Genomic DNA, 56,347 nt, shown 5'->3' with positions numbered 1-56,347 from the left:
GCCTTCCCAGGCGAGGATGTGGGTGGCGATGCGGTCGAGGAACCACCGGTCGTGGGAAGTGACCACGGCGCAGCCGGGGAAGTCGAGCAGTGCGTCCTCCAGCGAGGAGAGTGTCTCGACGTCGAGGTCGTTGGTGGGCTCGTCGAGCAGGAGCATGTTGCCGCCCTGCTTCAGGGTGAGCGCGAGGTTGAGACGGTTGCGCTCACCACCGGAGAGCACGCCGGCCTTCTTCTGCTGGTCGGGGCCCTTGAAGCCGAAGGAGGCGACGTAGGCCCGCGAGTTCATCTCGAAGTTGGCGACCTTGATGAAGTCCAGTCCGTCGGAGACGACCTCCCAGACGTTCTTGTTGGGGTCGATGCCGCCGCGGCTCTGGTCGACGTAGGAGATCTTCACCGTCTGGCCGACGTTGAGCTCACCCGCGTCGGGCTTCTCGGAGCCGGTGATCATCCGGAACAGGGTGGTCTTGCCGACACCGTTGGGGCCGACGATGCCGACGATGCCCGCGCGCGGGAGCGAGAACGAGATGTCGTCCCACAGCGTGCGGCCCTCGAAGCCCTTGACCAGGCCCTTGGCCTCCATCACCACGTCGCCCAGGCGCGGGCCCGGCGGGATGTTGATGTCGGCGGTGTCGATCTTGCGGGCCTTGTCGGCCTCGGCGGCGAGCTCCTCGTAGCGGGCCAGACGCGACTTCGACTTGGTCTGGCGGGCCTTGGCGTTGGAGCGGACCCACTCCAGCTCCTTCTCGAGCATCCGGGCGCGCTTGGCGTCCTTGAGGCCCTCGACCTTGAGACGGTCCTTCTTGGTCTCCAGGTAGGTGGAGTAGTTGCCCTCGTAGCCGTGGATCGAGCCGCGGTCGACCTCGGCGATCCACTCGGCGACGTTGTCGAGGAAGTAACGGTCGTGGGTGACCGCCAGGACGGCGCCCTTGTAGCTCTTCAGGTGACCCTCGAGCCACTGCACCGACTCGGCGTCGAGGTGGTTGGTGGGCTCGTCGAGCAGCAGCAGGTCGGGCTCCTGCAGGAGCAGCTTGCACAGCGCGACGCGGCGGCGCTCACCACCGGAGAGGTTGTCGACGATCGCGTCGCCCGGAGGGCAGCGCAGCGCGTCCATCGCCTGCTCCAGCTTGGAGTCGATGTCCCAGGCGTTGATGTTGTCCAGGAAGGTCTGGAGATCACCGGTCTCCGCCATCAGGGCGTCCTGGTCGGCGTCGGGGTCACCCATCTCCATGTAGGCGTCCTCGAGGCGCTTCATCTTCGTCTTGATCTCGCTGACCGCCTCCTCCACGTTCTCGAGGACGGTCTTGCCCTCGGTCAGCGGCGGCTCCTGCTGGAGCATCCCGACGGTCGCGTCCTGGTCGCGGACGATGTCGCCGTTGTTGGGATGGTCCAGCCCCGCCATCAGCTTGAGCAGCGAGGACTTACCCATGCCGTTCGGGCCGACAACGCCGATCTTGGCACCGTGCAGGAACGAGAGGGTGACGTTGTCGAGGACGACCTTGTCGCCATGGGCCTTGCGCACATTGCGCAGGGAGAGGATGTAGTCGGCCATGGTGCCCACCCTAATGAGGGAGAGGCACGCCGGTACAACCGGCGCACCCCGCCACAGGGCCCGGCACCCGCCCTGCGCCTGCCCGGCTCACCTCACGCCGCCACGGAGGTCTCCGTCTCGTCAGTCGCCTCGCCCTCGTCCTCGGCCGCCGGCTTCTGGTCCCAGGGGTCCGCACCCGGCGCGCGCCAGTCGGAGATCGGGTCGCGCTCGGGATCGTCGTCGTGGGGTCCGGGGGTGGGGGCGGCGACCGCGGCCAGGGAGCGCGGGTTGCGCGAGAGGCTGCTCATGCCGCGGTTGAGGTCGTGGCCGACGACGGTCGCCTCGACCTCGAAGGTGTTGACCTCGAGCCCGTCCTTGTTGACGTAGCTGCGGGTCGAGAGCCGTCCCTGGACGACCACGGGGTCGCCCTTGCGAAGCGAGCGCCCGACGTTCTCCCCCAGCTGACGCCAGGCACTCACCGAGAACCATTGCGTCACGCCGTCGCTCCACTCCCCGGTGGACCGGTTGAGCTTCCGCGGTGTGCACGCCATCCGGAAATTCGCGACCGAGTACTCACCGACGCTCCGCACGACGGGGTCGGCGCCGACGTTGCCGCGCAGGGTGATGATCGAGTCGTTCATCGTTGTCTCCTCAGAGTTCGCGCCCGCCTGATGCGGGCCTCGGAGACAACCCTGCGCTCGACCACCGACAGTTCCGGGCGGCGTACGTCCGCCTGTGGACAACCCCGGATCGAACCGTCCCTGTGGACAGTGATCGGCCCGCCGACCGGTCAGCGCAGCGCCTTGGCCACCCCGTGCCGCAGGGCCGTGTAGGCCGCCAGCTCGGTCTCGATCGGGTCGACGACGAGCTCACGTGAGACGTCGGCGACCGCCGTACGCAGCCGCGCGTCGGCCGCGCGCGCCCGACGTCGAGCGGTGGTGATCACCAGCAGATGACACACGGCCCACAGCACCAGCCCCAGCCCGACGCCCCCGATGAACAGGACGTACGGCAGCTCGACCCCGGCGACAGAAGGCGTCACGTCGCCGACCTGAGCGGCTCCGGAGAGAAGCAGCGCGACCGACCACACCAACCCGACGGTGGCGAGGATGATGAGGAGCCACTGGAGCGCCTTGACCAGCCCGGTCCACAGCGGCAGCCGCTCGGCGTTCAGGTCGACTCCGCCGACCGAGGCGTCGAGCCGGTCGGCGAGGTCACCCATCCGCGAGACCGATGCCCGCCGGATCGCGTCGCGCCACGGCGAGGCGAGCCCCGCGCCGGCCTCGTCGGCCAGCTGACGTACCTCGGTGTCGACCCGCGCGCGCTCGACGGCGGTCGTCTGCGGGAGCGAGGTCCGGGCGCGCCCAGCCAGCTGGGTCGCCTCCTCCCCCAGCGCCAGGTGAAGCCGCTTCAAGGGATCCGGCTTCAGCCGGGAGACCCATGAGACCAGCGGCCAGCCCGTGGCCGCACGGGCCCGGGTGCGTACGGATCGCTCGACGGCGTCCACCACGGTCGGCACCCCGGCGGCCTCGGAGATGGCGTCCTCGAGGGCCTCCACCCGGGGCTTGGCCAGGGAGCGCGGCTTGGCGTCGCCGGACGCCTTGGCGAGCTTCACGGCAGCGGTCTTGATGTCGGCGGAGAGCCGGGACTTGTTGGCCCGCTTCGCCGCGGCCCGCTGGGCGATCTCGGTCTTGAGCTGCGGGATCCCCCAGCCGAGCTTGGCCGAGACCGGGATCACCGGGACGTTGCGCAGCCCGTCCTGGTCGAGCAGGCGGCGTACGTCACCCAGCATCGACTCACGACGGTCCTCGGGAACGCGGTCGATGTGGTTGAGCACCACGACCATGATCTCGGAGTGGGTGCGGAGCGGCTGCAGGTAGCGGTCGTGGATGGCCGCGTCGGCGTACTTCTGCGGGTCGAGCACCCACACCAGCATGTCGGCGAGCTCGACCAGTCGGTCGACCTCGAGATGGTGGGAGACCTCGGTGGAGTCGTGGTCGGGCAGGTCGAGCAGCACCACGCCGTCGAGCTCGTGCCCCTCACGGCGAGTGTCGAGCATCGAGTCGCGGGTGGTCTGGTGACGCTCGGGGATGCCGAGCCACTCGAGCAGCTCCTGAGCGCCCTCCGAACCCCACACGCAGGCGGTCGCCCACGACGTGGTCGGCCGGCGGACCCCGACGGCGGAGAGCTCCAGCCCGGTCAGGGCGTTGAACGTGGACGACTTGCCCGAGCCGGTCGCCCCCGCGACCCCGACGACCGTGTGGTCGGCGGAGAGCTTGAGGCGTCCCTGAGCCTTGTTGACCACGGAGCGCGCGTCTTCGACGAGTCCGTCGTCGAGGCGCCCGGTCGCCGCCACGGTCGCAGCGGTCAGTCCGTCCAGCCGATCACCGAGGTCTCCACCTCGGCTGACCAGGTTCTTCGCACCTTCGAGCAGACCGCTCAAGGATCCCCCTTCCCTTCCTGAAATGTCTCAGTCTGACAAGTCTCAGCCATCACCGCGCTGGCTGGCGAAACGTGCGTCGCCGACCTTTCGCGCGGCGTGCCGCAGTCGCTCCGGTGCACCGTGGTCGATCTGCAGCGCGTCGACCTGACCCGTGTAGCGCGCACGCTCCTCGTCGACGAGGCCCACGATGCGTACCTCCAGCGACTTGCGCGCCTTGGACGCGAGCCCGCGCACGGCCTGGTCGCCGAAGACCGCCTCCAGCAGCTTCTGGCCGAGCAGGAGCGTGCCGCCGGCGATGCCCACCTCGGCACCGACGAGCGCTCCACCGGTCGAGGCGAAGACCACCACCATCAGCGCGACGCCGAGGCCGTTGACCCCGTAGGAGAGGAACTTCGCGGTCGTACGTTTGTCCTGACCCTCGCTGCGCACCATGTCGAGCACGTCCTGTTGCCAGTCGCGCACCGCACGCTCAGCCTTGGGCCGCAGCGCACGTGAGGCTCGGCCGAGGTCGGCGGGGCCGGTGGCGAGCAGCCCGCGCCCGGCGGGACTCATCTGCCAGGCCGCTTCGGCCCTCTCGGCAGCCGCCTCGCACTGCTCCAGGATCAGCATCTCCAGCCCGCCCTGCACGGCCTCGGTCACCCGTTCGGCCTGCTGCGGCTTGCCCTTGAGCGAGCCGAGGATCTTGTCGCGGAGCATTCCCACCCGCGTCTCGAGCGCCTTGAGGATCTCCCCGGTGCCGACGAACTCCTGCCAGCGCGCGAGCACCTCGCCACGCAGCAGCGTCCCGTCGGCGGTCGCCGCCATGATCGACTTGAGCGCTTCGTCGTAGGCCATGTCCGCATCGGTACGCAGCCGCTGCGCGGCCTCTCCCTGACCGTCCGCGGTGTCGGCGATCGGGTGGACCTCCAGGGTCAGCGCCCGCACTGCACCGTCGAGGGTCTGGGTGACGACCTGGTGTCGCGCGGTGGCGTCGTCGGCGAGCATGTCGAGCCAGGCACGTACCTCGGCGACGTGCTCGGCCGGCAGCAGTCCGTGCTCGGAGACCTCGCCCTCGTGGACGATGAAGAGCGGTGAGTCCTTGAGCCCGCGCGAGGCGAGCATCCGGGCCAGGTGGCCGGCGACGGTCTGAACGGCCTCGGTCGGAGTGCGGTCGAGCACCACGGCCACAGCGGTGGAGCGGTTGGCAGCGAGCTGAAGGAACTCCCAGGGCACCTGGTCGGCGTAGCGCGCGGCCGAGGTGACGAAGATCCACAGGTCGGCCGCGGCGAGGAGCTCGGCCGCGAGGACCCGGTTGGCCTCCTCGACGGAGTCGACGTCGGGCGCGTCCAGGATCGCCAGGCCGGGGTGGATCCGGTCGCTGGCGACCAGCTGCAGCGCGCCGGGGTCGTTGGTCGGGTGGTGGACCCGCTCCAGCTCGGGAAGCAGGCGGTCCTGGCCGAACCAGCGGCCGTCCTCGGGGTTGTGCACCAGGACCGGCGAACGGGTCGTCGGCCGCAACAGCCCCGGCGTGGTCACCTTGGTGCCGACCAGCGAGTTGACCAGCGTCGACTTGCCGGCACCCGTCGAGCCGCCGACGACCGCGAGGAGCGGCGCGTCGATGGTCATCATCCGCGGGATGACGTAGTCCTCGAGCTGCTCGACCATGTTCTGCCTGGCGGCCCGCTGCTCGTCGGCTTCGGGCAGGTCCAGCGGCAGGGTGACCTCGGTCAGCGCCTGGTGGAGCTGGATCAGCGAGGTCACCATCCGGTTGCTCTCGCCGCCGGACGCCTCGATCTCGGCCCGGACGGCCTCGAACTCGGTGGTCGGCTTCTCCGCGAGCATCCCCGCCGTCAGCGCCTCATAGGCCGGCCGGGGCTCCGGAGCAGCCTCCGTAGCAGCCTCTGGAGCCGTCTCCGGGGCAGGCTTCGCAGCGGTGTCGTCGTGGTCGTGTTCTTCACTCATCCGATCATCACCTGCCCGCTCGGGAACGCGATGTGTGGACGTACCTCACTGATGCGGTCAACGTATGCCCTCCCCCGGGCGGCGAAGTCTGGCGGCGGGTTGCCGCGCAGGAATCGCCAGTGCAAGTATCCGAGCTCGATGGCAGCCTGCTGGTATTCACGCATGGCCGCAACCCCCTGAGCTCCTCCGTGGGTCGACGCGAACTTCCGCGCCTGCTCCCGGCGCCGCAGATCGACCACCCAGCCGATGTCGGTATAAGGAATCAGCCCGCGTTGGGCGGCGTCGGTCAGCGACCGGGTCAGCACGATGCGCTCGGACTTTCGCCGCCACACCGCGAAAACCACCAGCGAGACGAACGCGGGCACCATCACCACGACGTACGCCAGCAGGAACCCGGCCCCGTCATAGAGCAGTGTCGAGCCGTTCCAGGTGGCGTGGGCGAGCACCGCGATGGCGTAGCCCAGCAGCGGCGCCACGACCTTCAGCCAGCGCTTGCGCGTCACCACCGCGACACCGATGCCGATGCCGATGCCGGCGGTGAAGAAGGGGTGGGCGAACGGGCTGAACAGGCAGCGCATCACGAAGACGGCGGTGAACTCACCGATGTGTCCTGTCGAGCTGTCGCCCATGCCGGGCGTGCCGTTGTAGGTGCCGCCCAGGTAGAGGATGTTCTCGGTGAAGGCGAAGCCGATGCCGACCATGCCGGCGTAGACGATCCCGTCGAGCACCCCGTCGAGGAGGTGGCGGCGCCAGACCAGCAGCACGAGGAGGAACAGCCCCTTGGCCGCCTCCTCGGTGACCGGAGCCACGATCGCGAGCTGGGTCGGCTCGCTCCACCCGGCGAGCAGCGCCCCCACGCTCTGCACGATCAGCGCGGCGGCAACGGCGACGAAGGCGCCCCACCCCAGGCCGAGCGCCAGCAGCGACTTCGGCTCGGGCTCGTAGCGGTCCAGCCACAGGAAGGCATAGACCAGCGGCACCACCGGGATGGCCGCGAAGAGCACTCCCAGGATCGCGCCGGTCGGCGCAAGATGGTCGTTGACGACGCTGGTGCTCAGCAGAACGATGCCGAGCACCGGCAGCGAGGTCAGCACGACAAGCACGCCCACCACGATGGTGAACGTGCGGTTGCTTCTCGTCGGATCCTTCGGGATCGCCCCCATGCGCGCCAGACTATCGGGCGTGCGGACCGCACGCGCGACCAGACACCGATCGAGACGTCCTCGCGACCCGCGTGGCCTGGGAACTCGCGAGCGTTGTGGATCCGGCGCGGCGTACGATTCCGGTATGACGGACAAAGGCGCCCCCACCCCTGCAGAAGACCACACCGAGAGCCACGACCAGACGGTTCCGGAGGCTTGGTCCAAGTTCATGAGGGAGGGCTGGGACGACCGCGAGGTCGAGGTTCCCGAGCATCCGGTCACGCCGTGGGCGGCCGCGCGCAGGGAGCGGCTCTCGGGCATCTTCCCGGGTGAGCGCCTGGTCGTGCCGGCTGGCACCTACAAGGTCCGCGCCAATGACACCGACTACCGCTTCCGCGCCGACACCGCGCACGTGCACCTGACCGGCAACCAGACCTCCGACGCCGTCGTCGTGATCGAGCCCGACGGCAGCTCGGTCCTGTACGCCCGCCCGCGCAGCGGTCGCGACACCGACGAGTTCTTCCGCGACCGTCAGTACGGAGCGCTCTGGGCCGGGGCGCGCCCCTCGGCCCGTGAGCTCTCCGACTCGCTCGGCATCGAGGTACGCCACGTCGACCAGCTCGAGTCGGATCTCTCCGGCAACACCCCGACCCGAGTACTCCGCGGGGTCTCTGCCGACGTCGACAAGCTGGTCGCCCCCGCCGAGGCCTCCCGCGACGAGGAGTTCGCCAAGGCACTCTCCGAGCTGCGCCTGGTCAAGGACGAGTGGGAGCTCGGCGAGCTCAAGGAGGCCTGCGACATCACCGTGCGCGGCTTCACCGACGCGGTGCGCGAGTGGGATCAGGTGCTGAAGCACGGCGAGCGCTGGATCGAGGGCACCTTCTTCCGCCGCGCCCGTGCGGAGGGCAATGACCTCGGCTACGACTCGATCGTCGGCGGTGGCTCCCACGCCACCACGCTGCACTGGATCGACAACGACGGGCCGATCGTCCCCGGTGAGCTGGTGCTGCTCGACATGGGCGTCGAGGGCCACAACCTCTACACCGCCGACATCACCCGCACCCTTCCCATCTCCGGGACGTTCACGCCGCTGCAGCGCAACCTCTACGAGCTCGTCTACAAGGCCCAGCAGGCCGGCATCGAGGCGATCCGCCCGGGCGTGACCTTCCGGGCGGGCCACTTCGCCGCTATGGAGATCCTCGCCCACGGCCTCGACGACCTCGGTCTGCTGCCGGTCTCGGTCGACGAGGCGCTCTCCGAGGACAACAAGACCTACTCCCGCTGGACCCTCCACGGCGTCTCCCACATGCTCGGCCTCGACGTCCACGACTGCGCCTCCGCGTCGAAAGAGACCTACATCGAGGGACCGCTGCAGGAGGGCATGGTCCTCACCGTCGAGCCTGGCCTCTACTTCCAGAAGGAGGACAAGCTCGTCCCCGAGGAGCTCCGCGGCATCGGCATCCGCATCGAGGACGACATCGTCGTCACCAAGGACGGCTCCGTGAACCTCTCCGCCGGCCTGCCGCGTACGGCCGACGACGTCGAGGCGTGGATGGGTCATTATCTGTGAGGTGAATGCTGACCGCGGTAACTCAGTCGAGTCGCGCTTCCCTCGTGGAGTTCCACGAGGGAAGTGGCTGCTCACCGAGGTACCTCGGTCGGCGATCGCCGTGGCCGGCTGCCTCGCCCTCGCCTCGGCGCTGATGGCGTGCAGTCCAGGACGTACGCCACGACAGCAACCCGCCACGTCGCCATCAGCGACGGCGTCCCCGTCCACCTCCGCCTCGAGCGGATCGGACGACATCTTCGCGGGAGCCGTGGTCGGGATCGACCCGGGCCACAACGGCGGCAACGCGGGCGCGCCCGAGGTGATCAACAAGCCCGTCTGGAACGGGCGCTCGCAGAGCCCGTGCAACACGACGGGCACCGCGACCGACGACGGCTACCCGGAGACCGACTTCACCTGGGCCGTGGCCACGAAGCTCGCGGCCGATCTGCGCGAGTCGGGCGCGAAGGTGGTCATGACCCGGGACAGCAACGACGGGGTCGGGCCGTGCATCGACGAGCGCGCGAAGATCATCAACGACGCGAAGGCCGACGTCGCGATCGACATCCATGCCGACGGGGCAGCCGCGTCCGAGCGGGGCTACTCGCTGCTGATCCCCGTGCCCTCGGGCACCAACGACGAGGTCGTCGAGCCCTCGCGACGCTACGCCCAGCTGCTCCGCACCGAGATGCGGAAGACGGGGATGCCGCTGGCCTCCTACCTCGGGCAGGGCGGGTTCGTGGAGCGCGACGACCTGGCCGGCCTCAACCTCACCACGGTGCCGCAGGTGCTGCTCGAGACGGGCAACATGCGCAACGCCGAGGACGCGCGCCTGCTGAAGTCCGACCGGTTCCAGGCGCGGACGGCCGCCGCCATCAAACGGGCGATGGCGGCGTACCTCCGCTCACGCTGAGGCTCGACCCCAGATCAGCTCAGAGCTTCGTCCACTCGACGGGCTCGAGGTTGTACTCCTCCGCGATCGGCCCCCATGCCTTGGCGGCCGCCTTCTTCGGGTCGTGGCTGGCCAGGCTGAGCGTGGTCGCCTTCTCCAGCTTGCCCTTGCCACCGACGCACTCGCCCTCGGCGTTGACCTTGCGCTTCTCGCCCCAGGCCGCGAAGGCCAGGTCAGCGTTCTGCGAGGTCATCCACGCGGACTCGAGGTTCTTGACGAGCTTCCGCGACCCCGGCAGGACGGCGGTGTCGATCTTGGCGACCTCCGCCGCCAGCTTCTCGCGGGAGGCCGCGGCGTCCTGGAAGGTCTGGATCGCCTCGTCGATGTTCTCGCAGGCCTTGAGGTCGGCCTGAGCGGCACCGATGGCCGCCTTGTCCTTGGCCGAGGTCTTGATGAGGTCGTCGATCTTCTTGGCTTCGGCCGCGGCACCGCCCTCGGCCGTGGTGGCGCCCGTGGCGGAGCCGGTATCGGCGTTGGCGTCGTCGCCGTTGCTGTTGATCAGGCCGATGACGAAGGCGATGATCGCGACGACGACGGCCAGCGCGAGGACGATCAGGCCCCAACGCTTCAGGTCGAGACCACCAGGTCCCTTGCCCTGACCACCCTGACCGCGCTGCGGCTCGTAGCGGGCGTCATAGCCGTTCCCGTACGGGTCGTAGCCCTGCGGCGCCATCGGCGGCGGCGCCGGGGTGTTGGGCCCACCGCCGACCGGCGGCTGCCCCACGAGGGTGGCGTCGGTGTAGGGGTTCTGGCCGTAGGGGTCACCGTACGGCTGGCCGAACTCCTCCTGGGACCGGTCCTGCGGCTGTCCGAAGGACTGCTCGTAGCCCTGGTCGTACGGCTGGTCGTAGGGCTGGCCATAGGGCTGGTCGTAGCCCGGGGACCACTGGGCCTGGTCCGGCTCCAGCTGCGGCGCGAGCGGGGCGTAGGCAGGATCGCCGTACGCCGGGGCCTGCTGACCCTGGTCGGGCTGGCCGTCGTCGTAGCGCGACTCGGACGCCGGGGCGTCGAACTGCGGCTGCGGCGGCGCGAACTGCTCGAACTCGTCACGCGGGCGGGTGCCCCCGCCGGTCTCCTCGTCGACGGCGTCGAACCGGGGGCTCATCGCGACTTGGGTCTCGTCGGGACGGATCGGCTCGGGCTGGCGTCGCTCGACCGGCGGCATCGCCTCGTGGGTCGCCTCGTAGGTCGCCTCGGGAACCGGGCCCCCGAACTGCGGCGCGGGCTCGACGAAGGTCGGGTGCTCCGCACTCTGGTGGTACGCCGCGGCCGGACGCTCGGGCAGCGGAGGCGCAGCCATCGGCTCCGGGGTCTGCGGCGCCTGCGGTTCCGGCATCTGCGGGGCGGGCGCAGGTGCGGGCGCGGGCGGCTCGGGCGCGCGCTCCTGTACCGGCGGCCGCGTCGGCAGATCCGGGAGCGGCGTCGGTGCGGCCTCCTGTGCCGGCGGCTCAGGGGCCGGCGCCGGCTCCGGGGTCCGCTCGGGCTCTTCCTCGGCCTTCTTGCGCTTAGGCAGGAAGAGCGACTGCGACTGAGAGGCGAGCTCCGGCTCGAACTTCGGCGTACGCGCCGCCAGCCCGAACAGGCCACCGTCGGAACCTGCCGGCGGCGGCGCCATGCCACCACCGAAGGCCGGCTGCTCACCGCTGGGCGCGGTCATGCTCAGCTGGGGCGCCATCGAGGCTCCCGGCGTACGCCTGACCTGCTCGAGCGGCAACGGGGCCGGCTCCGTGTCGGCCTCGGGCGCGGGCGTAGCTGCTTCCTGCCCACGCCTCGGCAACGACAGACCACCCTGCTCAGGATCGGCACCCCGCTGCGGCAGTCGCGGGGGTGCGACCGGCTCCGGTGCACCCTGCGACGGCGGCTGATGAGCGCTTCTGACGGGGGTCCCACAACCTGTGCAGAAGCGCATACCGGTGACGGCTGCACCGCACGAGGTGCACATGGACTCCATAGTCATGTCCGGGGACCTTACCGATGATCGTGCCCAGTCTCGAACCCTCGTGGTCCGCCAATCGGACACACAGGTCGACAGTGTGGGGACAGTGCACCCAAATACCCCCCACACCTTGGTAACACTCCGGCCAGCGTTTCGGATTCCGATGCACACAGGGGATACGGGCACCGGTAAGATCGTGCGCGGCCTGCGCAAACCCCCTTCCAGCGGGGTGCTCACTCGGGCCACGCCTCCGTAGCTCAGCTGGATAGAGCATCGGCCTTCTAATCCGACGGTCACAGGTTCGAATCCTGTCGGGGGCGCCACAGGAATTTTGTGTGGGTTAAATCATGCACTCGCGCGTGTTTCGGCGGCGACCGCCTCGGCGGCCACCCGCCCGGCGTACATCGTCCGGAAGAACGGCAGGGTGCGGTGCACCATCGGACCGATGAGCAGCGCCTCCGCAACGGTGCCGATGCCGACCATTCCGCCGAGGAGCCAGCCGATCGCCAGGACGGTGATCTCGACGCCGGCGCGGCAGAGCCAGACCGGGGCGCCGGTCCGCTCGTGCAGGCCGGTCATCAGGCCGTCGCGCGGGCCAGGACCGAGGCCGGGCGCGATGTAGATCCCGGTCGCCGCGGCCAGCAGGAGCAAGCCGCCGGTGAAGAGCGCGATCTGAGCCATCAGCTCCGTCGGCTGCGGAATCAGCCAGAGGCCGATCTCCGCCGAGGTACCGACGAGCAGGACGTTGAGCACGGTGCCGACGCCGGGCCGCTGTCGCAGCGGGATCCAGACCAGCAGGACGACGAGCCCGATCAGGTTGGTCATCATCCCGAAGGAGATCCCGGTGATCTCGACGAGTCCAGATGCCAGCGTGTTCCAGGGCGCCAGGCCCAGCGAGGCCTGCACGAGCATGGCGACTGCGATGCCGTAGAGGAAGAGTCCAGTTATCAACCAGGAGAGCGACTTCAGAGAGAGATCCTTCACGATCGCAAAGCCAATCACGGGTCCAATCGAAGGTAAAGAAGCCAATCGCGGTAAGGTGGCCTCATGCCTCGCGGAAGAATTGGTGCCACTGCGCTCGCTGGCCTGCTCGGTCAGTGGCAAGGGGAAGGCCCGGCGTACGAGAACCTCGCCGAACGGATCCAGCTGCTGCTGATCGACGGACGGCTCTCCGCCGACGTACGTCTCCCCTCCGAGCGCGAGCTCTCCGAGCGGCTGACGCTGAGCCGCACCACGATCACCGCCGCCTACCGGCGCCTGCGCGAGCACGGCTACGCGCTGAGCGTCCAGGGGTCGGGTACGACGACGAAGCTCCCGCCGACCGCACCCGACTCGTTCACCGAGGGCGGCGAGATCGACCTGGTCAGGGCCACTCTGCCGGCCACCCGGCGGCTCCCGGAGGCCGCCGTCGAGGCGACCCGGCGGCTGGCCGACCACATGACCGGCCCCGGCTACACGCTGTGGGGCATCGAGGAGCTCCGCGCCGAGATCGCGGCGCGCTACACCGATCGCGGTCTGCCGACCGATCCCGACCAGATCATGGTGACCACTGGCGGCCAGAGCGCGATCGCCCTGCTCGCCCGCACCGTGATCAGCCGCGGCGACCGGGCCTACGCCGAGAGCCCGTCCTACCCCAATGCGTACGACGCCCTGAGCCTCGCCGGAGCCCGGATCATCACGAGCCCGGTGACCACCGACGCCGGCTGGGACATGCCCGCGATGGAGGCGGCCATCGCCCGGACCACCCCCGTGATGGCGTACGTCATGCCCGACTTCCACAACCCGACGTCTCGCTCGATGTCGACCGAGGACCGGCTCCGGCTGCTGCACGCCGCGGCGAAGGTCGACACCCTCCTCGTGGCCGACGACACCACCGCCGAGCTGAACATCGACCGCCCTCACACCTACCCGCCACTGGCCGCGATGGCCGGCGAGCACGGAGCCCGCGTCGTCCACATCGGCTCGGCGAGCAAGATGCTGTGGGGCGGGCTGCGGGTCGGCTGGATCCGCGCCGACCCCGTGCTGCTGACCCAGATCGCTAGCGGACGCTCCGCCACCGACCTCGGCACCCCGATCTGGGAGCAGCTGGTCACCACGATCCTGTTCCGGCATCTGCCCGAGATCCTGCGCGAGCGAGCCGACCAGCTCGCCGCCGGCCGCGCGGCGCTCTACCACGCGATGCGCGAGCACCTTCCCGACTGGGAGCTGCCGCCGCGTATCGACGGCGGTCTCTCCGCCTGGGTCGGCCTGCCCGCGCCGGTCAGCTCGCAGCTCACCCTCGCCGCCAGGCCCCACGGGCTGCTCGTCACCGCCGGGCCGCGGTTCGGGGTCGATGGCGCCTACGAGCGTCATCTGCGGCTGGCGATCACGCCGCGGCCCGAGCTCGTCCGACGCGGAGTCGAGATCCTCGCCGAGGTCTGGCCGCGTGCCGCCTCCACGCCCGCCCTGGCTCTCACCACGTCCGAGGCCGTCGTCTGAGCGGTCTCAGCCTCGGGCGAGGGCTTCCAGGGCCCACAGCCCGAGCCCGTCGAAGCGTGCCGTCTCGTAGCTGGGTACGTCCCCGCTCGTCGCCTCCAGGAGCCGGCGGGTGGTGATGTGTGAAGCCCCGCGGGCGAGGCTCGCGTTCGCGATGTCGGCAGCGGTCACGGTCCGCGACGGGATCTCGCGACGCTCCCGCGCCCGTCGCCGCTCGTAGTCGAGCTCGTCGACGGTGATCCCGCGGATGATCGTCTCGGCGCTCCCCAGGGAGCGGGTGTTGATCAGCGCCTCGGCGAGCGGGAAGGCGTACGTCTCGACGACATCGAGGCGCCACACGGTGGCACTCATCTCGCTCACCGGGACCGGCGTCTGTCCTCGTCTCATCTCCACGGCGCCTCGAAGCCCGCGCGCGGCGGCCGCAGCCAGCGTCGTCGCCTCGGTGGGGTGCCAGGCGAGCGAGTCGCTGACCCTGGCCACATCCGCGGTTCCCAGCGTTCCCGCATGACGGGCACCGAGCCCGCCGAGGATGGCGATCACCTGCTCTCCGGGGATCTCCCCGTCCACACCGGGACCGACGACGGCGAGCCGCACCGGCAGTTCGCTGCGCAACGCCGCGGCCAGCGTCAACGAGTCGGCCAACGGGCTCAGCAGCCCGGGCTCGTCGCCCCGCCCGACCACGTCGCCGCCGACATCGACGACAGTGAGCGAGTCGGCGCCGAGGGCTCGGGCGAGATGCTGGAGCTGCTGGGCCAGCCCGACGGCACCATCCGCGAGGTCGTGCAGGAAGAGGCGCGCTTCGACGTCTCCGGCAAGCCGCGGCAGGACGGACCGGCCCGGAGGAAGGGTGTCGGTCGTGGTCGATATCTCCGCCCGGACACCATCGACCAGGCGTAGTCCGACGAAGTCGCCCCGCGAGCGCGGTCCCGGCACCGGGTCGATGCGAAGCCGTTCCCAGGCGCAGGTGGACACGAGCACGTCGCCGTCGTCCATATCGGGCTCGAGGACCCGGCGCGCCAGAAGCACGCCGAGCGCATCACCCCCACCACCGGCCGCGACGAAGAGAGTGCTCACGCAGTCGATTCTGACCGCTGCGCATCCGGCGCGCCACAGGTCAACCGCATCGCCTGGCAAGAAGTTCGCGCGAACTCGTTGTGACCCACGCCACGTTGGGTCACGATGTGCAGCATGCAAGGACTGATCCAGGACGCACCGCTGACCATCGACACGATCATCCGGCGCGCCGAGCGCGTCTTCCCGACGCGGGAGATCGTCACCAAGACCGCCACAGGTCTGGAGCGCAACACGTTCAAGGACCTGGCCGTGGAGGTACGCAAGCAGGCCACCGTCCTCGACCGGCTCGGCATCTCCGAGGACGGCCGGGTGGCGAGCTTCGCGTGGAACACCCTGCGCCACCTCGCGCTCTACTACTCCGTGCCCTGCACGGGCCGGGTGCTGCACACCGGCAACATCCGCTACTTCCCCGAGCAGCTCGTCTACACCTTCAACCACGCCGAGGACGAGGCCGTCTTCGTGGACCGGTCGCTGCTCGGTCTGCTGGCTCCGCTTCTCCCCCAGCTGACCACGCTCAAGCACGTCGTCGTGATGGACGACGGGGCGCCGACCCCGCTCCCCGACGACCCGCGGGTCGTCTCCTACGAGGAGCTCATGGCCGACGCCGAGGAGGCGATGATCGAGGGCCGGGTCACCGACGAGCGCACCGCCGCCGGGATCTGCTACACCTCCGGCACCACCGGCAACCCGAAGGGCGTCGTCTACACCCACCGATCGCAGTACCTGCACGCGCTGGCCTCTCTGGCCGGCACCCTCTTCGGCACCAACGACCGCGACCGCGTACTGCCGGTGGTGCCGTTCTTCCACGCCAACGGCTGGGGCTTCGCCCACTCCTCGCTGCTGGCCGGCGCCAACCTGATCCTGCCCGGCCCCGACCTCTCTCCCGCCGGCATCGTCAAGCTCCTCGAGGCCGAGAAGGTGACGATCGCGGCCGGCGTACCCACGATCTGGATGGGCATGGTCCCGCTGCTGAAGGACGCCGACCTCTCCTCGCTGCGCGTGGTCATCTGCGGCGGCTCCGCGGTACCGAAGTCGCTCTCCGAGGCCTGGCGCGAGGCGATCGGCCTGCCGATCACCCAGGCCTGGGGCATGACCGAGATGTCGCCGCTCGGCAGCGTGTACAACGAGCGGGCCGAGATCACCGGCCTCTCCGAGGAGGAGAAGGCCGACTACCGTACGTCCCCTGGCATCCCGGCCGTCGGCGTCGAGCTCCGCATCGTGGAGCCCGGGACGACCGACGAGCTCCCCTGGGACGGCGAGACGACCGGCGAGCTCGAGTGCCGCGGCCCGTGGATCGCGTCGGGCTACTACAAGGTCGATGCGCCGACCTCCTTCTCCCCCGACGGTTGGCTGCGCACCGGTGACATCGCGGCGATCGACCCGCTGGGCTACGTACGCATCGTCGACCGCACCAAGGACCTGGTGAAGTCCGGTGGCGAGTGGATCTCGACCGTCGCGATCGAGAACCTCATCATGGGCCACCCGAGCATCGCTGAGGCCGCCGTCGTGGCGGTCGCGCACCCGAAGTGGGGCGAGCGGCCGCTGGCGTTCGCGGTGGTCAAGGACGGCGAGTCGGTGACTAAGGAGGAGCTGCTCGGCTACCTGGCCGACAACCTGGGCAAGTGGCAGGTGCCCGACGACGTGGTCTTCATCGACGAGGTGCCCAAGACCTCGGTCGGGAAGTTCTCCAAGAAGACCCTGCGCGAGGAGTACGCCGACTACAAGCTGCCCACGGCATAGCCGAAGGCGGTCACCCCAGCTGCGCGAGGATCGAGGCAGACTCGACCCTCGCGCAGCGGGCGTCCTCGTCCTTGCCGAGGGCCGCGCGGGCTTCGGCCAGATGGCCGAGCGCGTCGGCCAGACCGGGCAGGTCACCGGCGGCACGGAGCTTGGTCACCGCCTCCTCGAAGTGACCGGCTGCCTCGTCGACGGAGCCGAGCTGCTGGTGGATCCAGCCGATGGTGGCGATGACGTTGCCCTCGCTGCGATAGCCGGGCGCGACCCAGCGCAGCTCCTCGAGCGCCGCCTCGCAGTGGCGGAGCCCGGCCTCGTACGCACCGTCGAGGGCCTCGTAGAGACCCAGCCGCCCGGTCGTCCAGGCCGCCCGGATCGGATCGCCCGCGCGAGCGAAGACCTCCGCCGCCCGAGCCGCGTACGCAGCAGCCCCGGCGTGATCGCCGGAAGCCGTGGCCACGGTGGCCAGCCGGTGCAGGGTCTTTCCCTCCCCGACCAGGTCGGCGGACTCCATGGCCAGGTCGAGAGCCCGGCCGAGGTGCTCGAGAGCGTCCTCGACCCGCCCCAGACGCCCGCAGGCCGCCCCGGCGGCGCGATGCATGACGCCTAGCCCGGCCGGGTCGCCGCCCTGAGAGACGCTGCGGCGCACACCCGGGAGCGCGGCCTCGGCCAGCGCGGCGAGCTCGATCCAGCGTCCCTGGAGGTCGAGCAGGCGCTCGAGGGCACCGACGAGCAGCACGATCCGATCGGGTGCGATCCCGCGGGCGACGGCGACGTCGATCACCCGGGAGATCACCGGCAGCTGGCTGCCGATCCAGGCCAGCGCTTCGACGCTGTCGCCGACGACCTCGGGGGTGACCCCCTCGAGCATCGGCTCCAGCGCATCGAGATGGCGCTGGTGTGGGTCGTAGGCGCTGTGCACCGCCCGAGCGCTGAAGACATAGTGGTCGATCATCCGCAGCTCGGCGGCCTCACGGACCTCGTCGGACTCGTGGGTGGCGAGGTCGGCGGCGTACTCCCGGAGCAGGTCGTGCAGCACGAACCGGCCGGGCGCGACCTCGGTCAGCAGATTGGCCTCGGTGAGATCGTCGAGCAGGCGACGGGCCCGCACGCGGGAGATCCCGGCCAGGCTGGCTGCGGCCAGGACGGTGAGCGTCGGCCCGGGATGCAGGCCGATCAGCCGGAACAGCTCGGCCGCCGCATCGGGCAGGTGCTGGACCGACCACGAGAAGGTCGCCCGGAGGTCACCCCGCCCGCCGCCGAACCCGTCCAGACGGGACTCGCCGAGCTCGTCGGCCAGGTCGGCGAGGGAGTAGGCCGGCCGGATCGCCGCCCGGGCGGCCACGACCGAAAGCGTCAGTGGCAGCGAGGCGCACAGCTCGATGATCCGTTCCACGGCCTCCGGCTCGGCCAGGAGCCGGTCCTTGCCGAGCCGCCCGGCCAGCAGCTCATAGGCCTCGGCGTCGTCGAGCAGGCCCAGCTCCATCGGTCTCGCACCGGCCTCCGCGACCAGGCCGGAGAGCCTGTTTCGGCTGGTCACCAGGGTCACGCACCCCGGGCTGCCGGGGATCAGGCTGCGTACCTGCTCGCTGTCGCGGGCGTTGTCGAGCACGAGCAGCACCCGCTTGCCGGCGAGCTTGCTGCGCAGCAACCCGGCCCGGCCGTCGATGTCCTGGGGCTGGCGGGAGCGCTCCACCCCGAACGCCTCGAGCACCACGCCGAGCGCATCCAGCGGATCGAGGGCGTCGCACGGGTCGAAGCCGCGCAGGTTCACGAACACCTGTCCGTCGGGGAAGCGGGGAGCGGTCCGGTGCGCCCAGTAGAGCGCCAGCGTCGTCTTGCCGATCCCCGCCGTGCCCGCGATCGCTGAGATCACGACGGCCCCGCCATCGTCCTTGGCCACCAACTCGTCCAGCATCGTCAGATGGTCCTCGCGGCCGGCGAAGGCGGAGACGACCGGCGGCAGCTGGCGCGGCACGATCTCCTCGTACGTCCGTGCCGGCGCGGGCTCGGGATCGTCTCCCTCGAGGATCCGCAGCTGCAGGTCGCGTACGTCCTTGGACGGCTCGACCCCGAGCTCCTCGCGGAGGACGCGGAAGAGACGCTGGTAGGCGTCCAGGGCCTCGGCCGTACGGCCGGAATGCCACAGAGCCGTCATCAGCAGCAGCCACAGGCCCTCCCGGAGCGGGTTGGCCCGGACGACCGGTCCCAGATCCCCCACCACCGCGGCCTGCCGGCCGAGCGCCAGGTCAGCGGCGGCCCGGGACTCGACGGCGACCAGACGCAGCTCCTCGAGCCGGGCGGCCTCGGTCGCGATCATCGACGACTCACCGACCGCGCCGTACGCACCGCCGGTCCACAGCGCCAGCGCAGCATCGAAGAGCATGCTGGCGCGCTCGTGATCTCCGGCCTCGGTCGAGGCACGGCCCTGTTCGACCAGGTCCTCGAAACGGACTTGGTCGATGTCCGCACCGACCAGCGCATAGCCGTTCGCCCGGCTCTGCAGGTGGCGGCGATCCTCGCCGAGCGCCCGGCGCAGGTCACGGACGCGCTGGTGAAGAAGGTTCACCCCCGTTGCCGGGGGTGAACCTCTCCACAGCTCATCGACCAGTAGGTCTGAGGAGACCGGCGCCCCACGCGCGGAGGCCAACAGGGCGAGCAGAGTCCGCCGCGTACGCGACAGCTTCTGCACCGTGCCGTCGTCACAAACGAGCTCGACGGCACCTAGGACCCGGACCCGCACCACACCTCCAATTGACCACGCAGCATTACGTCCGAGAAGACACATCGTCTCATCACCACCGAGATGGTGACGCGTAATGCCGCCAGAAGGTTGCTTGGAGGCTGGTGCTGAATCCAGATTTAAAGGTTCTGGTTTACGGAACCCGCCACAGGCCGCTCTCGCCGCCCTTGTCGATCTGGAACCCGACCTGCTTGATGTTCACCCCGACCGGAACGACGAACGGCACCAGGGCCGTGCGCTGGTCCCGCGGCTGCAGCCCGAACGGGTTCGGGAACACCTCGCCGCCGTCGACCGTCACCGTGCTGGGCTGGCTCTTGTACTTCTTGCCCGAGGCATCGATGACCGTCGTGCCGGTGGCCGGAGTGTCGTTGAAGACCCTCGACCCGGCGTTGATCACCTGGATCTCGACGGCCATCACACGCGACCCCGGCGGGGTCGGGGTGCCGTCTGTGAACGACGTCTCGAAGACGTCCTGCACGATCACCCTCAACAGGATTCCGGGTGCCTCGCCCTTGATGGTGCCCTCAGCCGTCAACCCGAGCTGCTGGTTCTGCTGGATCCTCTCGGTGCTGTCGACGGTGATCACCTTCTTCTCCATCGCGGGGTTCTCAGCGTGGTTGTTGCTGTAGAACCCGTAGTCGATGGAACTGTCCGAACCGCAGCCGACCCCGGCCGCCGCGACGGCTCCCCCGAGGATCAGCATGGCCAAACGACGCACACGCACTCCTTATGAAATTTGTTGCCATGGAGAGGAAACTGTTCCTCTTGATTTACCAAGGCAACATGCCGGAGTCCAAGCGGTCGGCCTAGGGTCTAAAGTCCCAATCTGGGCTGCAACTCTTCGCAGTTATTTCCACAGCACGAGGTAGTAGACGAGCACCGGAATCACGGGCGCCACGAGAAACCAGGGCGTGACCAGCGGAAGCTTGTTGATCAGGCGTACGCCGGCCACGGCACCCGCTCCCAGCAGCACCGAGATCACGAAAAGACCCTCGCGCGCGCCACCCTTGTCGGCGCCAGTCGCGCCGAGCGCGGCCATCGCCAGGGAGTGCAGCATCACGACGGAGCAGAGCAGTGAGGAAGCGACGTACCTCTTGACCTGCTCGACATGCACGAGCGGACCCTACTCCGTCGTCACGGCCGGACGCTCGACGAGAGCGGCCAGCTTGGCCGGAGCCTGGATGCAGTAGGAGTCGGTCAGCAGCTCGGCGACCTCGTCCCAGTCGGTGCCGTCGTCGAGGATCATCCCGACGACGTTGCCACCCCAGCCCGCCTTGAAATAGGGGTGGCCGAGGTGCTCGAAGGCCACCACCTCATCGGGCTCACCCCGGAAGACGATCCGGAAGAGCTGGTCCTCGCCGCCGAAGACATGTGCGATCGTCGCCTGGCCGACCCGCCAGCGCACCCCCACCCAGGCGTCGTCCTCGAGACACTTCGGGAACGCGGTGAGGATCTCCCTCAGCCGCGCCACCATCGCCTCGGGGACATCAGGACGCTCAGCCATGCTCCCGATCCTGCCAGGCACCACCGACAGCGTTAATTGCTATACATGTTTATGATCAACATGTACGGTTTCTCCCATGAAGAAGCAGACGATCGGATACGTCGCGTGGCGCCTCGCCATGCGTCTTCGGGTGTCGATGGACAGAGCGCTCGCGCCCCTGGGACTCACCCATGCGCAGTACTCGCTCATCGCCTCCCTCCACGGCCTCAGCGCCTCGGAGGCGCCATCCCAGAAGCAGTTGGCCGACCTCACCGGACTCGAGCCGATGTACGTCTCCAAGCTCGCCCGCCAGCTCGAGACGAGGGGCTGGATCGAGCGCGTCCGCGACACCAGGGACACCCGAGCCGTACGCCTCGTCATCACGCCCGAGGGCACCGAGGTGACCCGCGAGGCGATCGCGGTGACCAGCCGGCTGCTCGACCAGCTCACCGCACCGCTCGGCGGCCGCAACAGCCGTCGCGCCGCCGAGGCGCAAGCAGCGCTCGAGGCGATGCTCGCCGCCCCCATCGACACCGATCCCACACCTGGAGACCGATCATGACCGTTGCCACGCCCCCTCTCACCGGCGCCAACCTCGGCGTCGCCTACTTCGCCCTGCGCAAGAACCTCCTCAACGTGCTCGACTACTACGACCTGACCTTCGAGCAGTCGCTCCTGCTCAACTACCTGCGCCAGGGCGACGCCTCGCGTGCCGATCTGGTCACGGCGACGGCCGACAACATCAAGATCTCCGCGGCCGAGGTCGAGTCGCATCTCGACGCCGCGATCGCGCGCGGCCTGATCGCCGACGGCCTCACCCTGACCGAGGAGGGTGACCGTCTCCAGCAGCAGATCACCGAGCGTGTCCAGCCGCTGACCAGGTCGTTCTTCGCCGACATCCCGGCCGAGGACCTGGTCGTGACCGCCCGCGTCCTGGCAACCCTCACCGAACGGGCCAACGCCGCTCTGGCCACCTCCTAGTATCGGGGCCATGGCACAGGAGAAGTACGACGTAGTGGTAGCCGGCGGCGGTCACAACGGCCTCACCGCCGCGGCCTATCTGAGCCGGGCGGGCCTCTCGGTCCTGGTGCTCGAGCGGCTCGACCACGTCGGGGGTGCCGCGATCTCGGCGCAGGCGTTCGAGGGCTTCCCGACCCGGCTCTCGCGCTACTCCTACCTGGTCTCGCTGCTCCCCGAGCAGATCCGCACCGACCTCGGCCTCGACATCGAGCTCGCGTCACGGCAGACCGCGTCGTACTCGCCCTACCTCGACGGCTCGCGGGCCACCGGCCTCCTCGTGGAGACGCCGGAGGGCGAGGCCACCGCGGCGAGCTTCCGCGCGGTGACGGGGTCGAACGAGGAGTACGCCGCGTGGCAGTCGTTCTACGACGAGGTCTCCGACCTCGCCCGGGCCGTCGCCCCCACCCTCACCTCCCCGCTTCCCACCGGTGCCGCGATCCGCTCGGAGGTGGGCGCGCCGATCTGGCGTGACATCGTCGAGCGGCCGCTCGGGGAGGCGATCGAGCGCCGCTTCGCCAACGACCTGGTCCGCGGCGTGGTCGCCACCGACGCCCTGATCGGCACCTTCGCCGGCCTCGGCGAGACGAGCCTGATCCAGAACCGCTGCTTCCTCTACCACCTGATCGGCAACGGGACCGGCGAGTGGCGCGTGCCGATCGGCGGCATGGGCGCGGTCACCGGAGCGATCGCCAAGGCGGCGTACGCAGGTGGCGCGCAGGTCCTCACCGGCGCAACCGTCACCTCGATCCGCGGCGGTGCCGTCGGCGAGGGCGCCGAGGTGACCTGGACCGACGCTTCCGGCTCCCACACCGTGGCCGCCGACTACGTCCTCTCCGGCCTGGCTCCGTACGTCCTCGACGGCCTCCTCGGCCGAACCCCCTCCGCCTCGACCAAGCCGGTGGGTGCCCAGCTCAAGATCAACATGCTCCTCGAGCGCCTCCCCCGGCTGCGCTCCGGCGAGGACCCGAAGGTCGCCTTCGCCGGCACCCTCCACCTCGGCGAGTCCTACTCGGAGCTCGAGAAGGCGTACGCCGAGGCTGCCGCCGGCTCGGTGCCGACCGAGATGCCGGGCGAGGTCTACTGCCACTCGCTGACCGACCCCTCCATCCTCGGTGACGTCCCGCCCGGCACCCAGACCCTCACCTACTTCGGCCTGCACGCTCCCGCGACCCTCTTCGAGGACCCGGCCACGCGTGAGGAGCGCAAGGCGCAAGCGGTCGAGCGCGCCATCGCCTCCCTCGACCGCCACCTGCTCGACCCGATCTCCTCCGTCGTCGCGCGGACTGTGGATGGCGAGCCGTGCATCGAGGCCAAGATCCCCCAGGAGATCGAGGCAGACCTGGCCATGCCCGGCGGCCACATCTTCCACGGCGACCTCGCCTGGCCCTGGGCCCCCGACGACGCCGACCTGACCACTCCCGCCGCCCGCTGGGGCGTCGCCACCGACGTCGGCACTGTGCTCGTGTGCGGCTCGGGCGCCGTGCGCGGCGGCGCCGTCTCCGGCCTCGGCGGCCACAACGCCGCCCAAGCCGTCCTGGAGCTCCGCTGACCACGCCGTTGATCCAGCACAGCCTCGATTTGGGGCGTATCCGAGCCCGCTGCTAATGTTCTTCTCGTCGCCGAGCGCGCCTGACGGGCCGGATGACATGCGCCATTAGCTCAATTGGTAGAGCAGCTGACTCTTAATCAGCGGGTTGTAGGTTCAAGTCCTACATGGCGTACATCGAAACCGGCCCTCACCTGCACTTTCAGGTGAGGGCCGGTTCTTTGCTATCTAAACCGGGACACACAATTGGGCACACAAAGCCCTGATTAGCTCGCCTTCTGGACGGGATCGTCGTCCTCCTCTCCTCCCGCCTGGTCCGAATTCGATGGTGAGATCGATGGTGAGATAGATGACATCGACCTGCAGATGGCTCTCGACCTGCGGTGGCAACGTCTCGCCGCGGACGCCGCTGATCTGGCTGCCAATCTGGCCGAATGGCGATCGATCCCGGGCTGGTGGCATGCGCGGTACGGAGCCGCCGATGAACCCTGAGAACCTTCTCTGCTGACTCAAGGCGCGCTGCGCGCCCCCGTCCTGCCGGCCACGGGCCAAAACGAGAAGAGCGCCCCGGCCCGAAGACCAAGACGCTCCCTCTCCACCCACCGACGAGCAGCTGACGGCTAGACCGCGACCCCGAGCACGAAAGCCCGAGGCCACGGCACCAGCAGCACACCGTCGTGGTGTCACCCTCTGCGCGCTCCTTCCACCGGAAGGAGACTCACAACCAGAAGTCACCCCTAAGCTGCCCTGCCAGCACTCACCACGGTAACCAAGCAAGCGCTACGGATGCACACCCCTCGGTGCTACCCCAGATCAGGTATAGATCACGGACCAAGACCTATGGCCGTAGCGACGTCGAGAAGCCCAGGCCTACGGTCACACGTCGGGGCAGCCACCTTTCGAGGTCCGGAACCTAGTTGGGTCGCTGCTCAGATCCCCATAGGGGCCCGCTCTGACATGGTCAGGGCGGGCCTTTGGCCGCTGCCCCGACCCCGACCGGCAATGCTGGCAACTGCCTTTCCTGCCGTCTCATCGCCGCGCTGAAGAGCAGGCGGGCGCGGTCCTGGGAACGGATCCCCAATCTGGGCAATGGACGCCCGGCGCATTGCGGCGCACGGCGAAGGGGCCCTCATCTACTCCGGGCCTCGCTCATTCCATGGGCGGGACCTGGACTGTGCCCGCCACCTCCCAGCGGGGTGCTACGGGCACACAAACGGGTTGCATTCATTTCCGGGCCAGTTCAAGCGACGCGGACAAAGTTGCGGACACAGTGAATGCGGCTCGGGTCCGCTCATGCCGCGGATTGTTCTCCGTGCCAAACTCTGCATATGGGCTGGTGGCGCGTCGTGAGGACCGAAAACGGTCGCAGGGTCGCACCACGTTGGGTGATTCGAAGTCACCTCCCCGACTTGCTGCCGAGCTTGCTCTGGCGGCGGGGCTTGGTGCTTTTGGGCGGCCGACTCCACTTCTGCGTGGGCCATCTCGAGTCCGTGCACCGCACCATCGAATGGAAGTCCACCGATTGGCTCGTCGGCTACCGCACGTTCGTGGGGCCGCACCGTGAGCGGGAGACGACCCGATTCGACGATCCGGACTCGTACGCCGCCGAGTAATCGAGCAGGACGTGCCCGCACGTGCCGCATTGGGAGTGGTCCGGGAGTCTTAGACCCAGTTCAGAGCCGAGCCTCACTGACTCCTCAGAACCTCCGCCAGTCGCACACCGCACCGACTAGGGTGCAGCCGTGATCCAGCGCTTTCTCGTCCGCTTGGTCAGGCCCCGGTGGCTCCTCCCCGCAGGCCTCGGATTCGCCGTGTTCGGCATCGTCGAAGACACCGCGTGGTGGGCGCTCACCCTTGCCGCGACGTTATTTCTGCCCCTCGCCCTCGCTACTTGGGTTCAAGACCGCGATCACAAGCTCGAGGAGCAACGCAAGGGAAGAAGTACGAGACTCCACAGCCTGACCACCACGAGTGACCCGACCGCAACTCATATCCCTGCCCAAAATGCTCGAGAGCTAGGCGACAAAGAGGACCAGAAACCCCCGCTAGCGGACGGGACCTCGTGCCCCGGGCCTGCGGCCCTGGCGCCGGCACGTCCCCGCACTCCGTCGCGACGGCACCGGGCAAACGAGAAGAGCGTCTCGGCTCCATAGACCCAGCCCTCTCGACCGACCACAGGCGCGGCCGAACCAGCCAGACGCTAGACGGGCCCGCCGAATCGCGATCAGACGGCTCCGCATGCCACTAGCGTCGCTCACTCGGCGGCGAGCCCTCGGTGAGCGCTTGGCGAGTGTCGATCAGCCAGTCTTTGTAGTCGAGGTGCGCCTTGCGCAGGGCGGGACCTGGCCAGTCTGCGGGAAGCAGTTCGTCGGGCAGGGCGGGGTCCTCGAGCAGGTGGCGCACGGACGTCGCGCAGGCGGTGAACCGGAGTACGGGGTCGTCGGTGGCGGTGGCGGCGAGCAGCTCGCGCGCTCGGTCGGCCCAGGCGGTCAGGCCCCACAGCCTCCCGGCAAGCTCCGCAGGGTCGGTCGTGGGCCGCATCGTCAGCCGCTCACACAGGCCTGCGAGGTGGTCGGTCCAGGCGAGGTCGAGGTTGGCCGGGCGTACCCAGACACCCTCACGCAGCTCGGCCAGGCGGAGCTCTGTGAGCGTCGCGCGGAGGCTCGCACGGTCGGCGGCGGAGCGGCCGGTGGCGGTCACCACGACCATGTCCCAGTCGCCATCCCAGGCGCTGGTCTGCACGTGGATCGCCGCCTCCTGGCGCCGCTGACGTTGGCTCAACCTCTCGGAGAGCTGGTATCTCCCGTCCGCGGTTCGGACCAGGTCGTCGGCGGCGACCATGCGGGAGAGCGCGACCCGGACCGTCGTCTCCGAGAAGCCGACCAGACCTCCGCCCGCGACGAGCTCACGGGCGGACAACGTCGGCACCTCAGCACCCATGAGCAAGCCCAGGAGCGCCGAGCGGGCGGACACAGGGCGAAGGGCGTCGGCGGTGGTCGATGACATCGCTCCGGATCTTACATGAACTCCGCATCCGCAGATGATGTGTTATTTACAACACCCTCACAGCCGCAAGCAGCCTGTAATGTCCCGAAGCATGACCCTTACTGGACGCACCATCATCATGTCGGGCGGCAGCCGTGGCATCGGCCTGGCCGTAGGCATCGCCGCGGCAAAGCTGGGAGCCAACGTCACGCTGCTGGCGAAGACGGACAAGCCCGACCCGCGGCTCCCCGGCACCGTTCACACCGCCGCCGCCGAGATCGAGGAAGCCGGCGGTCAGGCGCTGGCGGTGGTGGGGGACGTACGTGACGAGGCCTCCGTGGAGAACGCGGTCGCGCAGACCGTCGAGCGGTTCGGCGGCATCGACATCGTGCTCAACAACGCCTCAGCGATCGCGCTCGACGGCACGGAAGACCTGCCGATGAAGCGCTTCGACCTGATGACCCAGATCCAACTGCGCGGGACGTACCTGCTCACCAGCAAGTCACTTCCCCACCTGCGCGCATCGGCCAACCCGCACATCCTGTCGCTGTCGCCGCCGGTCAACCTATCGCCGCAGTGGCTGGGCAGACACCCGGCGTACACCCTGGCGAAGTACGGAATGAGTCTGCTGACACTCGGCTGGGCGGCGGAGTATGCCGAGCACGGCATCGCTGCCAACTGTCTGTGGCCGGAGACCCTCATCGCCACCGCCGCGGTGCAGAATCTCCTCGGCGGAGATGCAGCGGTGGAGAGGTCGCGTACGCCCGAGATCGTCGCCGACGCCGCCGTGGAGATCCTGGGGCGCCCCTCGCGCGAGTGCACCGGCAACACGTTCCTGGATGTGGACGTGCTCCGGGATGCTGGCGTCACCGACTTCTCGAAGTACGGCGGGACCGGCGAACTGGAGTACGACATCTTCGTGGACCGGTCGTGACGAGCCTCGTACGGGAGCGGCGCGGAGACGTCGAGATCCTCCGGCTCAACCGCCCCGAGAAGCGAAACGCCCTCGACACCCCGACGCTCCGCCTGCTCAACGACGCGCTGCAAGAGTTGTGCGATGACAGCGAGGTTCGCGCTGTCATCCTCTCCACAACGTCTCCCGATGCCTTCTGCGCAGGCGCGGACGTCAGCGAACCCCTGGACGCAGCGGGCGGGGTCGTCCGGATGGAGGCGTTCGCGGAGCTCTACCGGCTCGTCGAGCAGGTGCCCGTGCCGACGATCGCTGTCTGTGTCGGCAACTGCGTGGGTGCCGGCGCCGAGATCATCGCCGGCTGCGACCTGCGCGTGGCCGGGGAGAATCTGAAGCTGGCGTGGGCGGGCGCTCGGCTGGGCGTTCCGGTCGGACCGGCCCGACTGACCCAGCTCGTCGGCCTCTCGCGCGCGAAGGAGCTGATCTACACCGGGCGCCCTGTCGGCGCGGACGAGGCGGTCGCGATCGGCCTGGCCCAGCGTACGGCTCCGGCCGACGAGGCCGAGGCGATCGCTCTCGAGCTGGCAGGGCTCGTCGCGCGTCAGTCGTCTGACGGGATTCGCACCTTGAAGGAGATGTTTCGCGAGCTCGAGGGCACTGCCGACCGCATCACGTACGAGAACGAGCGGCTGCTGGACTTCCAGAGGAACAGTGTCGGACTGCCGCAGGGCTAGCTGCCGACGGCGCGAAGGACGAACTCCTCGATCCGCTCGGCGGGAAGGTGGCGGGTGCCGAGAACCGCATGAACGAGGGCGAGAGTGGCGTCGACGTCGGTGACGGCGAAGACGCCTTGCTCGGCACCCTGCTCGAGGATCTCAGCGAGGACCTGCTCGACGGCGACCACGTGCTCACGGATCTCCTGGCGCGCTTCCTCGGGGAGCCCGCCGTAGACCTGCGGGCCGAACCCCATGTGGAACTTCTCGCCGAGGGTGAGGTGGTTGCGTACGTAGATCCGCAGCCGTTCAGCCGGCTGATCGCTCGCGGCGAGCTGAGCCTGCAGGGACGCGACGTACTCCGAGGTCTCGTGGGTCGCGAACGCCACCATCACCGCGTCACGGTCCTTGAAGTGGTGGTAGATCGCGGTGCGCCCGATCCCCGCGCGCTGCGCCAGCTTCGACATGCTGATGGCGTCGTAGCTGCCCTCGGCCATCAGCTCCGCGAACGCCGCGAAGATCCGCTCGCGCACCAGTCTGCGGTGCTCGGGGACGTTCTCGGCGGCGATACGGGGCACGAGGACGAACCTTAGTGTCCCAATCCGAAAGGCCGTGCCGTAGGTCGTGCGATGCGTGCGTGCATCGCAAGGCGGCGTCGCGACGGCATACCGGGTGTCTTCCGAGCGATGCCAACGCAGCGAGGTGCGTGCGCAGCGTGCGACCTACGGTGCGGAATTGAGGTGCGGGACACTCATTCACCTGCGATAGGCGTCGAGGCGGCCGGCGAGCTCCTCGAAGAGAGCCTGGTTGAGGCCGAAGGCGACCTGGACCTCCTCGACGATACGGATCTTCTCCGCGGGGTCGAGGGGCAGCGCGTCGAGGCGGGCGCGGTAGCCGTCCTTGTAGGGCTTCGGCTTGGGGATCTCGGCGAACTCGTAGAACGCCACGCCCTCGCCGTCGAGCTCGAAGAACCGGTCGAGCAGCCGGCCGATCGCCTGGCCACCGGAGAGGTCACCCAGGTAGCGGGTGTAGTGGTGGGCGGCGTAGAGACCGCCCCAGGCGCGGGTGGCCTCGATCCGAGCGACGTACGCATCGGCAGCAGCCGACTCCACGGCATCACCCTCGATACCTGGCGCCCACACAGCCAGGTCGGCATCGATCGCGGCCAGCCGCTCCAGGGCGACGTCATGGACGGCCTCGGCGACGGCATCCGTCGCGGCCAGGTCCCGGCCCACCGTCTCGAGCGCGACGTAGACCTTGCGCAGGCACAGCAGGTAGTCGGCGTACCCCTGCTCGTTGACCCGGCCGGCCAGCAGCTCCTCCATGAACGAGGAGCTCTCAGCAGCGGTGTGCTGGATCCGGGACCCCTCCCGCATCAGCGCGGAGAGTGGAGCGTCGGGCATCTCATCGGCGAGGAGGGCGGACATGTGTGCTCCAGTCAGGGTCGGGCAGCGATCGGCGGTCCGGCAAAGATACTGACACACTGTCAGAAAGTCGGCAAGGTTTTAGTTAGGTCACCCTAACAAAACCGCCCAAAGCGGTGAGCAAACGCGCAACAGATCGGCTTGTGGAGATGCCTACAGAACATTGTTCACGAATCCGAGAGGACAACGTGATGACCACAACTTGCCCAGGCATCTCAGACGTTCAAGTTTCGATCCCGACGAAGATCCACAAGGGGTCCGATGAGGTGCTCGAAGACGAGGTGTTGCCGCGAAAGTTACGGCCGATTTCGCGGGTCATCGAGGCCCTGCGTACGCCTATGCACCCGCGATCTGACGTGGCTAGACTCCCCGCTTCGTCACGGCGAGTCACAGCAACCGGGGGGCTGCAGAGGCTGACTTCTACTCGTCGTGCCCTGTCATCGACAGTTATCAACACCATTGGAGAAGTCACTTGCGCTCCCCACTCTCGGTCCGCGGAGCCGCCCTTGTTGCGGCGACCGCGATGATCGGTCTTTCCGTGACCGCGGCCCCGGCGACTGCGGCGGAGAAGAAGCCGCAGGCCAAGGCATCGTCGGTCGCTCTGACCGTCAACGTGTCTGACAAGGTCAAGGCCGACACCGGCCGCTACACCGCCACGTACAACGGCAAGAAGACCGTCAACTCGGGCACCAACAAGCCGGCTCTGCCGCTCCTCGCGGGCGACCAGCAGCTGCTCTCGGTCGGCGTCTTCGCCCAGGACGCGGCCGCCGCCCTCCAGAACGGCACCGCCTACTCCGGCGCCTGCTCGGCCCTGGCCGGCAAGGGCGCGACCCTGGTCGCCATCGGCGACGGCTCCAGCTGCGTCAAGCCGGGCGAGGCCGTCACGGTGAACCTCGCCGAGCTCGACCTCCAGAAGCTGGGCGCCACCACCGACTACCTGCTCAACGACGAGAGCAAGGACTTCCACGTCAAGCTCGGCCCGGTCAACGACCTGGTGCAGACCGTCGTCTCCGGCGTGCTCACCAAGGTCGGCGGTCTCTCGGTCGGCGTCGACCTCGACGCCGCGGAGAGCACCTGCATGGCGCAGGGCAGCAAGTTCAAGGGCAACACCCAGCTCAAGAACGCCGCCGTCACCGTCAACGTTCCCGGCAAGGGCGACATCAAGGTCGCCGACCTGCCGGCGAACCCCAAGAAGAACACGACGGTCGTGCCGGACCTCTCGCCGGTGACCGACGCCGTCCTCGGCCGCGTCGACACGCTGCTCCAGTCGGGCCTCAAGAACGACGTCGGGCTGGGCGACATGAGCGTCTCGATCCGCATCGACCTGATCGAGCACATCAAGGAGCAGCTGGCCGTGCTACTCAAGGGCCTCGAGACCGACCTGGTCAAGCTCACCATGAACAAGCAGGACAAGACCGCCAAGTCGCTCGAGGTGTCCGCCCTGGACATCAACGTCCTCGACGCCGTGAAGAAGGTCGGCGCCCCGACCGCTGCCAAGGTCGCCATCGGCACCAGCACCTGCGGCACCAACGGCCTCACCGCCTCCGAGGAGAAGGCCGCGGCCACCGGTGACAAGAAGAACGTCGACGTCGTCGTCTCCGGCGACAAGTCCGACCCGGACTCGAGCGTCGCGGTGAAGCCGGACAACGCCCCGGCCAACGCCGAGCTCAACCTGCTCTCGTCCCCGGCCGCCAAGGGCGGGTTCGCCGCCGGCGCGCTCGTGCTGCTCGTCGCCGCTGCTGCCGCCACCCGGTGGTTCCTGCTGCGCCGCGCACACGCCTGATCCGCTGATCAGGACTCCCCTGTAGGACCGTTGTAGAACCCGCAACACCCGCATCCCGGGCCAAGGCTCCAGCCTCGGCCCGGGATGCGCTCTTTTTTGTCCGGAAGGCGGCGGATTCCGGGCGGCGCGCCTGCGTGCCGCCAACCGTGGGATCCGACAAAGTTGGGCCGCCCCCGATGCTCCCCAGAGCTCTTCCCCCAACTCTTCGGAGTCACCTCATGCTGCGCCCGCTGGCGACCTTGCTCGCCGTCGTACTCCTCTGCTCCGGCTGTATAGAGGTCGCCGAACCCGACACCGCCGTCCAAGCCGGATACGGCGCCGACAGCGGCGAGGAGGTCAGCCTTCCGCTGACCGACGCCATCGCGAAGCTCCCCGTCGCCAAGGAGGTCACCTCCGGCTACGAGCGCGAGAAGTTCAACCACTGGGTCGACGCCGACGGCGACTGCCAGGACGCCCGCACCGAGGTGCTCCTCGAGGAGTCGAAGAAGAAGGCGCGCGGCCGATGCGATGTCACCAGGGGCGAATGGCTCTCCACGTACGACGGGGTCACCGTCAAGCGCCCCGGCGGCCTCGACATCGACCACATGATCGCGCTCAAGGAGGGCTGGGAGTCCGGCGCCGACGCCTGGACCGACGAGCAGCGGGAGGCGTACGCCAACGACCTCGGCGACCCGCGCGCACTCATCGCCGTCACCGCCGCGACCAACCGCAGCAAGGGCGACCAGGACCCGGCCGACTGGATGCCGGACGCCGCGAGCTACCACTGCACGTACGTCGCCGACTGGGTCGCCATGAAGATCCGCTGGAGCCTCTTCGTCGACCGTGCCGAGAAGGCCGCGATCGAGGACATCGCCGCCGACTGCGACAACCCCGAGATCACCGTACGGCTGGCCGGGCCGGCCCAGGGCGATCCGACCCCGAGCGACCCGGCCACGGGTGACCCGGAGCAGAGCGCCGCTCCCGCGGGCGGCTCGGGTGACGACCCCCGTTTCGACACCTGCGCGAAGGCGACCGCGAAGGGCTACGGGCCCTACCGGAAGGGCCGCGACGCCGAGTACGCGTGGTACCGCGACGGCGACAAGGACGGCACCGTCTGCGACAGCTGACTGACGCCCGGATTCCGCAGGTCAGAAGCGATACCCCAGCCCGTAACGTACGAGGCTCCTCTGCCGTTGAGTGTGACGAAGGTCAAAGGGAGAGGGAATTTACGTGCGCACAACACTCATCGCGCGGGGAGCCGCCGTGGCGGCCGCAGCCGCCATGGTTGCCTTGTCAGCCGCACCTGCGAGTGCCGCCACGGTGTCGCAGGCGTCCGCAACCGCGCTGAGCCTCGAGCTCGCCGGCACCGGGGCGACCGACTCAGGCACCTATGCCGTCACCAACGACGGCTCCACCGAGTCCGCCAAGGGCACCAACGAGCCGCTCATCACCGCGCTCGCAGGCCAGGACGCGATCCAGGCCGGCACGCTGGCCCAGGACGCGGTGGCCAAGAAGAACGCCACCTCGGCAGCCTGCTCGGGTCTCGCCGGCGACGGTGCGACCCTGGTCGCGGCCGGGTCCGGCGACTGCCTCAGCGGCGGCGACAACATCTCGCTCGACGCGGGCAGCCTCGACTTCTCCGACGTCGAGCTCGTCTCGTCCGGTCTCTTCCAGGGCGTCGACAAGCAGCTGATCACCGCGCTGAAGGATGCGGGGTTGAGCCAGACCGCGGTCACCGACCCGCTCTCGGCAGCGCTCAAGCAGGTCCTCGCGGCGCTGGGCGACCCCGGCCTGCACCTCGACCTCGGCGCCGTGCAGAGCAGCTGCACCGCCGACAAGGACAAGGCCTCCGGCGACAGCAGCCTGGCCAACAGCAGGGCGTACGTCACCGTCCCGACGATGGGCGACGTCACCTTGGTCGACCTTCCGGTCGACCCTGACGTCAACCAGAAGGTCGTCACCGACCTGACCGGCGCGACCGACGCGATCCTGGATGCTCTGCGCACCCAGTTCACCAACGCCCTGCAGGGCGCGCTGGCGCCTGCCAACGGGGGGCTCGACCAGCTTCAGACGCAGGTGCTCGACACGGCCCTCGGTCAGATCGAGTCGCAGCTCGCGCCGCTCGAGGACAACGTCCTCGACATCACCCTCAACGCCCAGAACACCTCCCCGGGCGCGATCACGGTGACCGCGCTCGACGTGAAGGTCCTCCCGGCAGCAGAGGCGTTCGTCGGCAGCAGCCTGGCGCACCTGACCATCGGCACCAGCAGCTGTGGCCCGAACAGCCCAGCCACGAAGACGGTCGTCAACAAGCCGCCCAAGGCAGCCAACCCGCCGGCTTCGGTCCCGACCGTCGTGACCGCCGGCATGGAGAGCTACGACGACGGCAGCGCCGGACGCATCGCTCTGGTCACCCTGCTGCTCCTCGCGGCCACGGGCGCCGGTGTGGCGACGTACGTCCGCATGTTGCGGCGTGGCTGACACCTCTGCCGACTCGCCGCCGCGGCTTGCCGCGGCGGCGGGTGGCCTCTGGACCTCGTTGGTCGTGCTCGCCGTCGCGATGGTGCTGGCCGGACTGTTGTGGCCCAGCGGCAGCGCGGCAGTGGAGGTGCCACCCGGCGCCCCGCAGCGCCTCGAGCTTCCCGGGCTGAACACGAAGGCGAAGGTCGTCCCGATCCGGCTCGACGGCGAGGTGCTCGACCCGCCGCGCAACCCGCGCGAGATCGGCTGGTGGGTCGGCAGCGCCAAGCCCGGCTCAGCGCAGGGTCAGACCGTGGTCACCGGCCACACCGTGCACACCGGCGGCGGCAGCCTCAACAAGCTCGACCACATCGAGAAGGGGCAGGAGGTCGACATCGTCACCAAGGACGGCACCTTCCAGCACCAGGTCGACTCCGTCGAGGTGCTCAGCCGCAAGGAGCTCGCCGAGCAGGCCCAGCGGCTCTTCGGGCAGGACCACGGCGACGGCCGGCTGGTGATCATCACCTGCACCGACTGGAACGGCTCGAGCTACGACAGCAACGTCGTCGTGCTGGCGCATCGGTTCAACGCACTGCCCAAGGCTCAGAAGAAGAGCTAGAGGTAGAGACCCGTCGACTCGTCGCCGATCCGCTCGGCCGCGACGGCGTGCACGTCGCGCTCGCGCATCAGGACGTACACCTCTCCGGCGACCTCGACCTCCGGCTTGTCGTCGGCGTCGAAGAGCACCCGGTCGCCGATCTCGACGGCCCGCGCGTGCGGGCCGACCGCGACCACCCGTGACCAGGTGAGCCGCCGGGCCGCGCCCATGGCAGCGGTCGCCGGGATGACGATGCCGCCCGAGGAGCGACGCTCACCGGCGTCGGACCCGACCTCGACCAGCACCCGGTCGTGGAGCATCTTGATGGGGGTCTTGTCGGTCACGTCCGTCGTTGCCTTGCCGGTGGGGAGTGGTCAGCTGACCTTGCTGATCTTACGCAGCGTGGCCATGAGCACGACGGTGCCCACCACCCCACCGACGGTCTTGGCGATGTTGCCCATCTTCGGCTCGCCGGAGACCGGGTCGACGTAGACCGCCTTGAAGGCCGCCACCTGGCGCTGAACGATCGTCTTCGGGCTGCCCCGGTAGATCAGCTCGTCGATGGTGCCTGCGAGCCGGTCGCGGATCTCTTCGATCTCGGACTCGAGCGAGGAAGTCTGGTCCTTGGACATGCGCAGACCTTAGCAACCGGCGTACGTCCACTGCGCGCTCCACCGCTGCGGTTCGCCTGGGAATGTTCGCTAGGTTGGCTCCATGACGCGTCTCGAGCCGGGCGATGTGGCCCCCGACTTCACTCTTCCTGACGACACCGGCGCGGAGGTCTCGCTCAGCAGCCTCCGCGGCCGCAAGGTGATCGTCTACTTCTACCCCGCCGCGATGACCCCCGGCTGCACCAAGCAGGCCTGCGACTTCACCGACTCGATCGACTCGCTGAAGGCCGCCGGCTACGAGGTCATCGGCGTATCAAAGGACAAGCCCGCCAAGCTCGCGAAGTTCCGCGAGCGTGACGGGCTGACCATCACCCTGGCCTCCGACGAGGACCTCTCGGTGCACAAGGCGTACGACGCCTTCGGCGAGAAGAAGCTCTACGGCAAGGTCGTCGAGGGCGTCATCCGCTCGACGTTCGTGGTCGATGAGGAGGGCAAGATCGAGGTCGCGCAGTACAACGTCAAGGCGACCGGTCACGTCGCCAAGCTCCGCCGCGACCTCGGCCTCGCCTCGTAGGTCTTACTGCTGGTCGTCGGGCTTCTGGAAGTCCGGCGGAGGAGGTACGTCCTCCCCCGGGATCTCCTTCGGCGGCTCGACGACCACGGGGCCGGTGCCGGCGCTCCACTTGGCACCGGTCTCCATCAGCCACTCGCCCGCCTGGGCGGCGACGTCGGTGGCGGCAGCGCCGACCTGGAGCAGACCCGACAGGGCCTGGTTGCGCGGCGTGTCCGCGTCGGGTGCGGACGCCATAGCGGCCCGCTTGGCCTCGATCTGAGCCTTGAACTCGCCGGCCTTCACCACGGCCTTCTCGCCGCCGGTGACAAGGTGAGGTGCCGACTTCACCTTGGCGTCCTCAACGGCAGGCTTGGCGCCCTCGACGCCCTTCTGGACGCCATCGCGCCAGTTGGACGCGTTGTCCTTGAACGACATGACTTCATCCCTCTTCCTGGATGGGGTGTTGTTCTTCCATCCTTGAGGGTCGAGGGTCTGTTGTCCATGGGGATCGACCCTGGTGCGCCCCGGGTCGGACCCGGACTCTGTGTGCAGGTCATCACACGTTATTCCAAATCCGTCAACAACATGTCCTTGCTGGACCGTTGCCTGGCCGTTGCATCGCAGCCTCATCGAGAGACTGGGATACGTCCGACGCCTCGGCTCCTCCGAGATCGCCTCACTGACAAGGATCGAGCTGTCATCGTCGAAGCCTACGTCCGGCGGCGCCACGACCCGTGCCATGGCTGCGTACTACAGCGTCAGCGACTACTCGATCCGCAAGGTGCTCCGTCACGCGGGCGTCACTGGATCTGGTCGCAGTGTCTCGCCGGACGTTGAGCGACAGATTCGTGGCCTCCTGTTCTATCCCACAGGCGGCACGTGAGTTCGGGATCCCAGAGACAACGGTCCGGCTTGTTCTGGAAAGACCACCCCGGAGCGATGTCCAGCCATGACTGGGGTGGTCCTCGGACCGGTACGCCCCGCCTACAACACGATGAGGGCTGGTCACCCGGGACAGTCTGAAACGGGTCCGTGTGGTTCTGGAGCAAAAGTCGATCGCAATGGCAGCCAGGTGTTCTACGCTCCATTTCTATGTCCGTGGATCCCGCCCTTCGAACTCTCGCCCAGGTGATTGAGTCCGAGCAACCCTGGCCCCGTCCGAGATGCCCTTCATGCGATGCGGGACACATCCGCTTCGATCAACCTGTCGATGCAGAGAGCCATGCATCTGCCTCGTCACGCGATCACCCCGCCTTCGAGCCCGAATGGATACGCGGGACGTTCGCGCTCTTGGGCGCGTGCGAGAACCCCGACTGCCGTCAAACGGTCCACGGCACGGGTGACTACACCGTCGATTACTCCAAGAAGTCCGCCCCCGACAACCCGTGGGAGCAGCACGGACCCGCATACTCGGCCTACTACCAACTGACACATCTCCACCCACCGATGCTGTTGATGCCTATCCCAGCTTCGGCGCCCGAGGTAACCCAGGAGGCTGTCCGGCGTGCATCCCGGGTCCTGTTCGCAGACCCAGGGCTAGCTGCCACCGCGCTGCGCGCTGCCGTCGAGAGGTTCATGTCCGCCGAGGGCATTGCGGCCACGTGGCCATCAGGAAAATTTCGGAGCGCACATAGCCGGATCAAAGAATGGGGAGAGGCCGATCCTAATCGAGACCGGGTTGCCAACCTCCTCTTCGCGGTCAAGTGGCTCGGCAACGCAGGCACACACGAGGATTCCGATCTGACCGTCTCCGAGGTTCTCGACGGCGCAGGTCTTCTTGACGAAGCATTCCACCGGCTATACACCGGCCCTGACATCGACGCTCGTGCCCAGAACATCAACACAGCTGAGGGCCCACACCGTCCGGTCTGACTCGCCCCCTGGTGTCCCGCATTCAGATGCCGGGGCGCGACGCCTCACCGCAACCGCAACGCTAGGGAGGCCGAGTAACTCGGCGTCAGTCCCCGCTAAACAGCTCTACGATCTTCGCCTCGAAGGCATCGCCGGCCTGTCGAGAGGCCCGTTCGTGGGTATCCACTTGCGGGGTGGAGATCAGCTTGCGGCCTCCAAAGCGAATCTCCGCGTGCCATCGGTCTGGGCTGACGACATCACACACGACGACGGCCCGAAACTGCAGCCGCGGCAGGGACTCCGTCCAGGTGGCACCAAGTTCGATCAGACGATTGGCGTGGGTGCGTTCAACGCGCGTGCTGTACCTCATCGCTCGCCCCTAGCCCAGCAGGCCGCGGGATGCGGCTCGCTACCTCGAACTTGTCCAAGATCTTCTCCAAGCGCTGGATGGCAGGTTCGGACGCGGTCTAGCGGGCGTAGGCCAGCATCAGGCTGCGGTCGTAGGCGCCGGCTGCCTGGAGATCTTCGAGGTGGCCGCGAACCACCCGAGCGGAGATGTCATCCGACCAGCCCTTGTAGCCCTCGTAGACGATTCCCTCGAGCGCCTTCTGCGCCTCGGCGCTCAGCGCGGCATCCATGACCTCGCCGGTCGCTACGTTGTACGCGCCGGTGACCTTCGCCCAGGGCTCCATTTCGCCCGGAACCCACTCGACTAGCACGATGACGCTCTTCTCGAGGTGGTGGAGCTTCTCCATGGTCTTGAACCTCGGACACCAGACCATCACCACGCCTCCGTCGGCGATGTGGCCACTGCGCTCGGTCACAATGGTCAGTTTGGCGAGCTCGGCGTGGTGCGTCGCACTAATCTTCTGCGGCGTAAGAACGGTGAGCGGCAGCTGGCGCGCACGCGCAACGGCCAGGCCCAGCTCCTTGCCCAGCGTCAGGCTGTCCTTAACCTCGCCGCGCGGTACGTAGATGTAGCGGTGGTTGTGCGCCTCGTCGAGCAGATCTGACATGCTCCATCCCTTCTGTCATTCCCCTGGATCTGAGGGGAGAGGGCGGCACCGACAGTTTGCCGACCGTGGCCTAGCAAGGCGTGCACTTGCGACATCGGCCAGCACCGGCCGAGTGGGGACCGTGCAGCCTCCCGGCGACACAGGCAACGGGCATCAGGCAGGCCTCGCGGTTTCCACCAGCCAACGCTTGCTTCCCCGGACGGCACTAACAGCAACGATGGTGCCGCGATTTGATGATTGTTCAGTGATCGCTCCGCACCAGCACAGCAGTTTCGTACGCTTGTAGTGCATAGGAGGAGGCTGGGTGGCCGAGTTCATCGACACTGACCGCGCGTCGGCTGACCTTCGATCACGCATGATCGACCTAGAACGTCGCGCCGTTTCTCTCACCAGGTTCTCTAGTAGTGAGCAGAGCAATGACCTTTCGGAGGCGCCGAACTGTGATGGGTTCGGTCGTATCCACACTTTCAGCGAGGACGCATTCGACGACTGGCCGGCCAATCCGCTACCGATCCGGCCTGCCGTTCGCGCTTTGGGCCTGGGGGCCAAGACGACCCTGCGTAGTCAGGTGTTTCAGAACTCGGGTTGCAACTGGCGCTGCTGGTACTGCTACGTGCCCTTTGCCGACCTAACTGCGAGGCGCGGGTCCATGGTGTCGGTGGCACGGTTGGTCGACTGGACACTCGAGGCACATGCCGAGCCACACATGGTGGACCTAAGCGGTGGCCAGCCAGACCTCACCCCAGAGTGGGCGGTGTGGTTCCTCGAAGAGCTAGATCAACGCGACGTCGACCACGTATACGTCTGGTCAGACGACAATCTGAGCACCAACTACCTCTGGACCATGCTCTCAGATCAGCAGCGAGCACTACTCGGGGAGCACCCGCGGTACGGCAGAGCCTGCTGCATCAAGGGGTATGACCCTGAGTCGTTCTCGTTCAACACCTTGGCGACGCCAGCGATGTTCCAACGCCAGCTAGACATCCTCGGGCGTCTACGCACAGAGACCAAGATCGACTACTACGTATACCTGACCATCACCTCGAAGACGACTGCCGACCTTACGCAGAAGATGCGCGTCTTTGTCGACCAGCTCCAAGCGCTGCACGAGTGGCTGCCGTTGCGCTGTGTACCGCTGAAGGTCCTCGAGTGGGGTCCGGTAACCCAACGACTTACCGCAGATCGGCGGCACGCCCTGCGCAACCAGCACGCCGCAGTCGATGCATGGCAAGAAGAGATGTCTCGACGATTCCCCGGCACGACTCCAGCGATCGAAGATGTTCCCCGCTGAAGTGCCGACCTCGGAGGCGAGCTTTCGTCGCTATGTCGAGTGGCTGATCCGTCGGCACAGCCAGGAGGTGAGCACGCTTGAAGGGCTGGTACGCGTTTGCCAGGGCGCTTACCCGACCATGGTGCAGAGCATCGCGCAACGCCTCATGATGTCCGAGCCCGGGGCGATGCGTCCGAACGTCTTGCTTCAGAGCTCAAGCTCGACCGGTGATCTGGCTGCCGCCGCTAGCCGCCTTCCTCTCCCACATCCGCTGGACTTCGAATGGCGGTTCTCGACGACCGGTTGTCGTGCCATCGGTGACTTCCTGGAGGCTGCGGCGCGCCCCGGCGAAGCGGTCGCATTGCTGGGCACGCCAGGGCTTGCCGAGCACTTCGCCAGGCTCAATGTTGGCGGCATGCCTACCTTGTTCGAGCGTCGAGACGAAGCGTGCGCAGCCCTGGAGTCAATCTCGTCGTTGGAGGTTGTTAGGGGGAGCCTGCATGAGACATCGCATGCGCATGCCGGCCGCTTCGCGGCTGCAGTTGCGGATCCTCCCTGGTATCGGGAGATCAGCGAGGTCTTCCTGCTTCAAGCAGCTCGGCTCCTGATTCCTGGCGGCGTTCTACTGTTCTGCGCGCCGGCGTTGGCGACCCGACCCGGCCTGCCAGGAGAGCGGGCGCACCTAACGGCTGTGGCGCTAGCCGCTGGGTTGGTCTTGGAGCGAGTCGAGCCCTCTCAGATCCAGTACGAATCACCGCCCTTCGAGATCGCCGCGCTCGCTGCGGCCGGGATGCCCAGGTTCGACTGTGGATGGCGCCATTGCGACCTGCTGCAGTTCCGTCGCATGCCCACCGAGACGGATTCCAGCCCAGCCCAGCCCAACGGACACCGGGAGAACCTCACTGAGTGGCGTGAGGTCCAAGTAGGGCGCGGGCGAATCCGTATCGATCTATCACCCGCCTCAACTGCTGAGTCATCCGAGGGGCCACTGCTGGCCTCGGTTGTGCCTGGCGACGTGCTGGACAGTGTCTCGAACCGCGATCCGCGGCGGGTGGGCGTCAATGTCTGGACGACAACCAATAGAGTCTTCCGCACGAGAGACCCTGCAGCCCTACTTGCCGGCCTTCACGCAGTCGCCGGCTTAGACGGAGCCAGCGGGGTCCCAACGAAAGACGAGCACACGGTTGCGGCAACGGAACTGATCGAACAAGAGATTCGACTACTGCGTTCAATCGGAATAGAATAGATAGAGTCTATATGAATACTCTGGATGCAATCCAATCGTATCTTCGCGGTTCACACTCCTCGTCGTCCGATGCGGTTTCTCTCGATGATCTCCAGATGTGGGCCAACGAGTTGGACGCCAACATCCATGTCGCGATCATGACCGAGCCTTACTTGTCGAAGGTCCGTTCTGGCGAGAAGTACATCGAGTCCCGTCTGACGAAGGTCAACATCTCCCCCTTCCGGCGCGCCGCCGAGGGAGACATCGTCTTGTTCAAGCGCTCCGGCGGCGCAATCTTGGCCATGGCGTTGATCGAACGCGTGGAGTTCGAGCATCTGACCGCCCCCGACGGACCGGCATCCCTTGCTGAGAAATACGCCGATGGCCTGGGCTACGAGCCGGGCTACGTCGAGACCAAGCAGCACGCGAAGTTTGCCAGTCTGCTGTGGCTGCGCGAGGTTCGAGACCTGCCTGCGACACCGTTGGAAAAGCGAGGGCGTCAGGCCTGGGTCACTCTTCACGCTGGTCATCAATGTGACTCAGCCAAGTTCGACCCCTCGAGCATGCTCTTCTAGAAAGATGCGCCCCGTTGTTGTGACCGGACCGATGGCCGTCGGCAAGTCCACGGTCGCCGGCAAGGTCGCCATGTCCAATGACAGCGTGCTGTTGTCGTTTGGCGATCTTGTTCGTGCGGAGGCTCAGCAGAGGGACCTGAGCAGAGATCGTGCGACGCTCCAGGAGCTCGGCCAGGAACTTCATACGAGGTGGGGACCACGCGGACTAAGCGAGGCTTTGCTGCAAGAGCGGCGAGCTGACGTAGTGATCGAAGGCGTCCGGCATCTCGACGTTCTCGAAGCGCTGCACGCACTCATGCCGGATCTGGTTGTGGTCTTCCTGACCGCGCCTCCCGATGTCCTGGATGAGCGCTGGACGGCCCGGGGCGCAACCGGCGCCCGCACCGCAGCCACGATTCACGGGGTCGAGAGCGAACTCGACCTACTCCGGAACCACGCCTCCGTAATCATCGATACCGCGCAGATTTCATCCGATGCCGCAGCCCAGATGATCACTGTTGCCGCGCGAGCGACGGTTGCGACTTAGCCAGTAGCCGAGCCCAGCCGCCGCTGCACCTGCTTGTAAAGCAGTTCCAACGAACGTTCATCGGTACGGTAGTCATTTGCCTCAGCGTCGACTCGCAGTACCGGGCAGCGATCAAAGGTGGAGACCCAATCGCGGTAGGCGCCTTGGATACGATCCAAGTATTCGACGGTGAGTTCCTGCTCGAAGGCTCGTCCGCGCGCAGTGATACGTCTGCGTAAGACGTCCGTGGGCGCCTCAAGGTAGATCAGGATTGACGGTGGCGGCAGCACTCGCTCAAGTACGTCGTACAGGCTACGGAAGACCGCATAGTTGTCCTCCGGTGTAATGCCATCGGCTCGAGCTAGATCAACGAACAATCGGTCTTCGTACAGGCTCCGGTCGAACACACCTCCGCGGCCCGACGTGGTCGCATCAAGGATCGCCTGGCTGCGCGAGCCCAGGAAATACATGTTCAGGTGGAAGGCCCACCGAGGCATGTCAGCGTAGAACCGGTCGAGGTACGGATTGTCACCGACGCTCTCCTCGATCAGGGCGAGGCCCAGCCGGTCGGCCAAGCCGCGAGCCAACGTTGACTTGCCGCTGGCGATGTTTCCCGCGAGCACAACCTGCAGTCCGCCATACCCGCCGCCAGGCCCCTCGGTCGCCATCTGTATCCCTTCAGGCAGTGCGCTCGATCCTTGCCACGCTAGCCCCGCCGACGGTTGTCCGCGCGCGATTCGGCCCTCCAGGAGCGAAACTACCCCAATCCAGACAACACAATGATAATGTTGTGTCGTGCTGCCAGACCTGACGTCGGCCGGGGTGCTCCCGCCCGGGATACACAAGGCCAGCTGGGACGAGCTCGTTCAAGCCTTCGGGACGAACGAGCGTCGACGGATGCTGCTGGGGGGACTCTCGGCTGCCTGTTTAGCCCTGGCAGACGCCGGCTGTACGCAGCTGTGGGTCGACGGCAGCTTCGTGACCGACAAGGACCGACCGGGTGACTACGACGCATGCTGGGACCCGGAGGGCGTTGATAGACCGCTACTGGACCCAGTGTTAGTCGACTACAGCCATGCCGGAAGGGAGGCGATCAAGGCCAAGTACTTGGGCGACGTCCTGATTGCAGGTGTAGAGATCGGCTCGGGGTTGTCCTTCGTGGAGTTTTTTCAACGCACCCGCGACGGCGGCACGAAGGGAATTGTTCTGCTCAACCCGAAGGAGGTCCCATGATCCGCAACGAACGCCAATACCGGGTAACACAGAGCGAACGCGACCGGCTACTTACCGAGCTCGACCAGCTCCCGCAGGCAAGCGCGCCCGACTGGGTCGTCAAGGCTACTCGCGATGCTCTCACTTCCCAGGTTTTGGAGATGGATGGCGAACTGACCGAGTACGAAGCGCTGCGCTCGGGCTCCATAGCAGCAGTGTCCGAGGTCACGAATCTGGCCGAACTGCCTCACACCTTGATCCGAGCCCGGATCGCGGCACAACTCACCCAACGCGATCTCGCCGAGCGCCTCGGGCTGCGCGAACAGCAGATACAGCGCTACGAAGCCAACGACTACTCCGGCGCCAGTCTCAACCGCCTAGAGGAGATCATGCAGGCGCTCGGTGTCACTTTCCAAGGGGAGGTGACGCTGCCCTCTACCGGCGGTGGCGGAGCTGCGCTACGCCGCAACCTCACCGACCTGGGCATTAGCAAGGAGACACTCAGCCGTCGCATCTTCGGTACTGAGGTCGGCACTAGCCCAGGGGGCGGTTGGATGAACGCCGCAGCCCGTGCAGCCAGAATCTTCAAGGCCGACATCAGTGAAGTTGTCGCGGGTCAAATCCCTGCACTCGCTAACGCGGGCGCCTTCCGTGCCTCGTCGGCAGCGAACGTCCAGGCAGTAAACGGCTACGCGCGCTATGCCCAGTACCTCGGCGAACTTCTAGTACAAGCCTGCAAAACCGACTATCAGCCACTGCCTGAGCTCGCAGAACTGCGAGCAGAACTATCTGGGCCTTTGGCGGACCAGCCGTTGGCCACCCTGACCAGACTGTGCTGGGAGCACGGCATTCCAGTCCTCCCGCTGTCCGACCCGGGCACCTTCTATGGAGCTTGTTGGCATATTGAGGACCGTCCTGTCGTCGCCCTCAAGCACGGGGTCCGCAGCCCCGACCGGTGGGCCTTTCTACTCGCACACGAGATGGATCACGCCAACAATCCCAGCGACGAGGCCGTCATAGAAGCAGATGTCGACGCTCACGACTGGCGCAAACTCCCCTCCGAGCGAGCTGCAGATGACTTCGCGTCCGAACTGCTGTTGGGCGACACCGCCGAGGCAATGCTGCATGTCGCGCTTGACCAAGCCGGCAGAGACGTGGCACGACTCAAGTCCGTGCTGCCCGCAGTGGCCGCTGCTGGCGAGGTCTCGGTGGGCGTACTCGCTGACTACGCCGCCACCCGCATCGGTGCCGAGGGATTTAATTGGTGGCCGGCAGCCAACGCACTGCACCCCGCCGACCAGGACGCCTGGGTGGTATGTCGGAGCATTCTGTTCGAGTACGTCGACTTCTCCCGCCTGGACTCCTTGGACCGGGAGATTCTCATCGATGGGATCGGGATATGAGCGCTTACCCCTTCGACCCAGACCTGATCGAGCAGCTGCGGCAGAAGATCGCTTCCAAGCACGAGGAGTTGTCCAGCGGACCGGCTCCCCCGGGCATGGTGCCACTAAAGATTGTGTGCACGATGACGTCGTGTAATCACGGCCGCCACTGCCTCGATCACCTGCGCCGGCCTCACAAGTACAGTGGGGAGGTCGCCCCGGGGAACTGCCGCGATTGTGGTGCCCCCGTGACGACCATGCCCGGCGCAGGCGACCTCCGCTACGGCGACCCCGACCAGTTGGCGAGCACGCTAGAGAGTCAACAGCACGAGCTCATCCGCGCCCACTACTGGCATGTCCCGATCGACGAATGGGCATACAACCAGGCACTCAGGCTAGGAAAGACTGAGCTCCTGCACCGCATTGAGAAGGCCGTCGTCGCAGCTATGACTTCGACAGACGCCTGGGCGGGACGCGCCGCGCCCTACACCAAGAACATCGTGGCCTACGCACAACATGCCACCGCAACCTGCTGTCGAAACTGCGGGGCATACTGGCACGGCATCTCCCGCGACCAGAGTGTCGCACCGACCACCGAACAACTCAACCACACCGTCTGGGCAGCACAGGCATGGCTGAACATCAGACTTCCCGACCTCCCAGAGTTCGGCCGCGAGGTCCCTGCTATCCGACGTGCCAACCTGCCTGGCACTGACCGTGTCAGCATGATCGATGACCAGGTCATGGACAAGCTCACCGCAGGAACCGATCCGACGGGACTCGTCGTCCCAGACGATACTCACCTCAGCATCACCGCCGCCCGAGGCTCCCTAGTCGTGGCCCGGATGATCAACATCGACCGCTGACTAGCCCGCGGCTGTGGATTGAGCCTGTCAACGAAATCGGCAAACAGGTGCTCGCGTCGCTGACGCAGTGCATCAGTGTCTACGAGCAGAGTTGTCACATCTCCTCCCCCACCCCTCCAGAGCGACCACCGCCACTTTCGCCGCGACCTCGATCTGAGCCTCGGGCACGCCACAGATACGGAGGCTGGAGGCGGCAACGGCATGGAGTTCCGCCGTGCTGACCATGTCGCCCGACGTACGAGTTCGGATGACGCTCTCAACTTTGTTCAGGATCAGGTCACCCAGTTGGCGCAGAGATATGGAGTCGATGACGGCCGGCGAGCCACACGCGAGAGCGAGCAAGACTCAGATCGTGCAAGAGCTACACGACGCTGCTCGCGGTTACGAGCACCTGAACGAGATTTAGCGCGCTGCTCTTCGTGGTACCGCGACGTCGTCGGCGGCCACCACCAGCACCCCCAGAACGAACAGAACTCCCCAACGAGAACGCTGGGGAGTTCGACTCAACCGAAGCACCACTACTTCAGGACCTTCTGCGTGAAGGTTGGAATAGAGGTGCTCTGGTGCCGAAGGCGGGACTTGAACCCGCACGCCCTGGAGCACAGCATCCTAAGTGCTGCGTGTCTGCCAATTCCACCACTTCGGCGAGCGGCGATCAGTCTAGAGGCTGACGGCCGCAACCAGACAGCCGACGGCGCAGAACGTGCCGGTGTGTCCTACCCGCCGGCCAAGGCGTACTTCCCACGACTCGCGCCACTGAAGTTCGGGGTCTGACTGTGGCAGTTGGGGCAGAGGAACCGAAGGTTGTCGGCGAGGTTGTTGTGGAAGTCGCCATCGATGTGATCGATATGGAGGCGGAGGGGCTTTCCTCGCCACCTCTCGCCACAGCCACACTCGGCACACACGTACGGCCGACCTATCTCGAGGAGCGCTCGTCGCAGCATGGGCGGCTTCGCTCGCCCGCTGCCTGGCGGTCGCACGACGAGGATCTTGTCTGCAGAGTGTCGGGCATGTGCGCCCGTGCCGACATACCGAACGAAGTGGCTGGTGTCGATGTCCATCTTCTTGAGCATCCGGCTGATGTGGGCGTGGGTTCCACCCGCTTGGTTGAGACCGAGGTGCCGAAGTACGCCGGCGACGGATGTCGAGTTGTCGACCGCTTCCTGCAACATCTCCTGTGTGTACTTCCGCCAGGCCATGGAATGACAGTAAGCCTGGCCACCGACACTTTTCGGTGGCCAGGCTTACCTGCGAAGGACCAGAGTCGCGTCAGGCGACGTTGTACTTGTCGCCCTCGGCCTTCTCGGGCAGGGCCCAGAAGACGATCAGCACAATGATGCCGACGCAGGTCAGGTAGAGCAGCTGCCACCAGCCGGAGCGGCCGGTGTCGTGCAGACGGCGGGCGCCGACAGCGAGGGACGGGACCAGGACGGCGAGCCCGAAGATCCCGCCGATGATGGAGCCGGCGGTCGAGTCTGCGCCGAGGATCACGTTGATCGCCATGTTGACGACGACCGCAGCGAACCAGGGCCACCAGAACTCGGACCGGCTGGCGCGGCCCTCGAAGGAGGCGTACTTCTTGAAGAAGCGCACGATGGCGTCGCGGGGCGACGCGCCGCGGAGCGGCTGGCTCAGCGGAACTTCGCCCACGGGACCAGCGCCGTACGGCTGCTGCGGGGGCGGGGGCGGCGGGTAATCCGTCACTTCGGATTTCTCCTCATTGAGATGGGTTGGATGTGCGAAACCTAGTCGGGACGGACTCCGGGGTAAAGGACCGCTACCCCTAGGGTTGAGCCATGACCACGCTGGTCCTTGCCTCCAAGTCCCCCGCCCGGCTGCAGACGCTGCGCAGCGCAGGTGTCGAGCCTGTGGTGATCGTCTCCGGCGTCGACGAGAGCAAGCTCGATGGGCTGCCGCCGACGGAGCTGGCGCTCGGGCTCGCCGAGCTCAAGCGGGACGCGGTCGCCGGCCGTCCCGAGGTGCCCGAAGGGGCGCTCGTGCTGGGGTGCGACAGCGTCCTCGAGCTCGACGGGAAGCCCCTGGGGAAGCCGCACGATCCGGAGGAGGCGACTCAGCGCTGGCGGGGGATGCGGGGGCGCAGCGGCGTACTCGTCTCCGGGCATGCGCTGGTCGACACCGCGACGGGTCAGCAGGTGTCGCAGACCGCTGCCACCACGGTGCACTTCGCCGATGTGAGGGACGAGGAGATCGCTGCGTACGTCGCGACCGGCGAGCCGCTGCACGTCGCGGGCGCGTTCACGATCGACGGACTCGGCGGGGCGTTCATCACCGGGATCGAGGGCGACCACCACAACGTCGTCGGGTTGAGCCTGCCGCTGCTACGCGACCTGCTCAGCCAGCTCGGTCACGCGTGGCCGGCTCTGTGGAACCGGTGACCGACTCGCGACGCTCCGGGGTCATCAGTACCGTCGCGCCGCCCGCGGCCGCTTTCAGCGCGGCGGCCTCCTCCTCGACGCTGCCGTAGACCTGCGTGTAGCGGATCGGGCGGCCGAAGACGAACTTCCGGAAGAGGAAGAACCGGGCGATCTGGCCCAGCAGCACGCCGACCACGTTGGCCGACAGGTTGTCGGCGATCGCGCTGTCCCAGCCGATCACGCTACGGGTGACGTACAGACACCCCACCGGCAGCAGCATCGTGACCGCGTTGATCATGACGTACGCCGTGAACCCGCCGTCGGCATGGTCGGAGACACGGTGGCGGAAGGTCCAGCGACGGCTCAGGTCGTAGCTGATCAGCATGCCGACCGTGTTGGCGATGATGTAGGCCGGGATCGGCTGACCGTTCATCGGTCCGGCGCCCATGAAGAAGCCGTGGACCAGTCCGTTGAACAGCACGAAAGCGACTGCTGTCGCAATTCCGCCGACCATCATGAAGCGGACCACCTCTCCGAAGAGGCGGGTGCGACGCAGCCGTCCTAGCAGCTGTCCCCCGAACACCATGTGGCCACAGTAAACGGTCAATGGTGAGATGGCTCTTGATTACTTCGCGGGTTTCGTTCAGCGTGCCGTAAGATTCGCGCCTATTCGACGGGCTCTACTCCACAGGAAGGCCGAGACCTCTGGCGATCAGCATGCGCTGCACCTCGGAGGTGCCTTCGCCGATCTCGAGGATCTTCGCGTCGCGGTAGAAGCGGGCCACCGGATACTCCTCCATGAACCCGTAGCCGCCGAAGACCTGGGTGGCGATGCGGGTCGCGGTGACGGCCGATTCGGTGGAGTACAGCTTGGCGGCGGCAGCCGCCTGCTTGAACTCCTTCATCGTCACGGCGCCCGAGTCGAGCCCGGACTTCATGGCCGCGGCCTCGTACGTCAGCAGGCGTGAGGCCCGCAGCATGACCTCGAGGTCGGCGATCTGGAAGGCGACGCCCTGCTTGCGACCGATCGGGCCGCCGAAGGTCTGCCGCTCCCCCGCGTACTCGAGCGCCATGTCGAGGCAGGCCTGGATGCAGCCGACCGCGAGCGCGGCGATCGCGACGCGGCCGTCGTCGAGGGTGGCGAGGAACTGGGCGTAGCCACGGCCGCGCTCACCGAGGAGGTGGTCGGCCGGCACCCGGGCGCCGTCGAAGGAGAGCGGGTGGGTGTCGGAAGCGTGCCAGCCGAGCTTGTCGTACGCCTTCTCGGCGGTGAACCCGGACGTGCCCGAAGGGATCATGATGGTGCTGATCTCGGGCTTGCCGTTGTCACGGGTGCCGGTGCGCGCCGTGACGGTGACGACTGAGGTGATCGAGGAACCGGAGTTGGTGATGAACTGCTTGGCGCCGTCGACGACCCACTCCTCGCCATCGAGGACGGCCTTGGTGGCCGTCGCGCCGGCATCCGAGCCGGCACCCGGCTCGGTCAGCCCGAACCCGGCCAGCTTCTTGCCAGCGACGAGGTCGGGGAGCCAGCGCTCCTTCTGCTCGTCGGTGCCGTAGGTGAGGATCGGGTTGATGCCCAGGCCGACGGCGGCCTCGAGCGTGATGCCGATCGACTGGTCGACGCGGCCGAGCTCCTCGATCGCGACGCAGAGCGCGACGAGGTCCCCCTCGCCCCCGCCGTACGCCTCGGGGGCGGTCAGGCCGAAGAGGCCCAGCTCACCCATCTTGTGGACCACGTCGACAGGGAAGTGATGGTCGCGGTCCCACTGCGAGGCATGGGGCGCGATCTCCTTCTGGGCGAAGTCACGGACGACAGCACGCAACTCTTCGTGCTCGGGCTGGAGAAAGGCGGTCATGCCGCCACCTCCGTAGGGCAATGCAAAGAGTACGGAAGTGGCGGCCTGACGCCGATGGTCACTCGCTGTCGCTCGCTCATGCGCCCCAGGTTAGCGCTTATTAACCTGGGGCGCGAGATCCGCGTCACATCTGGTTCAGAATCCGGCCCAGATTCGGGTCAGCGGAACGTGCCCGTCGAGACCGTTCCGGCGATGCGCCGCTGGAAGATCAGGTAGACGACCAGGACCGGAAGCACCGTCAGCACCACCCCGGCGAAGAGCGCACCGAAGTCGACGTTGTAACCCGCCTGGGAGGAGAACGACGCCATGCCCTGGGTGAGCACGTAGTTGTCCCGGTTGGTGTTGAGCGCCACCGGGAGCAGGAACTGGTTCCACAGCCCGAGGAAGTTGAAGATCGCCACGCCGGCCATGCCGGGTGCGGCCATCGGCAGCATGATCTGGAAGAACGTGCGCCACTCGCCCGCACCGTCCATCATCGCGGCCTCGTAGACGTCGTCGGGCAGCGTCTTGAAGAAGGCGTAGAGGAAGAAGACGGTGAACGGCAGCGCGTAGGCGACGTAGGTCAGGGTCAACCCGGGCAGCGTGTTGAGCAGCCCGAAGCCCTGGAGCACGAAGAACAGCGGCACGATGACCAGGAAGACCGGGAAGGTCAGCCCGGCGAGCATCGTGTAGTAGATGACCCTGCGGCCGAAGAACTCGAACCGCGCCAGCACGTAGGCGCACATCGCCCCCAGCAGCATCACCAGCACCAGAGCGGTGCCGACGACGATGACGGTGTTGAAGAAGTACGTCCCGATGCCGGCCTTGGTCCAGGCGCTGACGTAGTTCTCGAAGCTCCACTCCGCGGGCAGGGAGAACGGCGAGGACAGGATCTCCTTCGACGTCTTGAACGAGGAGAGCACCACCCAGCAGAAGGGCACGATGACGATGACCGACCAGATGATCAGCATCGTGTGCGAGGTGCCGGCGACCAGTGCGTCGCCGGGCGTACGTCGCCCGCCCTCGGAGCGGGCAGCGACAGGCTTGTCCAGAGTGACGGCGCTCATCAGCGTACGTCTCCCTTCTTGTCGCGTCCGCCAGCGAAGTGGAAGACGACGAAGACCAGGGCGGCGAAGAGCAGCGTGACCAGGGCGAGCACCACGCCCATCGAGGTGGCGTAGCCGAACTGGCTCTTCTTGAAGGCGGTGTTCATCAGGTGCTGGCTCATCGTCAGCGTGCTGTTGGCAGGGCCGCCGCCAGGGGCGAGCGCCGCCATGAAGACGTACGCATCCAGGGTGAGGATCCCCAGATAGATGTAGGCCGTCTGCACGTTGTCACGGATCGAGGGGAGCGTGATCGAGATGGCGGTGCGGAAGCGGCCGGCACCATCGATGCGGGCAGCCTCGTAGATCTCTGCGGGTACGCCCTTGATGGCGGCCACGAAGAGCACCGTGTAGAAGCCGATGCTGGCCCAGATGATCACGAACATCGAAGCAGGCATCGCCGCACGCACCTCCCCGAGCCAGGCGTAGTCCTTGAACCCGTCGAGGCCGATGCCGGTGAGCATGCCGTTGAGCAGGCCGGCGGCGGGGTCGTAGACCTGAGCCCAGAGCAGACCGATGACGACAGCGGGGACGGCGTACGGGAAGAACGAGACGACCCGGTAGAAGCCGGACCCGTTCAGGCCGCGGACCTGACCGGTGCTGGGACCGGCGGTGGTCACGACCACCGCGATCGCCAGCGCCGCAACCAGAGTCACGAAGGGCACCACGATCGTGAGCAGTATGTTGTTGCGCAGTGCCTTGACGAAGGTCTCGTCGTCGAGGAGCTTGGCGTAGTTGTCCAGGCCGACGAAGTTCATGACCGGCGAGAAGCCGGTCCAGTCGGTCAGCGAGTAGAAGAGGGCCTGCCCGATCGGGACCACGACGAAGATGACGAAGACCGCGACCGGGAGGCCGAGGAAGACCGTCATGAACAGTGCCCGGTCGAGGGTTAGCTTGCGGCGGCGCCGGCCGGGGGCGGCCCCCCAAGGATTCTCCTCGGGGGGACCGCCGGCCGTCTGGGCCATCGTGGTGGATGGGTCCGGCATGGTGTCAGGAAACCTTGAGCTTCTCGATCGATGAGTCGTCGGCGACCTTGTCGAAGATGCCCTGGACTGCCTTGGTCAGGCCCTTGACGTCGAGGTCACCGGAGAGGAACGAGTTCCACACGACGAGCTCGTCGGCGTTGGTGCCGTAGTAGTCGTAGAACTGGTAGTTGAAGGTGTTCTCACCGGCGGCGTCGAGCATCGCGCTCTGCGACTTCAGCGCCGCGGAGCCGAACCCGTCGGCAGGGATGGTGTCCTTGACGATGGTCGGCGCGAGCTTCGTCTTGGCGAAGTTGGTCGCGGCCTCCTTCGACAGCATGGCCCGGAGGATCTCCTTGCCACCTGCCGGGTTCTTCGCCTTGCTCGGCACGATGAACGCCTCGCCGGCCGCGGCGCGGACGGCCTCGTACGGCAGCGCCGAGCTGTCGCTGAGGACGAACTCCGGGATGCCGGTCATCTCGAAGCCCTCCTTGGTGGCATCCTTCATCTCGTTCTCGATCCAGCCGCCGCTCGGGTAGAGGAGCGCCTGCTGGTCGTTGGACCACTTGGCCTGCGCGGCGGTGAACTGGGTGCCGGCGCCGCCAGGGATGAACATGTCCTGGCTGACCATCTCGCCGAGCTTGCCCAGGATGTCCTGGATGACCTTGTGGGACCAGATGCCCTTCTCGAGGTTCTCGAGCCCGAGGCGTACCTCGTCGCCACCCTCCTTGGCCGCCGAGTCGATGACCAGGGTGCGGTAGTAGGTCGCCGCCTCCTTGCCCCACGTCCAGAGGTACTTCTTCTTGGCCTTGGCCTTGGCACCGAGGTCGAGCGCCTCGTCCCAGGTCTTCGGCGCGGTCCAGCCGTTCTCCTCGAAGAGGGAGGCGGAGTACCACACGCCGTAGAGGGTCATGACGTAGTTGATCGCCACGAAACGGTCGCTGTAGGTGCCGGGCACCTTCACGTTCGGGTAGAGGGTCTCCTCGATCTTGACGCCCTCGTAGCTCTCGGCCTCGAAGACGTCGTCGAGCTCCTCGAGCTGGGCGGCGATCGAGCTGAAGCCGATCAGGTCCGCACCCGAGTTGTCGATCAGGTCCGGGGGCGTGCCGCCGACGAAGCGCGGCTGCAGCTCCGTGGCGATCTTGGTCGTGGCGCTGATCTTCAGGTCGGCATCGGCGAACTCCTTGCCGACCACGCCTGCGGCGAACTCGACGTAGTCGTAGCCGTAGCCACCGTCGAAGATCACTGCGTCGACGGTGCCGTCCTTGGGCATACCGAACGGGTTGGACGCGGACTTGGTGCCACCGCCGGAGTTGTCGGTGTCGCTACCGGGCGCGCCACACGCGGCGAGCGCTCCGGAGAACGATACGAGCGCCGCGCCGGCGAGGGTGCCGCGCAGAAGAGTCCGGCGATCGAGCCGGTGAAGCTGCTGGGACATCGTGCTGCCTTCTTTCGGGTGGGTTCCTCGTTACTTCTTCTTTACGGGTGTTCAGGCCATGCTTCCGATGCGTTCGCCGTAGCGAGCCTTTAACGCATCGTTGTGCTCATCGCCACCCGGGATATTGGCGGAGAGATAGAGGGGCGGGGTCTCGCCTGCCTCCTCGATCCTCGCGGCGGTGGCGAGGGTCAGGAGCTGGGCGATGTAGGCCGCCGTGATGGAGGAGACGGCGCCGGCGAGCACGCCGCCGTCACCGACCGGGACGGTTGCGTCGCCGAACGGAGCCAGGTTGTCGATCACCACGTCGGCGATCTCGGCCAGGCGCTTACCGCTGGGGTGCTTGGGGGTGACCGCGTTGGTGTGCTGGAGGCTGGTCACCGCGATCACCGTGTGGCCCTCCTCCTTCGCGCGCTGCGCGATGCCGACGATCGAGCCGTTGACACCGGAGTTGGACGCGATGAGGAAGACGTCCTCGGGGTGGAACTCGTGGAGCTCCCAGAGCTCGTTGGCGATGTTGGTGTCACGCTCGAGGAGGCCGCCCTTGAGATCGCTCGCCGGCCGGTCGCCCTTGAGGACCGTGTCGCGCAGAGCGATGGCGTGGGTGGGGATCAGACCACCGGCCCGCCCGGCGATCTCCATCGCGAACGCCTGCGAGTGGCCGGTGCCGAACGCCTGCAGCACGCCGCCGTTGCGGATGCTGCCGACCATCGCCTCGACCGCCGCGTCGAGGCCACCGGATTGCGCCATCGACTGCAGCTCGGACAGGCGTGTGCGAACCTGCTCATCGAAGGCTCCGAACACGTCTCTGGTCAATTAGTCCACCCACCTAGCAAACTCCGGCCGCGACCGTATGTCGAGGCCTGCGCTCGAAAACTATTTGGAGAGAGTACGCCTGGCAATGGTTTTCTGTTACGAAACGGTGTCAATGAATAACGACTATCTGGGACTCGACGCTGGAGGCACCAGCACTCGCGCCGTCGTGGTCTCCTCCGACGGACGGTGCCGAGGCATCGGGAAGGCCGGCAGCGGCAACCCGACCTCCGCCGGAATCGACGCTGCCACGACGGCGATCAGGTCCGCCGTCACACAGGCCCTGACCTCCTCTAAAGCCGGTACGGTCGCCGGTGCTGCCCTGGCGGTGGCGGGGGCGGGCGACCCCGGCAACCGGGCCGCGATCGTGGCCGCTCTCTCCGACCTGGTGGTGGTCGAGCCGGTCTTCGACTTCGATGTGCTGGCTGCGTACTTCTCGGGGACGGCGTCGCCCGACGGCTATGTGCTGCTCTCTGGCACGGGCGCGTCGGCGGTGCGGGTCGAGGACGGCCAGCTGGCCGGTATCTCGGACGGACTGGGCTGGCTGCTCGGGGACGTCGGCTCGGGCTTCTGGCTGGGCCGGGAGGTCGTACGTGCCGGGCTGGCGCCGCTCGACGGGCGGGGCGCCGCGACCGTGCTGACCGGCCTGCTGCTGGACCGGCTCGGCATCACCCCTGATGAAACGCCACAAGGCGGCCGGACAGCGACCCTCGTCGCGGCGACGGCGGCGCTCTACGCGATGCCGCCGCTGCGACTGGCCGACTTCGCCTCGCTCGTCTTCACCGCGGCAGGTGCCGGCGACGAGGTCGCCGCGGGCATCCTCGACCAGGCGGCCGAGGGGCTGAGGGAGACGCTGGCGGCGGTGCGTACGCCTGATGTCGAGGGGCCGCTGGTCGCGGCGGGGAGCGTCCTGGCCCGACAGCCCGACTTCGCCGCGCGGGTCGCTCCCGGGGCGGTCGTGGCCACCGACGGCCTCGCCGGAGCGGCCGTGCTGGCGCTGCGGCATGCGGGCGTGCTCGTCGACGACGCCGTGTACCGCCGAGTAACCTCATCGCTTGCGCAGCTCACCGAGGTGTGACAATCGTTACTACGGGCGGCTGGAGTCAGGGCGAGATGGCCTCCCCTAGCATGTCCATGCATTCACGATGGAGGAGTTCTCGTTGAGCAAGCCACTGACCAAGGTCCTGATCGCCAACCGCGGTGAGATCGCCGTTCGAGTGATCCGTGCGTGCAAGGACGCCGGGATCGGCTCGGTCGCGATCTATGCGGACCCCGACCGTGACGCCCTCTTCGTGCGGCTGGCCGATGAGTCCTACTCGTTGGGTGGAGCCACCCCGGCTGAGTCGTATCTCTCGATTGAGAAGATCATCGATGTCGCCCGCCAGTCGGGTGCGGATTCGGTCCACCCGGGCTACGGGTTCTTGGCCGAGAACGCCGACTTCGCCACCGCCGTGATCGAGGCGGGTCTGACCTGGATCGGGCCCTCGCCTGAGGCCATCGACGCGTTGGGTGACAAGGCCAAGGCCAAGCAGATCGCGCTCAAGGCGGGTGCGCCGTTGGCGCCGGGGCTCAAGGACCCGGTCAAGGACGCTACCGAGATCGTCTCCTTCGCGAAGGAGTACGGCCTCCCGGTCGCGATCAAGGCCGTCTTCGGTGGCGGCGGACGTGGTCTGAAGGTCGCCCGGACCCTGGAGGAGATCCCCGACCTCTACGAATCCGCCGTGCGTGAGGCCGTGGGTGCGTTCGGGCGGGGTGAGTGTCTGGTGGAGAAGTTCCTCGACAAGCCCCGCCACGTCGAGACCCAGTGCCTGGCCGACAAACACGGCAACGTGGTCGTGGTCTCCACGCGTGACTGCTCCCTGCAGCGCCGCCACCAGAAACTGGTCGAGGAAGCCCCGGCACCGTTCCTGTCCGAGGAGCAGAACAAGCGGCTCTATGAGTCGTCCAAGGCGATCTTGCGGGAGGCCGGCTACGTCGGCGCCGGGACCTGTGAGTTCCTGGTCGCCGCCGATGGGACCATCTCCTTCCTCGAGGTCAACACCCGCCTCCAGGTCGAGCACTGCGTCTCCGAAGAGGTCACCGGCATCGACCTGGTCCGGGAGATGTTCCGGATCGCCGCCGGCGAGGAGCTCGGCTATGAGGACCCGGAGGTCCGTGGCCACTCCATCGAGTTCCGGATCAACGCCGAGGACGGCGGCAACAACTTCATGCCCGCCCCCGGCACCCTGACCGAATGGGCACCCCCCGCCGGACCCGGGGTGCGCCTGGACGGTGGCTACGAGAAGGGCGAGACCATCCCGGGCTCCTTCGACTCGTTGATCGCCAAGCTGATCGTCTCCGG

The 56,347-nt window shown here is 67.5% G+C and carries 55 protein-coding genes and 3 tRNA genes (1 of these 58 cut by a window edge); 28 read left to right on the top strand and 30 right to left on the bottom strand.

Annotation, left to right across the window (positions count from 1 at the left end; translation table 11 throughout):
- The 5 genes from ettA to ABTW65_RS27800 form a co-directional block, all read right to left on the bottom strand.
- A protein-coding gene (gene ettA / locus ABTW65_RS27820) for an energy-dependent translational throttle protein EttA (protein ID WP_350666230.1) crosses the window boundary here: on the bottom strand, window positions 1–1,548 show its 5' portion. The gene continues 135 nt to the left of window position 1, outside the view; only the first 1,548 of its 1,683 coding nucleotides appear in the window; its start codon is at window positions 1,546–1,548; its stop codon lies off the left edge, out of view.
- Between the two features lie 92 nt (window positions 1,549–1,640).
- Window positions 1,641–2,168: a single-stranded DNA-binding protein gene (ssb, locus tag ABTW65_RS27815; RefSeq protein ID WP_350666229.1), complete on the bottom strand. Its 528-nt coding sequence runs from the start codon at window positions 2,166–2,168 to the stop codon at window positions 1,641–1,643.
- A 149-nt stretch (window positions 2,169–2,317) separates the two neighbouring features.
- Window positions 2,318–3,970 (bottom strand): YfjP family GTPase, encoded by a 1,653-nt coding sequence (locus tag ABTW65_RS27810; RefSeq protein ID WP_350666227.1) that lies wholly within the window; start codon window positions 3,968–3,970, stop codon window positions 2,318–2,320.
- A gap of 42 nt (window positions 3,971–4,012) precedes the next feature.
- Entirely contained in the window at window positions 4,013–5,911 is a 1,899-nt protein-coding gene (locus ABTW65_RS27805) for an ABC transporter (RefSeq protein ID WP_350666225.1), read from the bottom strand.
- On the bottom strand, window positions 5,908–7,074 hold the full coding sequence (locus tag ABTW65_RS27800) for a PrsW family intramembrane metalloprotease (protein WP_350666223.1): 1,167 nt from the start codon (window positions 7,072–7,074) through the stop codon (window positions 5,908–5,910). The genes ABTW65_RS27805 and ABTW65_RS27800 overlap by 4 nt, the downstream gene beginning before the upstream one ends.
- Window positions 7,075–7,198: 124 nt before the next feature.
- Between ABTW65_RS27800 and ABTW65_RS27795 the strand changes: the two genes are divergently transcribed.
- Together ABTW65_RS27795 and ABTW65_RS27790 are read left to right on the top strand one after the other, a co-directional pair.
- The gene (locus ABTW65_RS27795) at window positions 7,199–8,623 is read left to right on the top strand and encodes an aminopeptidase P family protein (protein ID WP_350666221.1); all 1,425 of its coding nucleotides are present in this window, start codon (window positions 7,199–7,201) and stop codon (window positions 8,621–8,623) included.
- A 1-nt stretch (window position 8,624) separates the two neighbouring features.
- A complete protein-coding gene (locus ABTW65_RS27790; RefSeq protein WP_350666219.1) occupies window positions 8,625–9,512 on the top strand; it encodes an N-acetylmuramoyl-L-alanine amidase in 888 nt (295 codons plus the stop codon).
- A gap of 19 nt (window positions 9,513–9,531) precedes the next feature.
- Here the strand turns inward: ABTW65_RS27790 and ABTW65_RS27785 are convergent, their stop codons facing one another.
- Complete coding sequence (locus ABTW65_RS27785; RefSeq protein ID WP_350666217.1) at window positions 9,532–11,328, bottom strand: hypothetical protein; 1,797 nt, start codon at window positions 11,326–11,328, stop codon at window positions 9,532–9,534.
- 405 nt (window positions 11,329–11,733) lie between these two features.
- On the opposite strand from ABTW65_RS27785, the gene ABTW65_RS27780 reads away from it, so the two are divergent.
- Window positions 11,734–11,810, top strand: a tRNA-Arg gene (locus ABTW65_RS27780).
- Window positions 11,811–11,832: 22 nt separating this feature from the next.
- On the opposite strand, the gene yczE is transcribed toward ABTW65_RS27780, so the two are convergent.
- Window positions 11,833–12,471 (bottom strand): membrane protein YczE, encoded by a 639-nt coding sequence (gene yczE / locus ABTW65_RS27775; protein WP_350666215.1) that lies wholly within the window; start codon window positions 12,469–12,471, stop codon window positions 11,833–11,835.
- Between the two features lie 63 nt (window positions 12,472–12,534).
- Between yczE and yczR the strand changes: the two genes are divergently transcribed.
- Window positions 12,535–13,965, top strand: coding sequence for a MocR-like transcription factor YczR (gene yczR, locus ABTW65_RS27770; RefSeq protein ID WP_350666213.1), 1,431 nt, complete (start codon window positions 12,535–12,537; stop codon window positions 13,963–13,965).
- Between the two features lie 6 nt (window positions 13,966–13,971).
- On the opposite strand, the gene ABTW65_RS27765 is transcribed toward yczR, so the two are convergent.
- A complete protein-coding gene (locus tag ABTW65_RS27765) occupies window positions 13,972–15,036 on the bottom strand; it encodes a DUF1152 domain-containing protein (RefSeq protein ID WP_350666211.1) in 1,065 nt (354 codons plus the stop codon).
- Window positions 15,037–15,150: 114 nt separating this feature from the next.
- On the opposite strand from ABTW65_RS27765, the gene ABTW65_RS27760 reads away from it, so the two are divergent.
- A complete protein-coding gene (locus tag ABTW65_RS27760; RefSeq protein ID WP_350666209.1) occupies window positions 15,151–16,776 on the top strand; it encodes a long-chain fatty acid--CoA ligase in 1,626 nt (541 codons plus the stop codon).
- A gap of 10 nt (window positions 16,777–16,786) precedes the next feature.
- On the opposite strand, the gene ABTW65_RS27755 is transcribed toward ABTW65_RS27760, so the two are convergent.
- From ABTW65_RS27755 to ABTW65_RS27740, 4 genes are all read right to left on the bottom strand, one after another.
- Window positions 16,787–19,513, bottom strand: coding sequence for an AfsR/SARP family transcriptional regulator (locus ABTW65_RS27755; RefSeq protein ID WP_350666207.1), 2,727 nt, complete (start codon window positions 19,511–19,513; stop codon window positions 16,787–16,789).
- Between the two features lie 133 nt (window positions 19,514–19,646).
- Window positions 19,647–20,231, bottom strand: coding sequence for a hypothetical protein (locus ABTW65_RS27750; protein ID WP_350666206.1), 585 nt, complete (start codon window positions 20,229–20,231; stop codon window positions 19,647–19,649).
- A gap of 129 nt (window positions 20,232–20,360) precedes the next feature.
- Entirely contained in the window at window positions 20,361–20,627 is a 267-nt protein-coding gene (locus ABTW65_RS27745) for a transcriptional regulator (protein ID WP_350666204.1), read from the bottom strand.
- Between the two features lie 9 nt (window positions 20,628–20,636).
- The gene (locus tag ABTW65_RS27740) at window positions 20,637–21,017 is read right to left on the bottom strand and encodes an MmcQ/YjbR family DNA-binding protein (protein ID WP_350666202.1); all 381 of its coding nucleotides are present in this window, start codon (window positions 21,015–21,017) and stop codon (window positions 20,637–20,639) included.
- Between the two features lie 76 nt (window positions 21,018–21,093).
- Between ABTW65_RS27740 and ABTW65_RS27735 the strand changes: the two genes are divergently transcribed.
- The 5 genes from ABTW65_RS27735 (at window position 21,094) to ABTW65_RS27715 (ending at window position 25,175) form a co-directional block, all read left to right on the top strand.
- On the top strand, window positions 21,094–21,558 hold the full coding sequence (locus ABTW65_RS27735; protein ID WP_350666200.1) for a MarR family winged helix-turn-helix transcriptional regulator: 465 nt from the start codon (window positions 21,094–21,096) through the stop codon (window positions 21,556–21,558).
- Window positions 21,555–21,977 carry a winged helix DNA-binding protein gene (locus tag ABTW65_RS27730; protein WP_350666198.1) on the top strand — a complete coding sequence of 141 codons (423 nt, stop codon included), beginning with the start codon at window positions 21,555–21,557 and terminating at the stop codon, window positions 21,975–21,977. The genes ABTW65_RS27735 and ABTW65_RS27730 overlap by 4 nt, the downstream gene beginning before the upstream one ends.
- A gap of 10 nt (window positions 21,978–21,987) precedes the next feature.
- Entirely contained in the window at window positions 21,988–23,565 is a 1,578-nt protein-coding gene (locus tag ABTW65_RS27725) for a phytoene desaturase family protein (protein ID WP_350666196.1), read from the top strand.
- 99 nt (window positions 23,566–23,664) lie between these two features.
- Window positions 23,665–23,737: transfer RNA gene (locus ABTW65_RS27720), tRNA-Lys, on the top strand.
- A gap of 1,315 nt (window positions 23,738–25,052) precedes the next feature.
- Complete coding sequence (locus tag ABTW65_RS27715) at window positions 25,053–25,175, top strand: hypothetical protein (RefSeq protein WP_350666194.1); 123 nt, start codon at window positions 25,053–25,055, stop codon at window positions 25,173–25,175.
- 631 nt (window positions 25,176–25,806) lie between these two features.
- Here the strand turns inward: ABTW65_RS27715 and ABTW65_RS27710 are convergent.
- The gene (locus tag ABTW65_RS27710; protein WP_350666193.1) at window positions 25,807–26,568 is read right to left on the bottom strand and encodes a PaaX family transcriptional regulator C-terminal domain-containing protein; all 762 of its coding nucleotides are present in this window, start codon (window positions 26,566–26,568) and stop codon (window positions 25,807–25,809) included.
- A 91-nt stretch (window positions 26,569–26,659) separates the two neighbouring features.
- Here ABTW65_RS27710 and ABTW65_RS27705 point away from each other — a divergent pair, with 91 nt between their 5' ends.
- Both ABTW65_RS27705 and ABTW65_RS27700 read left to right on the top strand, forming a co-directional pair.
- Window positions 26,660–27,481 carry an SDR family oxidoreductase gene (locus tag ABTW65_RS27705; RefSeq protein WP_350666192.1) on the top strand — a complete coding sequence of 274 codons (822 nt, stop codon included), beginning with the start codon at window positions 26,660–26,662 and terminating at the stop codon, window positions 27,479–27,481.
- Window positions 27,478–28,191, top strand: coding sequence for an enoyl-CoA hydratase/isomerase family protein (locus ABTW65_RS27700; protein ID WP_350666191.1), 714 nt, complete (start codon window positions 27,478–27,480; stop codon window positions 28,189–28,191). Before ABTW65_RS27705 ends, ABTW65_RS27700 begins: the two co-directional genes overlap by 4 nt.
- Here ABTW65_RS27700 and ABTW65_RS27695 read toward each other — a convergent pair.
- Both ABTW65_RS27695 and ABTW65_RS27690 read right to left on the bottom strand, forming a co-directional pair.
- On the bottom strand, window positions 28,188–28,748 hold the full coding sequence (locus ABTW65_RS27695; RefSeq protein WP_350666189.1) for a TetR/AcrR family transcriptional regulator: 561 nt from the start codon (window positions 28,746–28,748) through the stop codon (window positions 28,188–28,190). The genes ABTW65_RS27700 and ABTW65_RS27695 overlap by 4 nt on opposite strands.
- A 177-nt stretch (window positions 28,749–28,925) precedes the next feature.
- Window positions 28,926–29,597: a biliverdin-producing heme oxygenase gene (locus ABTW65_RS27690; RefSeq protein WP_350666187.1), complete on the bottom strand. Its 672-nt coding sequence runs from the start codon at window positions 29,595–29,597 to the stop codon at window positions 28,926–28,928.
- A 469-nt stretch (window positions 29,598–30,066) separates the two neighbouring features.
- Between ABTW65_RS27690 and ABTW65_RS27685 the strand changes: the two genes are divergently transcribed.
- From ABTW65_RS27685 to ABTW65_RS27670, 4 genes are all read left to right on the top strand, one after another.
- On the top strand, window positions 30,067–31,377 hold the full coding sequence (locus ABTW65_RS27685) for a hypothetical protein (protein ID WP_350666186.1): 1,311 nt from the start codon (window positions 30,067–30,069) through the stop codon (window positions 31,375–31,377).
- Between the two features lie 218 nt (window positions 31,378–31,595).
- Window positions 31,596–32,483, top strand: a complete 888-nt coding sequence (locus tag ABTW65_RS27680) for a GmrSD restriction endonuclease domain-containing protein (protein WP_350666184.1) — start codon at window positions 31,596–31,598, stop codon at window positions 32,481–32,483.
- Between the two features lie 103 nt (window positions 32,484–32,586).
- Window positions 32,587–33,837, top strand: coding sequence for a hypothetical protein (locus tag ABTW65_RS27675; RefSeq protein WP_350666182.1), 1,251 nt, complete (start codon window positions 32,587–32,589; stop codon window positions 33,835–33,837).
- Window positions 33,830–34,435, top strand: coding sequence for a class F sortase (locus ABTW65_RS27670; RefSeq protein WP_350666180.1), 606 nt, complete (start codon window positions 33,830–33,832; stop codon window positions 34,433–34,435). Before ABTW65_RS27675 ends, ABTW65_RS27670 begins: the two co-directional genes overlap by 8 nt.
- Here ABTW65_RS27670 and ABTW65_RS27665 read toward each other — a convergent pair.
- Together ABTW65_RS27665 and ABTW65_RS27660 are read right to left on the bottom strand one after the other, a co-directional pair.
- Complete coding sequence (locus ABTW65_RS27665) at window positions 34,432–34,758, bottom strand: GroES family chaperonin (RefSeq protein WP_502890689.1); 327 nt, start codon at window positions 34,756–34,758, stop codon at window positions 34,432–34,434. The genes ABTW65_RS27670 and ABTW65_RS27665 overlap by 4 nt on opposite strands.
- 30 nt (window positions 34,759–34,788) lie before the next feature.
- Window positions 34,789–35,046: a DUF3618 domain-containing protein gene (locus tag ABTW65_RS27660; protein ID WP_350666179.1), complete on the bottom strand. Its 258-nt coding sequence runs from the start codon at window positions 35,044–35,046 to the stop codon at window positions 34,789–34,791.
- A gap of 82 nt (window positions 35,047–35,128) precedes the next feature.
- On the opposite strand from ABTW65_RS27660, the gene bcp reads away from it, so the two are divergent.
- Window positions 35,129–35,599: a thioredoxin-dependent thiol peroxidase gene (bcp, locus tag ABTW65_RS27655; protein ID WP_350666177.1), complete on the top strand. Its 471-nt coding sequence runs from the start codon at window positions 35,129–35,131 to the stop codon at window positions 35,597–35,599.
- Window positions 35,600–35,602: 3 nt separating this feature from the next.
- Here the strand turns inward: bcp and ABTW65_RS27650 are convergent, their stop codons facing one another.
- Window positions 35,603–36,013 (bottom strand): hypothetical protein, encoded by a 411-nt coding sequence (locus ABTW65_RS27650; RefSeq protein WP_350666175.1) that lies wholly within the window; start codon window positions 36,011–36,013, stop codon window positions 35,603–35,605.
- A 657-nt stretch (window positions 36,014–36,670) separates the two neighbouring features.
- Between ABTW65_RS27650 and ABTW65_RS27645 the strand changes: the two genes are divergently transcribed.
- Window positions 36,671–37,450, top strand: coding sequence for a DUF4145 domain-containing protein (locus tag ABTW65_RS27645; protein ID WP_350666173.1), 780 nt, complete (start codon window positions 36,671–36,673; stop codon window positions 37,448–37,450).
- 85 nt (window positions 37,451–37,535) lie between these two features.
- Here the strand turns inward: ABTW65_RS27645 and ABTW65_RS27640 are convergent, their stop codons facing one another.
- On the bottom strand, window positions 37,536–37,799 hold the full coding sequence (locus ABTW65_RS27640) for a hypothetical protein (RefSeq protein WP_350666171.1): 264 nt from the start codon (window positions 37,797–37,799) through the stop codon (window positions 37,536–37,538).
- 97 nt (window positions 37,800–37,896) lie between these two features.
- On the bottom strand, window positions 37,897–38,445 hold the full coding sequence (locus ABTW65_RS27635; protein WP_350666170.1) for a hypothetical protein: 549 nt from the start codon (window positions 38,443–38,445) through the stop codon (window positions 37,897–37,899).
- A gap of 304 nt (window positions 38,446–38,749) precedes the next feature.
- On the opposite strand from ABTW65_RS27635, the gene ABTW65_RS27630 reads away from it, so the two are divergent.
- The 4 genes from ABTW65_RS27630 (at window position 38,750) to ABTW65_RS27615 (ending at window position 42,041) form a co-directional block, all read left to right on the top strand.
- Entirely contained in the window at window positions 38,750–39,736 is a 987-nt protein-coding gene (locus tag ABTW65_RS27630) for a hypothetical protein (RefSeq protein ID WP_350666168.1), read from the top strand.
- Window positions 39,723–40,961 (top strand): hypothetical protein, encoded by a 1,239-nt coding sequence (locus ABTW65_RS27625; RefSeq protein ID WP_350666166.1) that lies wholly within the window; start codon window positions 39,723–39,725, stop codon window positions 40,959–40,961. The genes ABTW65_RS27630 and ABTW65_RS27625 overlap by 14 nt, the downstream gene beginning before the upstream one ends.
- Window positions 40,962–41,056: 95 nt before the next feature.
- On the top strand, window positions 41,057–41,515 hold the full coding sequence (locus ABTW65_RS27620; protein WP_350666164.1) for a hypothetical protein: 459 nt from the start codon (window positions 41,057–41,059) through the stop codon (window positions 41,513–41,515).
- A gap of 19 nt (window positions 41,516–41,534) precedes the next feature.
- A complete protein-coding gene (locus ABTW65_RS27615) occupies window positions 41,535–42,041 on the top strand; it encodes an AAA family ATPase (protein WP_350666163.1) in 507 nt (168 codons plus the stop codon).
- Here the strand turns inward: ABTW65_RS27615 and ABTW65_RS27610 are convergent.
- Window positions 42,038–42,688, bottom strand: a complete 651-nt coding sequence (locus ABTW65_RS27610; protein ID WP_350666161.1) for a deoxynucleoside kinase — start codon at window positions 42,686–42,688, stop codon at window positions 42,038–42,040. The two genes, ABTW65_RS27615 and ABTW65_RS27610, sit on opposite strands and share 4 nt — an antisense overlap.
- A 127-nt stretch (window positions 42,689–42,815) precedes the next feature.
- Between ABTW65_RS27610 and ABTW65_RS27605 the strand changes: the two genes are divergently transcribed.
- The 3 genes from ABTW65_RS27605 to ABTW65_RS27595 are packed head-to-tail and all read left to right on the top strand — an operon-like array spanning window position 42,816 to window position 45,480.
- A complete protein-coding gene (locus ABTW65_RS27605) occupies window positions 42,816–43,253 on the top strand; it encodes a DUF6932 family protein (RefSeq protein ID WP_350666159.1) in 438 nt (145 codons plus the stop codon).
- Window positions 43,250–44,635, top strand: a complete 1,386-nt coding sequence (locus ABTW65_RS27600) for a helix-turn-helix domain-containing protein (protein ID WP_350666158.1) — start codon at window positions 43,250–43,252, stop codon at window positions 44,633–44,635. Before ABTW65_RS27605 ends, ABTW65_RS27600 begins: the two co-directional genes overlap by 4 nt.
- Window positions 44,632–45,480: a DUF4186 family protein gene (locus ABTW65_RS27595; protein WP_350666156.1), complete on the top strand. Its 849-nt coding sequence runs from the start codon at window positions 44,632–44,634 to the stop codon at window positions 45,478–45,480. The genes ABTW65_RS27600 and ABTW65_RS27595 overlap by 4 nt, the downstream gene beginning before the upstream one ends.
- Before the next feature lie 561 nt (window positions 45,481–46,041).
- Here ABTW65_RS27595 and ABTW65_RS27590 read toward each other — a convergent pair.
- From ABTW65_RS27590 to ABTW65_RS27580, 3 genes are all read right to left on the bottom strand, one after another.
- Window positions 46,042–46,126 (bottom strand) — tRNA-Leu (locus ABTW65_RS27590).
- Window positions 46,127–46,196: 70 nt separating this feature from the next.
- Window positions 46,197–46,679: an HNH endonuclease signature motif containing protein gene (locus tag ABTW65_RS27585; protein WP_350666154.1), complete on the bottom strand. Its 483-nt coding sequence runs from the start codon at window positions 46,677–46,679 to the stop codon at window positions 46,197–46,199.
- Window positions 46,680–46,749: 70 nt separating this feature from the next.
- On the bottom strand, window positions 46,750–47,184 hold the full coding sequence (locus ABTW65_RS27580; RefSeq protein ID WP_350666152.1) for a DUF805 domain-containing protein: 435 nt from the start codon (window positions 47,182–47,184) through the stop codon (window positions 46,750–46,752).
- 92 nt (window positions 47,185–47,276) lie between these two features.
- Between ABTW65_RS27580 and ABTW65_RS27575 the strand changes: the two genes are divergently transcribed.
- A complete protein-coding gene (locus ABTW65_RS27575; RefSeq protein ID WP_350666150.1) occupies window positions 47,277–47,876 on the top strand; it encodes a Maf family protein in 600 nt (199 codons plus the stop codon).
- Here the strand turns inward: ABTW65_RS27575 and ABTW65_RS27570 are convergent.
- From ABTW65_RS27570 to ABTW65_RS27545, 6 genes are all read right to left on the bottom strand, one after another.
- Window positions 47,833–48,441 carry a GtrA family protein gene (locus tag ABTW65_RS27570; RefSeq protein WP_350666148.1) on the bottom strand — a complete coding sequence of 203 codons (609 nt, stop codon included), beginning with the start codon at window positions 48,439–48,441 and terminating at the stop codon, window positions 47,833–47,835. The two genes, ABTW65_RS27575 and ABTW65_RS27570, sit on opposite strands and share 44 nt — an antisense overlap.
- Before the next feature lie 94 nt (window positions 48,442–48,535).
- Window positions 48,536–49,714, bottom strand: coding sequence for an acyl-CoA dehydrogenase family protein (locus tag ABTW65_RS27565; protein WP_350666147.1), 1,179 nt, complete (start codon window positions 49,712–49,714; stop codon window positions 48,536–48,538).
- A gap of 158 nt (window positions 49,715–49,872) precedes the next feature.
- The gene (locus ABTW65_RS27560; RefSeq protein WP_350666145.1) at window positions 49,873–50,760 is read right to left on the bottom strand and encodes a carbohydrate ABC transporter permease; all 888 of its coding nucleotides are present in this window, start codon (window positions 50,758–50,760) and stop codon (window positions 49,873–49,875) included.
- Entirely contained in the window at window positions 50,760–51,782 is a 1,023-nt protein-coding gene (locus tag ABTW65_RS27555) for a carbohydrate ABC transporter permease (RefSeq protein ID WP_350666143.1), read from the bottom strand. The genes ABTW65_RS27560 and ABTW65_RS27555 overlap by 1 nt, the downstream gene beginning before the upstream one ends.
- 4 nt (window positions 51,783–51,786) lie before the next feature.
- Entirely contained in the window at window positions 51,787–53,196 is a 1,410-nt protein-coding gene (ngcE, locus tag ABTW65_RS27550) for an N-acetylglucosamine/diacetylchitobiose ABC transporter substrate-binding protein (RefSeq protein ID WP_350666141.1), read from the bottom strand.
- 51 nt (window positions 53,197–53,247) lie between these two features.
- Window positions 53,248–54,009, bottom strand: coding sequence for a sugar isomerase domain-containing protein (locus tag ABTW65_RS27545; protein ID WP_350666139.1), 762 nt, complete (start codon window positions 54,007–54,009; stop codon window positions 53,248–53,250).
- Window positions 54,010–54,121: 112 nt separating this feature from the next.
- Here ABTW65_RS27545 and ABTW65_RS27540 point away from each other — a divergent pair, with 112 nt between their 5' ends.
- Both ABTW65_RS27540 and ABTW65_RS27535 read left to right on the top strand, forming a co-directional pair.
- The gene (locus ABTW65_RS27540) at window positions 54,122–55,084 is read left to right on the top strand and encodes an N-acetylglucosamine kinase (protein WP_350666137.1); all 963 of its coding nucleotides are present in this window, start codon (window positions 54,122–54,124) and stop codon (window positions 55,082–55,084) included.
- A 67-nt stretch (window positions 55,085–55,151) separates the two neighbouring features.
- Window positions 55,152–56,347 (top strand): acetyl-CoA carboxylase biotin carboxylase subunit (locus tag ABTW65_RS27535; RefSeq protein ID WP_350666135.1); only part of this gene is annotated, 1,196 nt, incomplete at its 3' end.

Source organism: Nocardioides sp. NPDC127503 (assembly GCF_040302165.1).
GTDB lineage: Bacteria > Actinomycetota > Actinomycetes > Propionibacteriales > Nocardioidaceae > Nocardioides.
This window is presented reverse-complemented; position numbering and strand designations above follow the sequence as displayed.

Excerpts from the sequence above, each read along its gene's own strand:
- ssb (WP_350666229.1), bottom strand. The coding sequence starts at position 2,168 with ATGAACGACTCGATCATCACCCTGCGCGGCAACGTCGGCGCCGACCCC.
- ABTW65_RS27805 (WP_350666225.1), bottom strand. The coding sequence starts at position 5,911 with ATGAGTGAAGAACACGACCACGACGACACCGCTGCGAAGCCTGCCCCG.
- ABTW65_RS27800 (WP_350666223.1), bottom strand. The coding sequence starts at position 7,074 with ATGGGGGCGATCCCGAAGGATCCGACGAGAAGCAACCGCACGTTCACC.
- ABTW65_RS27795 (WP_350666221.1), top strand. The coding sequence starts at position 7,199 with ATGACGGACAAAGGCGCCCCCACCCCTGCAGAAGACCACACCGAGAGC.
- yczR (WP_350666213.1), top strand. The coding sequence starts at position 12,535 with ATGCCTCGCGGAAGAATTGGTGCCACTGCGCTCGCTGGCCTGCTCGGT.
- ABTW65_RS27760 (WP_350666209.1), top strand. The coding sequence starts at position 15,151 with ATGCAAGGACTGATCCAGGACGCACCGCTGACCATCGACACGATCATC.
- ABTW65_RS27740 (WP_350666202.1), bottom strand. The coding sequence starts at position 21,017 with ATGGCTGAGCGTCCTGATGTCCCCGAGGCGATGGTGGCGCGGCTGAGG.
- ABTW65_RS27735 (WP_350666200.1), top strand. The coding sequence starts at position 21,094 with ATGAAGAAGCAGACGATCGGATACGTCGCGTGGCGCCTCGCCATGCGT.
- ABTW65_RS27730 (WP_350666198.1), top strand. The coding sequence starts at position 21,555 with ATGACCGTTGCCACGCCCCCTCTCACCGGCGCCAACCTCGGCGTCGCC.
- ABTW65_RS27725 (WP_350666196.1), top strand. The coding sequence starts at position 21,988 with ATGGCACAGGAGAAGTACGACGTAGTGGTAGCCGGCGGCGGTCACAAC.
- ABTW65_RS27710 (WP_350666193.1), bottom strand. The coding sequence starts at position 26,568 with ATGTCATCGACCACCGCCGACGCCCTTCGCCCTGTGTCCGCCCGCTCG.
- ABTW65_RS27705 (WP_350666192.1), top strand. The coding sequence starts at position 26,660 with ATGACCCTTACTGGACGCACCATCATCATGTCGGGCGGCAGCCGTGGC.
- ABTW65_RS27690 (WP_350666187.1), bottom strand. The coding sequence starts at position 29,597 with ATGTCCGCCCTCCTCGCCGATGAGATGCCCGACGCTCCACTCTCCGCG.
- ABTW65_RS27680 (WP_350666184.1), top strand. The coding sequence starts at position 31,596 with ATGCTGCGCCCGCTGGCGACCTTGCTCGCCGTCGTACTCCTCTGCTCC.
- ABTW65_RS27660 (WP_350666179.1), bottom strand. The coding sequence starts at position 35,046 with ATGTCCAAGGACCAGACTTCCTCGCTCGAGTCCGAGATCGAAGAGATC.
- bcp (WP_350666177.1), top strand. The coding sequence starts at position 35,129 with ATGACGCGTCTCGAGCCGGGCGATGTGGCCCCCGACTTCACTCTTCCT.
- ABTW65_RS27650 (WP_350666175.1), bottom strand. The coding sequence starts at position 36,013 with ATGTCGTTCAAGGACAACGCGTCCAACTGGCGCGATGGCGTCCAGAAG.
- ABTW65_RS27645 (WP_350666173.1), top strand. The coding sequence starts at position 36,671 with ATGTCCGTGGATCCCGCCCTTCGAACTCTCGCCCAGGTGATTGAGTCC.
- ABTW65_RS27640 (WP_350666171.1), bottom strand. The coding sequence starts at position 37,799 with ATGAGGTACAGCACGCGCGTTGAACGCACCCACGCCAATCGTCTGATC.
- ABTW65_RS27635 (WP_350666170.1), bottom strand. The coding sequence starts at position 38,445 with ATGTCAGATCTGCTCGACGAGGCGCACAACCACCGCTACATCTACGTA.
- ABTW65_RS27625 (WP_350666166.1), top strand. The coding sequence starts at position 39,723 with ATGTTCCCCGCTGAAGTGCCGACCTCGGAGGCGAGCTTTCGTCGCTAT.
- ABTW65_RS27620 (WP_350666164.1), top strand. The coding sequence starts at position 41,057 with ATGTGGGCCAACGAGTTGGACGCCAACATCCATGTCGCGATCATGACC.
- ABTW65_RS27610 (WP_350666161.1), bottom strand. The coding sequence starts at position 42,688 with ATGGCGACCGAGGGGCCTGGCGGCGGGTATGGCGGACTGCAGGTTGTG.
- ABTW65_RS27600 (WP_350666158.1), top strand. The coding sequence starts at position 43,250 with ATGATCCGCAACGAACGCCAATACCGGGTAACACAGAGCGAACGCGAC.
- ABTW65_RS27595 (WP_350666156.1), top strand. The coding sequence starts at position 44,632 with ATGAGCGCTTACCCCTTCGACCCAGACCTGATCGAGCAGCTGCGGCAG.
- ABTW65_RS27585 (WP_350666154.1), bottom strand. The coding sequence starts at position 46,679 with ATGGCCTGGCGGAAGTACACACAGGAGATGTTGCAGGAAGCGGTCGAC.
- ABTW65_RS27575 (WP_350666150.1), top strand. The coding sequence starts at position 47,277 with ATGACCACGCTGGTCCTTGCCTCCAAGTCCCCCGCCCGGCTGCAGACG.
- ABTW65_RS27570 (WP_350666148.1), bottom strand. The coding sequence starts at position 48,441 with ATGGTGTTCGGGGGACAGCTGCTAGGACGGCTGCGTCGCACCCGCCTC.
- ABTW65_RS27565 (WP_350666147.1), bottom strand. The coding sequence starts at position 49,714 with ATGACCGCCTTTCTCCAGCCCGAGCACGAAGAGTTGCGTGCTGTCGTC.
- ABTW65_RS27560 (WP_350666145.1), bottom strand. The coding sequence starts at position 50,760 with ATGAGCGCCGTCACTCTGGACAAGCCTGTCGCTGCCCGCTCCGAGGGC.
- ABTW65_RS27555 (WP_350666143.1), bottom strand. The coding sequence starts at position 51,782 with ATGCCGGACCCATCCACCACGATGGCCCAGACGGCCGGCGGTCCCCCC.
- ngcE (WP_350666141.1), bottom strand. The coding sequence starts at position 53,196 with ATGTCCCAGCAGCTTCACCGGCTCGATCGCCGGACTCTTCTGCGCGGC.
- ABTW65_RS27540 (WP_350666137.1), top strand. The coding sequence starts at position 54,122 with ATGAATAACGACTATCTGGGACTCGACGCTGGAGGCACCAGCACTCGC.